The following is a 57,671-nucleotide window of genomic DNA, read 5'->3' on the forward strand; positions in this document are numbered from 1 at the left end:
CGACTTCGCCTCCGCCCTCGTGCGGATCGGCAAGTTCCTCGGATACCGGGTGACGGTGTGCGACGCGCGGCCCGTCTTCGCGACGAAGACCCGCTTCCCCGAGGCGGACGAGATCGTCGTGGACTGGCCCCACCGCTACCTGGAGACCACCGAAGTGGACGGCCGGACCGTCCTGTGCGTGCTCACCCACGACGCCAAGTTCGACGTCCCGCTCCTCGAACTGGCCCTCAGGCTCCCCGTCGCCTACGTCGGCGCCATGGGCTCCCGCCGCACCCACGAGGACCGCAACAAGCGTCTGCGCGAAGTCGGCGTGACCGAAATCGAACTGGCCCGGCTGCGCTCCCCGATCGGGCTGGACCTCGGCGCCCGCTCGCCCGAGGAGACCGCGCTGTCCATCGCCGCCGAGATCGTCGCGAACCGCCGCGGAGGCACCGGCGCGGCCCTGACCGGCGCGCACATCCCGATCCACCCGGACATCTCGAACACGGTGATCGACAGGATCGGTTCCGTCGCTTGAAGGGGTGACGGCCCGACGTGAGCCGCGCGTGACGGCCCGACGTGAGCCGGACGCGAGCCGCGCGTGAGCCGGACCTCGGCAGGGCGTCGGCGGAACGTGAGAAAAGGGCGCACCCCGCGGGGGTTGCGCCCTTTCGGCGTTCCCCCTATTTTACCCGCCGGTAATAGGAGGCACCCTCTCCATCCCTTTCCTGCAGCGGAGTTGAGCGGATGTTGCGTACCGTGCGAACCCTGGGCCTGCTGGCCGCGGCCACCCTGCTCACCGTCCTCGCGCCGGCCCCGGCCGGCGCCGGTACCGGCCCATCTCCCGCCACCGCCACGGGTCCTGGCGGCGTCCTGCGCGAGGTGCTCTTCGTCGGCAACAACTGGGAGGGGACCGCCGACGTCCTCGCCTCCACCGGCGACCTCGCCAAGGTCGGCCGGATCAATATGATCCCCGACAAGGCGGAGCGGCTCCGCGAGATCTACCTCAACCCCGTGAAGCTCGCCTTCTTCCTCGGCATCCGGGAGAGCGCCGGCGAGGGCCACGATCAGTTCGTCGACGACATGTTCACCACCCCGGACGGCTCCGCCGTCGTCGCCTCCCGCCCCAGCTTCGCCGACGTCGTGTCCATCGACGTGGCCTCCGGACGCATCAACTGGCGCTTCCCGGTGTCGGGCTTCCGGGCCGACCACATGGCGGTCTCCCCGGACGGGACCCGCATCGCCGTCTCGGCCTCCACCTCCAACACCGTGCACGTCCTGGACATCACCACCGGGCGCCAGGTCGGCTCCTTCGGCACCGGGGACAAGCCGCACGAGAACACCTTCTCCCGCGACGGCCGCTTCCTGTGGAACAGCTCCATCGGCGAGGTGAACACCGCCCTGGACGCCCCCTGGCTCGACTGGACGAAGGGCGACCGGAAGATCACCGTGGTCGACGCGCAGACCTTCCGCACCGTCCGGGTGATCGACATGCGGGAGCGGCTGGACGCCTTCGGCCGCCGGGACCTGTCCGACTCCGTCCGCCCGGTGTCCTTCAGCCCCGACGAGTCGAAGCTCTACTTCCAGGTCTCCTTCTTCAACGGATTCCTCGAGTACGACGTGGCCTCCGACCGGATCACCCGCCTCAAGACCCTCCCGATGAACCCCGCCACCAGCACCGACCGCACCACCTGGGTCAACGACTCCCGCCACCACGGCATGTCCATGAGCCCCGACGGGGCCAAGCTCTGCATCGCGGGCACCATGGACGACTACGCCACCGTCGTGGACCGAGCCACCCTGGCCGAGGGCCCGCTCGTGCCCGCCGCCAAGCCGTACTGGGCCACGGTCGACGGCGACGGCACCGCCTGCGTGATCTCCGAGAGCGGCGCCGACCGGGTCACGGCCATCGACTTCTCCACCGGCGCCAAGCGGGTCTCCGTCCCCGTCGGGGACCATCCGCAGCGCATCCGGCTCGGCCATGTCCCGGCCGGCTGGAGCGGTCCCGCCGCCCGTCAGGACGAGCTCCGCGCCGGGGAGTAGCGTGGGAAGTGGCCGGTCGGCCGCGTCCCACGCTCTGTGCAAGGAGTGCTGTGCGCATGTCCAGACTGTCGCAACCCCCGCAACCACCGTCGTGGCACGGGCCGCACCCGGAGCCGCGCCCGCACCCGGGACCGTACGGACAGCCGGAGCCGCCCCGCCGGTCGCACGGCGTCCGGCGGGGCCGCTCCGCCCCCGTGGCGTTCGTCCTGTCGATGTGCCGGGCGATCCGCCGGATCCCGCTGATCCCGGGCGGCATCACCCTCACCGCGCGCCACCGTCGGCGCAGGGGCGGGGGCCCGGCCTTCGCGCCCGCCGCCGTCCGCAGCGCGGTCCTCGTGGTCGTACTGTCCCTCGGGCTCCTCGGAGCGGCGGACGGCGCCGGCGCCCTGTCGAAGCGCGACAGCGGTGGCCGGGTCGCCGGCCCGGTCTTCGGCGACGTGGCCGACATCGAGGTGGGCGACTGCTTCGACACAGAGGAGGAACTGAAGACCGAGGACGTGGACGGCGAGGCGCCCCCTTCGGTGGACACCGTGCCCTGCACCGGGCCGCACCAGTCGGAGGCGTACGCCGTCTTCGACCTGAAGGACGGGCCGTACCCGGGCAAGGAGAAGATCATCGCGATCGCCGACAAGCGGTGCGCCGGCAAGGAGTTCACCGACTACGTGGGCGACGACGCGAAGCTCCCGAAGACCATGGAGATCTACTACTACTATCCGACCTCCGAGGGCTGGAGCTTGGACGACCACGAGGTCACCTGCTTCCTCGGTGACACCAGCGGCTCCAGCACCGGCTCGGTCCGCGCCACCGGCTCCTGACCCGTCCCGCAGGCCGGATCGGGCCTGAAATCCGGCCACATGCGGGAAGCGGGCCATTATGAGGTGACCGGTCCGCGATGACCGATTAGTCTCGCGATCATGGTGGACATCCGTGACGTACCCGAGTCCGACATCGACCGCGCTCTGGAGCTCGCGTACCTGGTCTTCCACGACCGGCCCGAGAAGGAGCTCCGGGAGAAACACCACGCGCTGCTCGCGAGTTGCGACCGGATCGGCGCCTACGACGGCACCACCCTGGTCGGCTTCATGGCCGCGTACGACTTCCGGCTCTCCGTGCCCGGGGCGGATCTGCCCTGCCCCGGGCTCACCTTCGTCTGCGTCGCCCCCACCCACCGCCGGCGCGGCGTCCTCACCGGTCTGATGGCCGAGATGCTCGGGCGCACCGCCGCCGCGGGCAGCCCGATCGCCGCCCTCTGGGCCTCCGAGGCCGCCATCTACGGCCGGTTCGGCTACGGCAGCGCCACCACCGGCGCCACCGTCGAGATCGACTCCACCCGTCCGCTGGCCCTGCGCATCGACCCGGACCGGCGCCCGCTGCGGCTCCTCGACCCGGAAGAGGCCCTCGCCGTGATCGGGCCCTTCCACGAGGCCGCCCGCGCCGGGCGGGCCGGCCGCCCCACCCGCAGCGAGCAGCGCTGGCGCGACGAGTGGCTCGCCGAACAGGACGAGGAGGACGAGGAGCTGAGCCCGCCGCGGATCATCGTCCTGGGCGACCTGGACGAGCCGATCGCCGGATACGTCCTCTACCGCACGAAGCCGGAGGACGACGGGGGCGGGGCCGGACGATCCCGCGTCCCGGGCCTGGTCCGGGTCGACGAACTGGAGGCCGAGACCCCGGCGGTCGCCGCCGCGCTGTGGGAGTGCGTGGCCTCCCTCGACCTCACCGGAAAGGTCTCGGCGTGGGGCCGTCCGCTCGACGACCCGCTGCTGCACTTCGCCGCGGACCGGGACCAGGTACGGGTCACCGCCCAGTTCCCGGCGCTCTGGGTGCGCCTGGTCGACGTGGGCGCGGCGCTGACGGCGCGGTCCTGGGCCGCGCCGGTGGAGGTGGTGCTGGAGGTGCACGACGTACGGCTGCCCGCGAACGCCGGGCGCTTCCGCCTCGAGGCGGGGCCGGGCGGGGCGACGTACGAGCACGCCGACTCCGCTGCCGACCTGGCCCTGGACGTACGCGAACTGGGCGCCTGCTACCTGGGCGGGACCCGGGTCGGGGAACTCGTCGCGGCCGGGCTCGTACGGGAGCACACGCCGGGCGCGGCGGCGGCGCTGGATGCGGCCCTGCGGACGCCCGTACTGCCGCACACGAGTGACGAGTTCTGACGGACGGCGGCGGTGGCGGCGGGTCGGGGGAACGGACCGCCCCGCCGCCGGGATCAGGCGGACATGGAGATCCGGGCGGCCGCCATGCCGAAGCCGGGGCCCAGGATGCGGGTGGACAGCAGGTCGGGCTGCGGGTGCAGGTCCTCCGAGCGGTAACGCCGGATCTTCTCGTGCCAGTTGAGGATGCCGGCGTGCCAGTCCTTCAGCTCGCCCACGTACGCGTCCAGGGCCTCCCGGGCCTGCGGGCCGAGCTTCCAGTCGTCATAGAGCAGCGGGAGCTGGTTGGCCACGATGTGCTCGAACTCCTCGGTCCGCCGGGTCATCAGCTCATGGCAGATGTGCAGGGCCTGCGGGTAGTCGACGTCGAAGAAGTTCCGTGTGACCAGGATGTAGTTGTGGACCTCGCCCTCGACCTCCACCTCCTTCTGGTAGGAGTAGATGTCGTTGATCATGCAGGCGGCGTCCGCGACCGCGTTCTCCAGTGAGCGGATGGTCCCGGAGGCGTAGATCTCCTCGGGGATGCCCCGGCCCCGGTGCCCGAGACGGCACAGGTACATCGTGAGGTGGCTGCCGAAGGTGTGGCGGCGCATCTCCGCGTAGTCCACCGGGTCCGGGATGCGGTTCTGGATCTGGTTGTCCACCTCCCACACCCAGCTCTCCAGCATGTTCACCAGGGTCGCCCGGAACTCGGTGCGCTGCCCGGCGGACATGCCGGCGCTGGTGCGCACCCACAGGTCGCCGAGCGCACGCTCCATCGCGGTGACCGGCTCCGGCTGTCCGGCGTGGTCGACCGGGATCATGGCGATGAGGCGGGCGGTGGTCGCCTTGGCCGCCGGAAGGTTCCTGCCCTGGGCGAAGACCACCGGGTAGTAGTCGTCCCCGTACGTGCCCCAGGTCAGCCAGCAGGCGTTGAGGGCCAGCTCCTGCGGCGTCGCGTCGGGATCGATGCCGGCCGAGCAGAGCGCGAAGTCGAAGCCCCGCAGCCGCTCCTCGGTCCAGATCGCCGAGCCCGGGTCACCGGGCTGCGGGTCCAGCAGGCCCATGCGCCGGGACCAGGCCACGGACTCCTCGCGTGCGTGCGCCAGATGCGGGCTGAGGGAGAGCCGGTGCGGCATGTGGATCTCGGGGACGACGGAGGGGCCGGTGCGCTCGAAGGGGACGTGGGAGAAGGAACGGCGGCGCAGTTCCATCGAGCGCCGGGTGAACACGGACCGCAGGTCGAGCGCGGTGGTGCCGAGTCCGGTCGGCAGGAAGGGCAGCGTCGCCGGGGCGGTGGGCCGGGCCTCCTTGTTCATGTAGCGGCTGGAGACCATGTGCCACTCGTGGCCGCCGGACTGCCAGTCCTGCAGGCCCTTGGCGTAGGCGAGGACGGCCGTGATCTCCGCCGGGTCGAGCGTGTGGTCGGCGATGAGCTGGGGGAGCTCGTGGAGCGCGGTCTGCTCGAACTGGTGGAGGCGGGAGGTGAGCAGGTCGTTGGAGGCCTCGGCGGCCTCCTGGGTGGTGCAGCCGAGGAAGGTCTCCAGCACCAGGACGGCGTTGGAGAGTTCGCCCTCGTGGGTGACCTCGCGTTCGTAGGAGAAGATGTCGTTCCTGATGTGCACGGCGTCGGAGAAGGCGTCGCGCAGCACGCCGAGCGCACGTGAGTGCGCGACGCGTGCGGGGACCTCGGCGGACACGTACTCGATCAGGCCGGCCGACCAGGGGGCGCCGCCGACCTTCCGGCGCATCTCGATGTACTCGAGGGGGTTCGCCACGCGCCCGATGTTGATGTTGGCGAGCTCCCACATCGACTCGTCGAGGAGGTTCTTCGTGGACAAGGAGAACCGTTCCCGCCAGTGGGCGGACATGGCCGGGACGGTGCGCGCCCAGAGGTCGGCGAGCCCCGCCTCCACCGGGTTGGTGGGCTCGGGGAAGCCGGCGGACAGGTCCATCGGCATGAAGGCGGCGAGCCGGTCGAGGTAGGCCTTGGCGCCGTCGCGGTCCTGGGAGCGCTTGAACATCTCGAGGAAGTGGTCGTCGAAGAAGAACACCCACACGTACCAGTCGGTGACCAGTGCCAGCGCGTCGCGGTCGCAGTCGGGGTGGGTGTACGAGCAGAGCAGGGCGTAGTCGTGCGAGTCGAGGTCGCTCTCCTCCCAGACGCCGGAACCCTCCAGCATCCCGAAGTCGCGCGCCCACTGCTTGGTGTGGGTCCGTGCGTGCTCCAGGTGGGGGTTCAGTCGTGCCGGACAGGGCACATAGAAATCCGGCAGTTGGAACGGCTGCGTCACGGCGGGGTCGGCCTTTCGTCCATGGGTACGGGACACCGGTCGCCCCGGTCCCCCGCACGAGATCAGCAGTGCCCTACCCCTGGTGCGCATGGGACAAGGGTGATTTCACCGCATCAGGTGACGGACGGATCGTTCCGCGGTGCGGGGGCGCGCCGCGGGCTACGGGCGGGGGAGAGGCCGAGGGAGAGGAAACGGCGGAGGCCGCCTCCCCGGATGGGGAAGACGGCCTCCGTGTGGATCGGCGTGCGGCGTGCGGCGTGCGGTTACGGGGTGGGGACGGGAAGCGGCGCCGTGCCGAGGGTGGGGATGGTCCAGCGCTGGGCCGGGCTGGGGTTGCAGTCCCAGAGCCCGAGCTGGGTTCCGGGGGTGGTGTTGAAGCCCCCGAGGTCGAGGCAGCGGCCGGAGGCGGGGTGGTAGACGCCGCCGTCGGCCCGGGGCAGGAACTGCTGGCTGCCGATGCTGCCGTCACACGTGCGGAGCTCGATCGGAGTACCGTTGGTGACTCCGCCGTTGGCGGCGTTCAGGCACATCCCCTGGTTGCGGATCGTGCCGTCGTTGCCGGCCTGGAACTGCTGGGCGGCGGTGCCGTTGCAGCCCGCGATCTGGATCTTGTTGCCGTCCTCCAGACGGTTGAAGTCGTTGTCCACGCAGTTGCCTGCGGACAGGGTCAGGTTGATCGGCCCGGTCGCTTGCGGGGCGGTGACGGGGGCGGCGTAGGGGTAGACGGCGAGGTTGCTGATGCCGCCCTTGAAGGGGGAGTTGGCGTAGGCGCCGTAGTCCTTGAATCGGCCCAGCTGGAAGGGGCCGACGGGGGCCGGGCTGGTGGAGGCCTTGTGGTGGCCGGTGGCCGCGAGGGCACCGTTGACGTACAGGCGCATCAGGCCCGTGGTGTGGTCGTAGACGGCGGTGAGCTGGGTCCAGGCCTTCAGCGTGATGAGGCCGGCGCTGTTGACCTGGTTGGTCTCGTCGTACGGCCAGGAGCCCGTGTCGCCGTTGGCGAGGGAGAACTGCCAGACCTTCTTGGTGTGGTTGGGGAAGAGCAGCAGCGAGCTGTTGTTGGCCAGATCCTGGCTGAGGACGACTCCGCCGAGTTCGTTGACCTTGGCCCAGGTGGAGACGGTGAAGCTCTTGCGCGTGTCGATCACGGGGCCGGTGGTGCCGGCGTATGAGGTGCCCGCGTCGTTGAAGGCGGCGTAGGTCGAGCTGCGACCACCGATGGTTTCGGGAGCGGTCGGGAAGGTGAGGTCGGTCGTCTTCGCGGGGAAGTTGCCGACGGCGCTGGGGGTGGTCTTGGTGGCGTCGTCCTGGCCGGTCAGCTTCCACTGAGCCTTGGGCATGTTGAGGTTGCCCAGGGTGACGGGCGTCGTGCTGACGCCGGTGACGGTCGGGAACACAGTGGCGGTGCCGACGCCGTTGAAGGCGACGAGCTGCTGGTTGGTGTCGACGGCCCACAGGTCGGGGATGCCGTCGCCGGTCAGGTCACCTTCGGAGCCGACCCGGGGGTACGTCTTCGGGTCGATCTTGCCGGTGATGAGGCCCGCGGCCGGGTTGGTGAAGGCGGTGAGATCGGGGGCCTGGACGGTGCCCTTGACCGAGAAGGCGTGCAGGCTGCCGTCGGTCTTGGAGCGCGCCCACAGGGTCGGGAAGTCGGTTCCCTGCGCGCGGCCGGGGGCGATCAGATCGTAGTCGGCCCACTTGGTGTCGTTGGCGGAGAGGAGGATGGCCCAGCTGGAGAGGCCGTTGGAGTCGCCGGAACCACTCAGCCAGAGGCGTCCGTTCTCGATGAAGAGCAGAGAGGTGGGCGGCAGGTGAGGCGGGTTGGGTCCGGTAAGACCGGCGTGGGCACCGAACGCCGCGATCTGGGTGACCTTCGACCAGTCGGCGGTGTAGCCGTGGTCCGCGCATGGAATGGGTGCTCGGGTGACGGAGAGGCAGCTGGTCGGCTTACTGACCCCCTGCTTCGCCTGCCCGTCGAAGGCGCCGCCCTTTCCGTCGTTGGGATAGATGTACAGCGAAGGCTGGCCCGGAGCGATGGCGAGCAGGTCGTCGACGTTCCTCTCGCTCAGGCTGCCTCGGTGGGTGATCTGGATGCCGTTCCAGTTGTTGGTGCCGTTGGGGGCGGACTGCATGTTCGCCTTGGGCGCGGAATACGGATCCCCACCGCCGGCGATCTTGCGCAGGTTTCCGGCGGTGTCGGGCAGCAGCACGTCGGGCTTGAGGTCACCGTCGATGTCCCCGAGAACGGGCTTGCCGGCGTCGGGGTTGGACGGCGCGTAATAGCTGTAGACGAACGGCTGAGACATGTTGCCCGCGTTGTCCTGGGTCTGCAGGTAGACGTAGTTGGTGCCCCACTGCGGAGGTGTGATCTTGACGGTGGCCTTGCCCCCGGTCAGCTTGATCACGCCGGGGTCGGTGCACTTCCAGCCGGTGGCGGCCGCCTTGACGGGGTCGGTGGTCCAGCGGGCGCAGGCCAGGCCGGAGGTACGGGAACCGGTCGCAGGGGCGGGATCGTTGCCCGTGAGGGTGAAGGTGCCCTCCTGGCCGGCGAGCTTCGGGTGCGCGCCGATGGTGCCGGCGGCGGGGAAGTCCGTGGACGTGATCGCCGAGGTCGGCGGGGTGCGGTCCACGCGGAAGAAGCACCACTCGCTGTCGGCGCTGGTGAGGAAGCCGTCGGTGTTGCGGGCGTGCCAGCCGTACTGGTGTCCGTCGATCAACTCACCGGCATCGACGGTGACCGGGCCGCTGCTGCCGTTCCAGCCGCTCTCCCTGAAGAAGGACTTTCCGCCGTCGTCGTCGTCCCAGGCGATGAAGGCTGTCCACAGCTGGAGGCCGGTGGCCGAGTGGGTGTCGGCGGTGAAGGTGATGTTGCTGTTGGCGCCGACCCAGCCCGGGTTGTCCCAGGCGTTGGTGGCTCCGGGGGTGCGGCAGCCGGCGTAGGAGTCCGTGTCCGCGAAGCCGGGAGTCGGGCCGGTGCGCGGTGACGACACGGTGGGCGTGATGTCGTACTCGACCACGATGCGCGGGGTGTTGTCGAAGCGCTGACGGTAGAACTTGTCCGACTCGTTGTTGGGGGCGAGGCCCAGTGTGACGGTGGGCCACCCGTACTGGACGGCTCTCTGCATAAGGCCCTTGACATCGAACGCGATGCCACCGGACCCGGACATGTTGATCTCGGCGATCTTCTCGCAGCCGCCCATGTGCGAGTTCTTGTCGCAGGGCTGCTGGTTCCAGCTCGTCGGGCTGCTGATGTAGCCCGTGGAGTACAGGCCCATTGGCGTGACCGTGCTGGGGCTCGAGGAGGAGACCACGTTCGCCTCGAAGCGCGCGCTGAGGATCGTCGTGTTGTAGAGCCGCGAGTCGACGCCGATCTGGAAGTACGCACGGGTCTTGCCGATGCCGTCGCACGGCGGGTTGCCCACGTTGTAGCCGCAATAGCCCGTCGCAGGCCTGTCCTGCCCGTACTGCGTCCCGTTGAACTCGTTGGTGTCCGGGTACGCCTGCTGGACCTGTGCCCACGACTGGTTGGCGTTGCTCAGGCTTGGGGCCCAGCCCGGGTCGATGTACCAGGGGCCCGTGCCCTGACCGAGCAGGGTGCTGTCGGGCACGAGCTGGATGCCGCCGCTCTCGACAGTTGTGGCGATCGGCTTCACCGCGGCGCCTTCGCCGGGGCCGTCGGAGCTCGACGCGATGGAAGGGGCCAGTGGAGTTTCCTCGGCTGGCGCGGACTGCTTGGCGAACGCGCCCGCCGACTTCGCGCGGGCCGCGGCAGCGCCCGCGCCGGAGCGGGCGGAGTCCCACATGACCGGAGTCGGGGCGGTGAAGCGGGCGTTGCCCTGGGCATCCGCCGCCGTGAGGTTGCCCACTGTGTCGGCGCTCACCGTCAGACCGTCGGCCTCGACGGGGAACCTGAGCTTCTTGACGGCGGCACTGGCGGCCGCCTCGGTGGTGCGGACGATCAGCACCTGGCGCCAGCCACCGGTGGCTGTGGCGGTGAGTTCGAGGTCCACGCCCGGAAGTACGGACGGGTAGAGCGCGCTGTCCCCGTTGAGGGCGGGCTTGGGCAGCGCGAAGGGTGCCTTGAGGGACAGCTTCTTGCCGTCGGCGGTCGTCATGGTCGCCATCGGACCCATGCCGCCGCCGGAGAAGCTGAGCCGGGAGGGGACGGCTACCGGAGATAAGGTGCCGTCGGCGGCGGCACGCAGGGTTGCATCGACTTTCTGCCACTTTCCGGAGGAGTTCTTCACCCGCTCCGGTGCGAGCGAGGTCTCCGTGGTGAGTGTCCCGCCCGGTGTGGCGAAGGTCTGTGAATCGGCCGTTGTCAGCGAGTCGATGAGCACTCGCTTGCCGCCGCTCTTGGCCTCGGCCTTCGCGGCGTTGATCGCCGACGGCTTCGCCGAGGGCGGAGGTGCGGTCGGGGTGGGCCAGGACGCATCGGCCGGGCCGTGGCTGCGCGCTTCGGCGGCGTATGCGGGAGGGCCGGTCAGGAGACCGGCCCCGAGGGCGATGACGGCGGCGCCGGCCAACGGGATGGCGAGCGCGCCGGGGGAGCGGCGTCTGCCGGACACCCCCGGGCCGGAGTGGCGTGAAAGGAATGCAGGCCTCAAGGCGGAGGTCCTCGCTGTCAGCGGTAAATGAAGAGAAGTCAGGGGCACAGTTCCTTCCGATCTGCAAACCTGTCAACACGCTGTGAGTGCTCCGTGAAGACCCGATGTCCGGTTCATGTCACGAAACGCCATGTTGTCCATGGGTGACATTGCTCATGGGAGAGATTCTTAAAATCTCCTTAGAGGTTCGAACTCCTGCTCCATAGAGTGCACTTGATCCGGACCCATGTGGCCCGGCCCTTTCCTGTACCGGTTGCCTGGGGGGATCCAGTTGTCTCATCGGAGTCGCTTAGTCATGCGCTCAGCGCGTGGCAGAGCACGGGTCGCGGTAGTTGCCGCACTCGCCGTTTTCATGTCTGGCCTGGGTCTTCCCGTGGTCCAGGCGGCTGACAAACCGCCAAAGGTGTGGGTACCACCCAAGACCGCACTGCCCGGCACGAAGCCGGTCAAGGGGTCGGACGCCAAGTCCGCGAAGGGCAAGGCGCCGGCAGCAAAGCCCTGGAAGCCCGCTCCCAAGTCGAAGGCTCCGGTTGGTACCAGCCGGGTCGAGGTCGGCTCCCGCCCCGCGTCGAACCCAGCCGCCGGATCGGGGCCCGTCCAGGCGGGAGACCTGCCCGTATGGGTCGCACCCGGGAAGAAAGCAAACCCCAAGGGGCAGCCGTCCGGTCCCGCGTCCTCGTCCTCCGCTTCTGACGCCGGCAGCCTCAGCGTAGAAGTGAAGGACGCGGCCAAGGCCCGCGCCGCCGGAGTGAACGGGGCGCTGATCACCCTCACCGACGCGGCCGGCGCTGCCGCGACGGGCAAGGTCGAGGTCGGTCTGGACGTGTCGGCATGGGCGAAGAACGCAGGCGCCAACTGGGCCGACCGGGCCCGGCTGGTGCAGCTGCCCGCATGCGCCCTCACGACTCCAGGTGCGGCCGGCTGCACCACTCGTACACCGGTCGCCGCGCACCGGGACGCCTCGGGGCGCCTGGTCGCCGAGGTCGAGGTGGCGAAGGAGGCGGCTGCTCCCAGCGCGCTGCTGAAGTCGCAGCCGGGTACGCAGTCGGCGCCTTCCGCGGCCCCGCAGGTCATGGCCGCCCAGGGCGTGGCCCTCGCCGTCGAGCCGGGCCCGTCCGGCAACCTCGGAGACTACTCGGCGACGCCGCTCCTGCCGTCGGCCTCCTGGCAGGCCGGGGCGAACTCGGCGAACTTCACCTACGGCTACACGGCCGAGATCCCGTCGACGATCGCGGGCGCGGCGCCGAGCGTCGTGCTCGGCTACGACTCGTCCTCGATCGACGGCCGTACCGCGTCGACCAACGCCCAGTCCGGCCTGATCGGTGAGGGCTGGGACTGGCACCCCGGCTCGATCTCCCGCTCGTACAAGGGCTGCAAGGATGCGGGCATCAAGGACTCCGGCGACCAGTGCTGGGCCGGTGACATCCTCTCACTCTCGATGGCGGGTCACGCCGGACAGATCGTCCGCGACGACAACACCTGCGTCTACCGCCTGCAGGGCGACGACGGCACGAAGATCGAGCGGCTGACCGGCCAGCGCAACTCCGCCTGGAAGGGCGAGGGCTTCCGCGTCACGACCACCGACGGCACGCAGTACTACTTCGGCGCCAACCGCCTCCCCGGCGGTGACGGCACCGACCCGGAGGCCAAGTCCGTCTCCACCGTGCCCGTCTACTTCAACAGCGGCCAGGACAAGTGCCTCGGCGCGGACACCCCCGCCAACGGCACCTGGAAGCAACTCGGCTGGCAGTGGAACCTCGACTACGTCGTGGACCCGCACCAGAACCTGACCTCCTACCGATACGAGCAGGAGGACAACCACTACGGGCGTGGCGGCGGCCAGAACAACGGCAACGGCACCCCCACCCTCTATCAGCGCGCCTCCTACCCGACCTGGATCGGCTACGGCCAGCGCCTCCCCGACCAGATCACCGCCAAGGGCAAGGCGAACACCGCCGCCCAGGTCCTGCTGCGCATCGCTGACCGCTGCTTCGAAACGGGAGACGCCTGCGACCCCACGAAGCGCAAGACGAACGCGAAGGCCTGGGGCGACACCCCCGTCGACCAGGAATGCGCGGCCACCGGCCAGTGCTTGAATCTGTCGCCGACCTTCTTCACCACGAAGCGCGTGACGAAGATCGACACCGAGGTCCTGGGCACCGGCGGCTACCGCAACATCGACTCCTACGCGCTGAAGCAGCGGTTCGAGGAGCCGGGTGACGGAACCTCCCCGACCCTGTGGCTCGAGTCCATCCAGCGCACCGCCACCAACGCACGGTCCCCGCTGACCGTGCCGCCCGTGCTGTTCGAGCCCCTGCAGATCCCCAACCGCGTCGACGGCGTGGTCAAGCGGCCCGACGGCACCGAGGCCAGCACCTCCCGCTACAACCGGCCGCGCATCCAGAAGATCACCACCGAGACCGGTGGCCGCATCAACGTGGTCTACAAGGCCCCGGAGTGCTCGCGGGTCAAGGGCACCATGCCCGCGGCCGACGACACCAACAGCATGGCCTGCATGCCGGTCAAGTGGTACCTGCCCGGCCAGTCCTACCCGGACCCGGTCAACGACTGGTTCCACAAGGTCGTCGTCCAGTCCGTCACCCAGCAGGACATGGTCGCCGGCCAGGTCAGCACGGTGACCAACTACGAGTACGGCGGCGGCATCGCCTGGCACCGCAACGACTCCGAGTTCGCCGACCCCAAGACCCGTACGTGGGACCAGTTCCGCGGCTACGCCACGGTCACCACCCGTACGGGCAGTGGCAATGCGTCCGAGGCTCCGCGCACCAAGTCGGTGGCCACGTTCCTCCGCGGCATGGACGGTGACGTCCTCGCCAACGGCAGCAAGCGCAGCGTGAACGTGCCCGACGCGCACGGCGGCACCATCAAGGACGAGGAAGTCCTCTCCGGCTTCGTCCGGCAGACCGAGACCTACGACCGCGACGGCGGCACCGTCATCGGCGACGAGGTCTCCACCCCCTGGCTCGGCGCCGTCACCGCGACCCGCGCCCAGTCCGGCGGCATGCCCGCCATTACGGCACGCGCGCTGAACACCGGCAAGGTCACCAGCCGTGCCAAGCTCGCCAGTGGCGCCTGGCGCACCACCGAGCGGACCTCCACCTACGACGACACGCTCTTCTCGCGGCCGCTCCAGGTCGACGACAAGGGTGACGTGTCCCGCACCGACCAGCGCATGTGCACCACCTTCGAGTACGCAGCCGGCCCCGGCGGCGCACTCACCCAGCTCGCCTCGCGCACGCTGCTCGTCTCGGGTGTATGCGGTCAGACCCCGAACGCGGCCAACACGGTCGGCGACACCCGCACGTATTACGACGACAAGGCGTACGGCCAGACCGGCGTGACGGCCGACCAGACCGGCACCGAGGTGCTGGAGAAGTACGACGGCGCGGGCAAGCCGGTCTACCGGCTCAACATGACGGCTTCGTACGACGTGTACGGCCGTCTCACCGCCAGCACGAACAAGGTGCGCAAGGACGCCGCACACCCGGACGGCGCGGTCACCAAGACCGAGTACAGGGCACTGCCCAACGCGCTGCCCTACGAGGTCACCCACACCAACCCGCTGGGCTGGAAGACCACGACCACCCTCGACACCGGCCGCTCGCTGCCGATGAAGACGACCGACGAGAACAACCACGTTGCCGAGCGCGGCTACGACGCCCTCGGACGCGTCACCACCGTCTGGCAGCCCGGCCAGAACCGGACCGTCGACCCGCCGGTCCGCAAGTTCTCGTACTCCATGAATGGAGCCAACGCGCCGACCACCGTTCTGAGCCAGGCGCTCATGAACGACAACAGTTACATCAACAGCTACACGATCTACGACGGTCTCGGCCGAGTCCGCCAGACCCAGGCGCACACGCCGTCGGGCGCCACGGGCCGCATGGTCACCGACGCGCTCTTCGACTCGCACGGCTGGCAGGTCAAGACCAGCGCGCCTTACCACAACGACGAGAAGGCCCCCGGCGGGGCATTGTTCCTGCCCAACGGCGGAGTACAACCCGACACCAAGGTTCCAGCCCAGACCATCTCCGTCTTCGACGGTCTCGGCCGGACCACTGCTTCCGTCTTCCAGTCCTTCGGTGTCGAACAGTGGCGCTCGAAGACCGAGTACCCGGGAGCTGACGAGGTCCGCAACATCCCGCCGACCGGCGGTTACGCCACAGCCTCCATCACCAACGGCCTGACGTCGGTAGTGCGCCAGTACAAGGGCAACACGCCCGCGGGCGCTTATGACGAGACCACGTACGTCAGCAACACCCAGGGCAAGGAGTTGTCCCGCAAGGACTCCGCCGGCAACGAGTGGACCTTCGCCTACGACCTCCTCGGTCGCGCGGTGAAGACCACCGACCCGGACTCGGGCGTCGCCACCACGGTCTACGACGACAGCAAGAACCTCGTCACCGTCACCGACGCACGCGGCAAGAGCGCCACGAGCATCAGCGACCTCCTCGGCCGCACCATCGCGTCCTATGAAGGGACGGCTGTTGACCCTGCCAAGCAGGTCAGCGCCATCACTTACGACACCAAGGCCCTGGGCAAGCCCACAGCGACCACGCGTTTTGTGGGAGGCGCTTCGGGCAGCCCGTACACCTCTGAGATCAGCGGCTATGACAGCGGATACCGTTCCCTCGGGACCAAGGTCACGATTCCCGCGGTCGAGAAGCAGCTGGCGGGAACGTACGAAACCAAGAACACCTACGACGCGTACGGTCAGCTCAAGTCCACAGCTCTGCCTGCCATCGGCGCGGCAGGTCTGGAGGCAGAAACCCTGCGCTACGGCATCAACGCCGTAGGCAGCTTCACATCGCTCGACGGCGTGATGGGGCCGCTGGAGACGCGCACGCGCTACGTCGTGGACATGCGCTACCACCCCAATGGTCAGGCCATCCGCACCACCATCGGCGCCAACGGCGCACAGGTGGTGTCCACAGTGCTATACGACGAGGCCACAGGGCGCCCGATCCAGTCCACGTTGGACAAGCAGACTGCAGCAACGGCGAATGTCGATGTCATCGACTACACCTACAACCAGGTCGGCCAACTGACCTCGATCAGTAACACACAGGACGGCACTGCCCGCGATCTGCAGTGCTTCACCACGGACTACCTCGGCCGACTGACCCAGGCCTGGACCGACACCGGCGCCACCACGACGGCTCCCCAGCCGAGCGTCCGCGGCATCGGCGGATGTGCCAACGCCACCGGGCCGAAGGTCGACGCGACGGGCAAGCCGAGCGTGGGCGGCCCGGCGCCGTACTGGCAGCAGTACGAGTACGACAAGATCGGCAACCGCACCAAGCTGGTGAAGAAGGACGTCACGGGCAACGCGGCCAAGGACACGACGGTCAACCAGACCTTCGGCTCCGGCCCCAACACCCCGTCCTCCGACCCGAAGACGGGTGGCGGCACGGGAGGCCCGCACGCGCTGATGGCCTCCACGGAGACGAGCAGCACGGGCACCAAGGTCACCTCGTACACGTACGACGCGTCCGGTAACACCGCCTCCATCACCAGCACGCCGGGCACCAAGACCCTGACCTGGAACGACCAGGGCAAGCTCGACAAGATCACCGGAACCGGCGAGAGCGGCGGCACCAGCTACCTCTACGACACCGGCGGCAATCAGCTCATCCGCCGCGACCCGGGCAAGACGACGCTCAACCTGGGCACCGACCAGATCACCCTGGACACCGCCACCAGCAAGGTCTCCAACGTTCGCACCTACGGTGTGCCCGGTGGCCTGTCCATCACCCGCACGACCACGGCCGGCGCTTCCACACTGACCTACCAGTCCTCGGACCACCACGGCACCAACGGCGTCCAGTTCAACGCCACGGACCTCGCCCAGGTCCGCCGCCCGGCGGACCCGTTCGGCAACGAGCGCGGTACCCAGCCGGCGCCCGGCGCCTGGGCCGGTGACAAGGGATTTGTCGGTGGCACCAAGGAGAAGTCCACCGGCTTCACTCTTCTCGGGGCCCGCGAGTACGACCCCACGACGGGCCGCTTCATCAGCCCTGACCCGATCATCGACGCGGGCGACCCGCAGCAGTGGAACGCGTACGCCTACTCCAACAACGATCCGTTCAACAAGTCGGATGCAAGCGGCCTCCGTTACATAGACGACGACCAGGCAAACGTCGACTACTACACGAGGAACACGACGCAGGAGGGCGAGACGCCTAACGCCATCCGCGACGAGAGTCCTACGCAGAAGGAGCTGAACTCAGCCAACCACGAGCTCAACAAGGCAAAGAAGAAGCGTGACGAACTGAAGCACGCCGTAGTCGACCTGGTCCTTGACCTGATCGGCTACAACGACGCCCGTGACTGCTTCACCAAGGGCGACGTCATGGCGTGCATCAACACGGCTCTCAACGCGGTTCCCTGGGGCAAGCTGGCCAAGGCCATCAAGATCGGCATCAAGGCCTTCAAGATCTACAAGGAATTGAACAAGGCCTACGACGCGGTTAATGCCGCCGAGAGCAAGGCCTCCAAGGCCATGGCAGCCTTCACCAAGGCCAAGAAGGCCGAGGACGAAGCATCCGCAGCTGCCGCTCAAGCACGGAAGGCGGGAGACGAGAAAGCAGCGACGGAGAAAGCCACCGACAGTGCCGGCACAGAATCCAAAGCCGGCAGGGGCGACGCCGACGCCGAGACGGGCGGGGGAGGTGCGGAATCCCGCGCAGCCGACTCCGAGGCCGGAGCTTCCTGCCCCATCAAGCGGAACAGCTTCCCCACGGGCGCGCGCGTCCAAATGGCCGACGGTACGAGCAAGGTCATCGAGGACGTCGAGGTAGGCGACAAGGTCCTGGCCACGGACCCGCAGACCGGTACGACCGAAGCCAAGACGGTCACGGCCACCATCACCACTCCCGATGACAAGGAGTTCACGGACCTCACCCTCACCGACGACGCGAACCCCCGCGGCCCGCCGGTCACCCTCACCTCCACCTCCCACCACCCGCACTGGAGCGAAACCCGCCGCCAGTGGCTCGACGCCGGCGAATTCGCCGAGGGCGAGCAACTCCGCCAGCCCGACGGCTCAACCCTCACCGTTCAGGCAATCCGCAGCTACCCCTTCGCCGTCACCACGTACAACCTCACGGTCGATGACTTCCACACGTACTATGTGCTGGCCGGGGCCACCCCGGTGCTCGTTCACAATTGCGGAACTGGCTCAATCTCCAATAGCAGGCCAGACGATCTTGGGCTTGAAATGATGGAGGCTGATTTCGCTGACATTTCCCCGATGGCTGCTGGATCTTCCGATTTCTCGCGAGCAGCATCTGAGGGTGGGAGCTTCCTTTGGACTGTTGGGGAGGCAGGAAACTTGAACATGGTTCGAGCCGCACCTGGCATCCACCACACAGTGGCCAGCGGTGGTGCACCAGTTATTGGCGCAGGGCAGGTGGCATTCCGAAATGGTGGTGCGATCTCGTCGTTCGATAACTTCACGGGCCACTACACGCCGCCCTGTGCGCAGTGTGCTGCCGCGTTCATCGAGCGAGGCGTCGACGCCTTCGCTGGAGCCGGGATCAGGGTTCCATTGGCAGTGATTAGAGACTATGGCGGGAGGGCCCCGTAAATGGGAGTGGAGTCTGATCTTCGGGGGATTCGGAGCATCCCAGTTGACGGCATCTCCGACTGGATCCGCAGACGCTTTCCTGATGGGAGCTTCCCGCAATGGTGGTTGGCGGTTTTCGAATCGCTGGAGACCAGCGTAAGCCCCCTGAGGGATGTGGCCGAAAGTCGACGTAGAGGCGACTTTGAGCTCAGCGTGGAGGTCGTCAGGCTGGCGGTCGACATTGGAGGAATCAGGCCGCCTATGGGGGCGTACTGGATTCTCCGACTCGCGGCCATCGCGCTGCGATTCGACCCACCGGTCGTCGGCCTGCCTGAACTCTTGACGCCGGACGGAGCCGCCGAATTGGCGCTTAATCGAATGCCGCTATCGCGTGAACGTGCAATTGCGGCATCCGAAACCAGGAAGGTGGAGTACCTGGCCGCCGGCGACGACTTCTATACACCCGTCGGAAGCAAATTCCCTGTGAGCAGCGAGGTGGATGTCAGATTCTCCGCACTACAAGAGGTCGAACTAATCTTGTCAGCCCTTCCGTGGGTATCGTCCGCGGTGGCGAGCAGAGAGACCAGTCGCAATATTGACGCCTGGTTAGAAATTCGGGACCGACTGTAGTCCTACCCGTGCCAGCCGCATGGCTGCCCTGATTCTTCGGGTTGCCTGGCCGTTCTCGAAATAGACAGATGTGCCCCACCGACATGGTTGTCGGTGGGGCACATCTGTGTTTGACGGCAGTAGTTGACGGCAACGTCAGCGGACAGGTGCTGTGTACGGCAAGCGGTCATGGCAGTCGTCGGGCTGGTTGGAGGTCCCGGTCTGGGTGTGGAGCGTGCGGCCGAGGAGGTCGATGGCGTCGCGCTGGAGGCGGAGTCGGACGCGGGCGTAGACGGTGGCGGTGACGCCGATGTGGGCGTGGCCGAGGAGCTCTTTGATCACGACGAGTTCGACGCCCTGCTCCAGGAGGAGGGTGGCGGTGGAGTGCCGTAGGTCGTGGAAGCGGATGCGGCGGAGCCCTGCCCGATCGAGGAGGGCGCGGAAGCTGCGATTGAGGTTCGCTGGATCGATCGGCCCTCGTGCCGGAGTGCTGAAGACGAGGCCGTTGTCCCGCCAGCCCTCCGCTGCAGCCTCTCGTTCTCCTTCCTGCACCTCACGGTGTTCCTTGAGTGAGTGGATGCACTCGCTGGGGAGGGCGATGCGGCGTTCGGAGGCTCGGGTCTTGGTGGGCAGGGCTGTCAGGCCGCCGGTCTGGGTGCGCTGGAGGGTGCGGCGGATGCTGGCAGTGCCCGTCTGGAGGTCGAGGTCTTCCCACTGGAGGCCGAGGAGTTCGCCCTTGCGGAGTCCGGTGCGGAGGGCTAGTTCGTGCAGCGCGAACAGGCGGTCATTGCGGACAGCAGCGAGGAACTGGCGGGCTTCATCTGCCGTGAGCGGTTCGAACCGACGGGGGCGGGGCGTGCCCGTACGGACGTTGCGGGCAACGTTGCGCGTGATCTCCTCCTCTCGGACGGCGTGCTCCAGGGCCGACTTGAGGACAGAGTGGATGTACGCCAGCGTCAGCGGGGAGAGCCGCTTGGAGCAGCACGCTCCGGCGGCGCAGCAACGGGGCTGGTCACGGGCGGCATCGATGCTGCGGGCGCAGCACTGGCAGGTGGTGCGGACCTGGTTGAGCCAGGTACGGACGTCTTTGGCGGTGAGCTTGGCGAGCTTCTTCTTGCCCAGGCCGGGGACGAGGTACTGCTTGACGCAGGCGGTGTATCGGGTGTGGATGTTCTCGCGGAGCTGATGGACGGCGACTGCCTCGAGCCAGTACGTCAGGTACGAGCTGACACTGCCCTGCGCGGAGGGAATGGGAACGCCGCGGTTGCTGGAGACGATCTTCTCGGTGAGCTTGGCCAGAGCCTCCTTGCGGGTGGTGCCGTAGACGCGGACGCGCTTACGGGTATTGCCCGGGGCGAGGACGTAGCCAGCAGCTTCCCAGCGGCCGTCTTTGCGCTGGTAGACGGTCCCGTCGCTGTTGGCGCGGACGCGGCGGGAGGGGACGGCTTCGCGGGGCGCGGTCATCCAGGCGGCTTCCTGGTCGAGGCGGGCGTGGACGAAGTTGGTGAGTGCGTGGGAAGGGATGCGGCGGGCGCGGCCGAGTGTGATCGAGGCGAGCTGGCGGGTGCGGAGCAGGTCGTAGACGGCGGAGCGGCCGAGCTGGAGGCGAGCCATGACCTGGGGAACCGTCAGGAGTTCCTGCGTCGCGCCCGGCCCGTGGTGGAGCTCAATGGGCTGCTGCATGGTCATCAGGAGCCGCCTTCTGACTCGAACTGCCGTCCCAGCTCTCTCCTGTGCCAGACGGCGGCTGCGAGGAGTGCAGCGCCGGGGCTATAGCCCGAGCCGTGGTAGGCCCAGTGACCGATGACGAGCGTGGTCGTCGGGTCGGACTCGGGCAGGCCGACGAGGACGCGGGCCTGGTCGGTGCGCCAGGCGAGGCGGGTGGCGCGCAGCGCGCCGAGGGTGACGGAGTAGCAGCGGGACTTGGTCGAGAAGTGGCCCCGGAAGCCGAGCATGTGCGCCCACTTCCAGAGCTTGAGGTTGGCGAATTCCGGCAGCTTGCCCAGTTCCCAGCAGGTCCGGATCATCTGCCGCACGTGGCGTGCGACGGCCAGGTGGGGCAGGGGTCGCGTCTGTCCGGTGCCGCCGCAGGCGGTGCACTGGATCGGGGTCCCGTGCGTGGTGAAGGTTGCACCGCGCCCCTGGCAGGGGCGGCAGAACAGAGCACGGTCGAGGGTGCCGGAGGCGTCTGCGGACTTGGTGGCGTACTTGGCCACATAGGCGGCGACGGCCTGGTCGGTCAGCTCGGCGTTGATGGAGTGACGGACAGTAGGCCCCTACGGTCGCCGTATTCCATTCGGCGACCCAGGTGGGGGTGCACGGTGAGCACATCGCGGACCTCAACACCCTTCCCCACCTGCACAAAGGCAGCTAGAGGAGAGGCTGCCAGCACACGTACTATGTGCTCGCAGGCGCCACTCCGGTCCTCGTTCACAATTGCGGGGATACCGAAAGCGATCTTCGCGCATTCGCGGATCTCAGCCGTCTGGGTCCTGGAAAGAACGAGGGCGCGGCAAGTGTTCCGCTAACTCCTTCGGGAGGTGCGTATTTTGACGTAAGTACGCGCAGGGTTGGAGAGGCAAGGCGGAGCCTCCCCCTTCCCCTTCGCAGGGTTCTAGATCAGACAGGACATCACGGCGGTTGTGCCGAGATCGGATGTATCGCGCAGGCGATGGAAGCCGGGGATCTAGTACGAGGGAGCAGTAGCTTGGCGGTCCTCCGTAAGCCATTCGATCACCCGCGATACAGGGACCTCCTTCCGGCTTGTGGGTCGTGTCAACTCGTCATGGCCAGGCTCCGAATAGCTGACCTATACCCAGGAAATGGGACGCCGTAGTGGGTAGACTTCTTAAGCGGTTGGCTTCAGTGCGCTGGGCAGACCTGTCGGACGCAACTGGCTCGGCAGGCGGTATTCCCGCTTTGCTTTCACGAGCAGCGTGGGCCGATGGACCAGCTGCGTGTGCGGCTGTAGATGAATTGTCGGATAGGGTCTGTGCGCTCGGTTTCGTCGTGTCTGAGGTCACGCCCGTCACGGTTCCATTCCTTGTGGAGCTGGCAGGTCACCCCGAGTCGCAATGCCGAGTGGAGGTGATTGACTTGATCACCTCGATTTACAAGACAACGCAGTGGGCAGATGCCTCGGCTGCGGCAGATCCGAGATATCGTTCAGTGTTCGAAGAAAAGGTCGCCTGGGAGGTGGCGGCGAAGGATGCGGTGCTAGCGCACAAGCAAGTCGTCGAGGTTCTTGCGCGGGACGCGGACCGTGGAGTGGTAGCTGCCGCCAGTCGGCTTCTTTCGCTTCTGTCGAGCTGCTGACGAGCTTCAGCTCTGGAACATCTCGTTTCCGAGGTGGCAGCGGCGCGACTCGGCAAGGAAACGGGAAGCATAAATCAAATGGCACCCAATGTGGATACTTTCCACCTGCGACTGGTTAGGGTGTAAATGGGTACTCGGCGGCCCTAGCGAATTCGTCTCCGTTGGGGCCGCTGGCGACGGTTTGGTTCATCGGATGCGACGGCCCGGGGTGGCTCCTGAGGGGCGTGATCGGCGGCGCCGTAGCCCTTCCCGACAGTCGTGACGACTGGCCTACGGTTGCTTCGAAGGCGTGGTCGTGGATCCGGCCTTCGTGGTGCCGGGAGCGGCCCCCGCCCGGCCCGCCGTCGGCGATCTCCTGGCACCGCCCGAGCAGAGCCGGGTCATCCCGCTACGTTTTCCTGAGTGAGCGTTCCACCGCCGCTCGACGTGCTTGCGCTTCGGTCGGAGCCGCGGGGTGTCGGAGCGTGGGGTGATTGTCGGATTGGGTTAGGTTTGCCCCGATATTCGTTTCGGGATTCCGAGAGGGACGCTCATGGCGATCGATCTGGACAAGGTGCTCGACAAGGCGTGGGCCGACAAGCCGCTCGCCGAGGTGCTCGCGGCTCCCGTTGCCGCGCTCAAGGGCGTCAGTGACGAGGACGGCAAGCTGCTGCACGAGGCGTTCGGGGTCAAGACCGTCGCCGACTTCGGGCAGCTGAAGTACGTCCGCTGGGCGCAGGCGCTCGTCGCGCTGAACCAGACCGTCAAGGCGTAGTACGCAGTACCGGGTTCGCGCTGCTCGGGGTGCGCGGGCCCGCATGAGGAAAGCCGTCCCCCTCACCCTTCGGCAGGGTGAGGGGGACGGCCTGTGTGCGGGGCGTCAGGGCTGGAGGGCTACTCCGACTCGCCCTCCAGGTTGCCCTCCGTGTCCAGGTAGACCTGGCGGAGGGATTCGAGGATCTGCGGGTCCGGCTTCTCCCACATGCCGCGGGACTCCGCCTCCAGCAGGCGCTCCGCGATGCCGTGCAGGGCCCAGGGGTTGGCCTCCTCCAGGAAGGCGCGGTTCGTCGGGTCCAGGACGTACGTCTCGGTGAGCTTGTCGTACATCCAGTCCGCGATCACGCCCGTCGTCGCGTCGTAGCCGAAGAGGTAGTCCACCGTCGCCGCGAGCTCGAAGGCGCCCTTGTAGCCGTGGCGGCGCATCGCCTCGATCCACTTGGGGTTCACGACGCGGGCCCGGAAGACGCGCGACGTCTCCTCGACCAGGGTGCGGGTCTTGACCGTCTCCGGGCGGGTGGAGTCGCCGATGTAGGCCTCCGGGGCGGTGCCGCGCAGGGCGCGGACCGTGGCCACCATGCCGCCGTGGTACTGGAAGTAGTCGTCCGAGTCCGCGATGTCGTGCTCGCGGGTGTCCGTGTTCTTCGCCGCGACCGTGATGCGCTTGTAGGCCGTCTCCATCTCGTCCCGGGCGGGGCGCCCTTCCAGGCCCCGGCCGTACGCGTAGCCGCCCCACACCGTGTAGACCTCCGCGAGGTCGGCGTCCGTGCGCCAGTCGCGGGAGTCGATCAGCTGGAGGATGCCGGCGCCGTACGTGCCCGGGCGCGAGCCGAAGATACGGGTGGTGGCCCGGCGCTCGTCACCGTGCTCGGCCAGGTCCGCCCGGGCGTGGGCCCGGATGAAGTTCTCCGAGTCCGGCTCGTCCAGCGATGCCGCCAGGCGCACCGCGTCGTCCAGCAGGCCGATCACGTGCGGGAACGCGTCGCGGAAGAAGCCCGAGATGCGCAGGGTGACGTCGATGCGGGGGCGGCCCAGCTCGTCGAGCGGGATCGGCTCCAGGCCGGTGACGCGGCGCGAGGCCTCGTCCCAGACCGGACGGATACCGAGGAGGGAGAGTGCTTCCGCCACGTCGTCGCCCGAGGTGCGCATCGCGCTCGTGCCCCACAGGGACAGGCCCACGGAGGCGGGCCACTCGCCGTTGTCGGTGCGGTAGCGGGTGAGGAGGGACTCGGCGAGCGCCTGGCCCGTCTCCCATGCCAGGCGCGAGGGGACGGCCTTGGGGTCGACCGAGTAGAAGTTGCGGCCCGTCGGGAGCACGTTGACCAGGCCGCGCAGCGGGGAGCCGGACGGGCCCGCCGGGATGAACCGGCCGTCCAGGGCCGCGACCACGTGGGTGATCTCGTCCGTGGTGCCGGCCAGGCGCGGGACCACCTCACGGGCCGCGAAGGACAGGACCGCCGCGACGTCCGCCGGGTGGTCCGCCGCGACCGAGGCCACGGAGTCGAGGGACCAGTTCGCGTCCTCCATCGCCCGGACCAGGGCGCGGGCCTGCTCCTCGACGGCGTCAGCCGAGGTGCGGGTGGCCTTGGACTCGTCGAGGCCGAGCGCCTCGCGCAGACCCGGAAGGGCCGTCGTACCGCCCCAGATCTGGCGGGCGCGCAGGATCGCGAGGACCAGGTTGACCCGGGCCTCACCGGTCGGCGCGCCGCCCAGGACGTGCAGACCGTCGCGGATCTGGGCGTCCTTGACCTCGCACAGCCAGCCGTCGACGTGCAGCAGGAAGTCGTCGAAGCCGTCGTCGTCCGGGCGCTCCTCCAGACCGAGGTCGTGGTCGAGCTTCGCGGCCTGGATCAGGGTCCAGATCTGGGCGCGGATGGCCGGCAGCTTCGCCGGGTCCATCGCCGAGATCTGGGCGTACTCGTCCAGGTGCTGCTCCAGGCGCGCAATGTCGCCGTACGACTCCGCGCGCGCCATCGGCGGCACCAGGTGGTCGACCAGGGTGGCGTGCACGCGGCGCTTGGCCTGGGTGCCCTCGCCCGGGTCGTTGACCAGGAACGGGTAGATGAGGGGCAGGTCGCCGAGCGCGGCGTCGGGCGCGCACGCGGCGGACAGGCCCGCGTTCTTGCCCGGCAGCCACTCCAGGTTGCCGTGCTTGCCCAGGTGGATCATCGCGTCGGCGCCGAAGCCGCCGTCCTCGGCGCGCGCCTGGATCCAGCGGTACGCGGCCAGGTAGTGGTGCGAGGGCGGCAGGTCCGGGTCGTGGTAGATCGCGATCGGGTTCTCGCCGAAGCCGCGCGGCGGCTGGATGAGGATCAGCAGGTTCCCGCGGCGCAGGGCGGCGAGGACGATGTCGCCGTCCGGGTTCGCCGAGCGGTCCACGAACATGTTGCCCGGGGCCTCGCCCCAGTGCTCGGTGACGCTGTCGCGCAGTTCGGCCGGGAGCTCCGCGAACCACCGCTTGTAGTCGGCGGCCGGGATCCGGACCGGGTTGCGGGCCAGCTGCTCCTCGGTCAGCCAGTCCTGGTCGTGGCCGCCGGCCTCGATCAGGGCGCGGATCAGCTCGTCGCCGTCGCCCGAGACCAGACCCGGGATGTCCTCGGTCGGCCCGAAGTCGTAGCCGCCCGCGATGAGCGTGCGCAGCAGCTCCACGGCGCTGGCCGGGGTGTCGAGGCCGACCGCGTTGCCGATGCGCGAGTGCTTCGTCGGGTACGCGGAGAGGACCAGCGCGACCTTCTTGTCGCGGCGGTCGATGTGCCGCAGGCGGGCGTGGCGTACGGCGATCCCCGCGACCCGGGCGGCCCGCTCGGGGTCGGCCACGTAGGCGGGCAGGCCGTCCTCGTCGATCTCCTTGAAGGAGAACGGGACGGTGATCAGACGGCCGTCGAACTCGGGCACCGCGACCTGCGTGGCGGCGTCCAGCGGGGAGAGGCCCTCGTCGTTCTCCTCCCAGGCGGAGCGCGACCCGGTCAGGCACAGGGCCTGCAGGATCGGCACGCCGAGACCGGCGAGCGCGCCCGCGTCCCAGGACTCGTCGTCGCCGCCCGCCGAGGCGGTGGCGGGCTTGGTGCCGCCGGCCGCGAGGACGGTGGTGACGACCGCGTCGGCCGACTCCAGCGCCGCGATCAGCTCGGGCTCGGGCGTGCGCAGGGAGGACACGTACAGGGGCAGCGCCTGGGCGTCGTGGGCCTCGATCGCGTCGCACAGGGCGTGCACGAAGGAGGTGTTCCCGCTCATCTGGTGGGCGCGGTAGTAGAGCACGGCGATCCGCGGACCCTCGGTGCGCTGCGGGGTGCGCTCCAGCGGGCCCCAGGTGGGGGAGGCGGCCGGGGGTTCGAAGCCGTGGCCGGTCAGCAGGACGGTGTCGGACAGGAACCGGGCCAGCTGCTCCAGGTTGGCGGGGCCGCCGTGCGCGAGGTAGCCGTGGGCCTCGGCCGCGATGCCGATGGGGACCGTGGAGGCCTCCATGAGCTGGGCGTCCGGGGCCTGTTCGCCGGTCAGGACGACGACCGGGCGGGTCTGGCCGGGGGCCAGGAGCACGTCGAGGCCGTCCTGCCAGGCACGGAGGCCGCCGAGGAGGCGTACGACGACCAGGTCGGCCCCGTCGAGGAGGCCGGGGAGGTCGTCGAGGGGAAGACGGGAGGGGTTCGCGAACCGGTACGGGACGGGGCCGTCCGCCGTGTTCGCTGCGCGGGCGCTGAGCAGATCGGTGTCGGACGTCGACAGCAGCAGGATCATGCGGCGGCAGGCCTTCCTCGGGGTTTCCGCGCCCCGGGCAGTGTGAGGACAGCGGGAGTTCCTGACTCACCCCGTGGTGCGGGATCGCTCCGCGGGGTTCACAGTGGCGGGACCGCGCCGGAATCGCACCGGGCTTCCTCCCATGTCGCCGTCCTCGGCGACGGCGGGCCGTGTGGTCCGCCGGAAGGTCATCTTAGGGGGCGGGTGGCTGCGGCCGGGGTGGCGGGTGGGGTGCGGTCGTGAGGTCCGGTGTGGTCCGCCGGGTGCGGCGCCGCTGCCGGGGCTCTGCCCCGGGCCCCGCGCCTCAAACGCCGGCGGGGCCGGAAGGGCTGGCTTCGCCCCGGGCCCCGCGCCTCGAACGCCGGCGGGGCCGGAAGGGCGGCGGGGCCGGAGTCGCTGGTCGGGGTGGTGACGGACACAGGTCGGGGGGTCGTAATCGTGGGTATGCTCGCGGCCATGCCCCAGCCCCCCTCCGCCGCATCGCGGGACGAACCCGTCATACGGGAGCGTGGTGACGCCTGCCCCGGTGCGCTGCGGCTGCACGCTGCGGACGACGGGTTCCTGGCGCGGGTCCGGCTGCCCGGCGGGCTGCTCACCGCGGCGCAGGCCTCGGCGTTGGCGCTCGCCGCCGACCGCTTCGGGGACGGACACCTCGAGCTGACCTCGCGCGGCAACGTGCAGCTGCGCGGCCTGGCCGACGGGTGCGGCGCCGGCCTCGCGGAGCTGCTGGACGGGGCCGGGCTGCTTCCCGCGCCGAGCCACGAGCGGGTACGGAACATCGTGGCCACGCCGATGTCCGGCCTGGCGGAACCCGGCGACCCGGACCGGCCCGACGCGCTGGCCTGGGCCATGGAGTTCGACCGGCTGCTGTGCGCCGGCCCCTGGACGGCCGCGCTGTCCGGGCGGTTCCTGTTCGCCTTCGACGACGGGCGCGGCGACGTGGCGTCGCTCGGCCCGGACGTGACCGTCCTCGGCCGCCCCGGCGGCCGGGCGCTGGTGCGGCTCGGCCGGGCCGCCGACGCCGTGGAGCTGGCCGGGCCGGACTCTCCCCGGGCGGCGCTCGCAGCCGCCCGGTACTTCCTCGACACCGCCGCCGAAGCCGGCACCCAGGCCTGGCGGGTGTCCGAACTGCCTGCCGAAAACCCCCTGGAGACGGTCGAGTTCGCCCGGCGCCTGGAGGCCGATGGCATCGCCGCCGCGCCCACCGCCGGCGCCGTGGACTGGCCGTACGCGGCGCCGCCCCGGCCGTGGGGCCCGCGCCGGCACGGCCGGTCCGCCCTCTGTGTCCTGCCCCCGCTCGGCCGGCTCGACTCGGCCCAGTGGCGGGTCCTCGTACAGGCCGCGGAGGAGGGGAGCGGCCGGCTGCGCGTCACCCCGTGGCGCAGCGTCGTCCTGCCCGCGGCGGGCGCCCGCGCCGCCGCCCGCATCGAGGACGCCGGGCTGGTCCTCACCCCCGACAGTCCCTGGCAGTCCGTCACCGCCTGTGCGGGGCAGCCGGGTTGTGCGAAATCCCTTGCGGACGTACGCGCCGACGCGCGGGCCGTCGTCGACCGGGCACGGGGGCAGCTGCCCGTGCACTGGTCCGGCTGCGAGCGCCGCTGCGGGCACCCGCGCGGCACCGCCTGGGTGGATCTGGTCGCCACCGGACCCGGATACCGGATCACCGCCCCCGGCCAACCCGTACGGCACGACGTACGGCCCCCCGAACTTGCCGCGGCACTCGCGGACGCCCGCACCGACCCCGACGTAGTGAAGAAATGAGCGAGTACACCGTGTTTGAGTACGAGAAGGACGGCGCGGCCATCTACCGCCAGTCCTTTGCCACGATCCGCGCCGAGGCGGACCTCTCCGGGCTGCCCGACACGGTCGCCCAGGTCGCGGTGCGCATGATCCACGCCTGCGGAATGACCGACCTCCCGCAGGACCTCGGGTACACCCCCGAGGTCGTGCTGCGCGCCCGCGCGGCGCTGGAGGCGGGTGCGCCGATCCTGTGCGACGTGCAGATGGTCGCCAGCGGTGTCACCCGTAAGCGGCTGCCCGCGGGCAACGACGTGATCTGCACGCTCTCCGACCCGGCCGTACCGGAGCTCGCCGCCAAGATGGGCACCACGCGCAGCGCCGCCGCCCTCGAGGTCTGGCGCGACCGCGGCCTGCTGGAGGGCTCGGTCATCGCCGTGGGCAACGCGCCGACCGCGCTGTTCCGGCTGCTGGAGATGATCGAGGAAGGCGCCCCGCGCCCCGCCGCCGTCATCGGGGTCCCCGTCGGCTTCATCGGCGCCGCGGAGTCCAAGGACGCCCTCGCCGCCCACCCCTCGGGCCTCGACCACCTGATCGTGCGCGGCCGGCGCGGTGGCAGCGCCATGGCCGCCGCCGCCGTCAACGCCATTGCGAGCGTGGCCGAATGAGCGGGACGAGCGGCATCGCCAAGGGCCGGCTGTACGGGGTCGGGCTCGGCCCCGGCGACCCGTCGCTGATGACCCTGCGCGCCGTCGAGGTGATCGGCGAGGCGGATGTCGTGGCCTACCACAGCGCCCGCCACGGCCGTTCCATCGCCCGTTCGATCGCCGCGAAGCACCTGCGCGCCGACCACGTCGAGGAACCGCTGGTCTACCCGGTCACCACCGAGACCACCGACCACCCCGGTGGCTACCAGGGCGCGATGGAGGAGTTCTACGAGGCCGCCGCGGCCCGCCTCGCCGCCCACCTGGACGCCGGCCGGACCGTTGCCGTGCTCGCCGAGGGCGACCCGCTCTTCTACAGCTCGTACATGCACATGCACAAGCGGCTCGCGGACCGGTACGAGACGGAGGTCGTCCCCGGCGTCACCTCCGTGAGCGCCGCCGCCGCCCGGCTCGGCACTCCGCTCGTGGAGGGTGAGGAGGTGCTGACCATCCTTCCCGGCACCCTGCCCGAGGAGGAGCTCACCGCCCGGCTCGCCGCCACCGACTCGGCGGTCGTGATGAAGCTCGGCCGGACCTTCCCCGCCGTGCGCGCCGCGATGGAGAACAGCGGCCGGCTCGCCGAGGCCCGCTACGTCGAGCGCGCCACGATGGAGGGCGAGCGCACCGGCCGCCTGGCCGAGACCGACCCGGAGTCCGTCCCGTACTTCGCCGTCGCCGTGGTCCCCAGCCGCATCGGCAACCCGGGCAGCGTGCCGTCCGGCCCCGGCGAGGTCGTCGTCGTGGGCACCGGCCCGGCGGGCCCGCTGTGGCTCACCCCGCAGACCCGGCGCGCGCTGGCCGACGCCGAGGTGCTGGTCGGCTACACCACCTACCTGGACCGGGTGCCCGTCAGGCCGGGCCAGGTCCGGCACGGCTCCGACAACAAGGTGGAGTCGGAGCGCGCCGAGTTCGCCCTCGACCTCGCCCGGCGCGGGCAGCGGGTGGCCGTGGTCTCCGGCGGCGACCCGGGTGTCTTCGCCATGGCCACGGCGGTCCTGGAGGTGGCCGGGCAGGCCGAGTACAAGGACGTGCCGGTACGGGTCCTGCCGGGGGTGACCGCGGCCAACGCGGCGGCTGCCGCGGCCGGCGCCCCGCTCGGCCACGACTACGCGACCATCTCCCTCTCGGACCGGCTCAAGCCCTGGGAGGTCATCGCGGAACGGCTGCGCGCGGCCGCCGCGGCCGACCTGGTGCTCGCGCTCTACAACCCCGGCTCGCGCAGCCGGAACTGGCAGGTGGCCCAAGCCCGCGAGCTGCTGCTGGAGCTGCGCTCGCCCGAGACCCCGGTGGTCGTCGCGCGCGACGTGGGCGGCCCCGAGCAGTCGGTGCGGATCGTCACGCTCGCCGCACTGGAGCCGTCCGAGGTGGACATGCGCACGCTCCTGCTGATCGGCTCCTCGCAGACGCAGGTCACCGAGCGCGCGGACGGTTCGAGGATCACCTGGACGCCGCGCCGCTACCCGTGACCGGGTGAGGCGGGGCGCAGCGATGCGGGAGGAGGGCCCGGTGCGACGACGCACCGGGCCCTCCTCCGTCCGGCGTCCGGTGGCCGCTCAGCCGGATCCGGGCGCACCGCCCGCCGCCGGCGCCGCCTCTGCCGGGCCGCGCGCCAGGCGGAACAGCACGTTCGGGCGCAGCGGTCCTTCGGGGGCGTCGGGGTCGTCGAAGTCGTCGGCCGGGTTCCGGGTCATCCCGATCTTCCGCATCACCGCCTGGGAGCGGAGGTTGCCGGCCGTCGTCACGGCGAGGATCTCGGGGAGCCCGAGCGTGCCGAAGCCGTGGGCGAGGACCGCCCGCGCGGCCTCGGTGGCGTAGCCCACTCCCCAGGAGGCGCGGGCGAGCCTCCAGCCGATCTCCACCCCGGTGAACGGCAGGCCGTCGTCCACGTCGTCCATGCCCGCGAAACCGATGAACTCACCCGTGGCCCGGACCTCGACGGCCCACCAGCCGTAGCCCCGCCGGTCGAAGGCGGCCCGGAACCGCACCATGGAGGCCTCGCTCTGCTCACGGGTGAGCGGGTCGCCCAGGTGCTCCCGGACCTCCGGATCGGCGTTCATCGCCGCCCAGGGATCGAGGTCGGAGTCCCGCCAGGGGCGCAGGACGAGGCGTTCGGTGTGCAGTTCGGTCATGCCGCCCACCCAACGCGACCCGCCCCCAGCAGGCAATTCCTTTTCCCCGAGGCAGAACCGGACCTACTGGCGGCTCACACCGAGCCAGTCCTGGACGGCCTCGACCGAGCCCGTTTCCGGCACGCCCTGCGGGACCGCCGGGCGGCGTACGACGAGGACCGGGATGCCGGCCTCGCGGGCCGCGGTCAGCTTGGGGGCGGTGGCGGAGCCGCCGCTGTCCTTGGTGACCAGGACGTCGATCCGGTGACGGGCCAGCAGTTCGCGTTCACCCGCCAGGCCGAACGGGCCCCGGTCCAGCAGTACTTCGAGGCGCGGCGGCACCGGCGCGGCCGGCGGGTCCACCGAACGCACCAGGAACCAGGTGTCGGTGAGGTGCGCGAAGGTGTGCAGGCCCATCCGGCCGGTGGTCAGGAACGCGCGGGAGCCGAGGCCGGGCAGCCGGTCGGCCGCCTCGGCGAGGGAGTCCGCGAAGGTCCAGTCGTCGCCCGGCTCCGGCGTCCAGCCGGGCCGCCGCAGCGCCACCAGCGGGACACCGGTGAGGGCCTGCGCCTCGGCCGCGTTGAAACTCATCCGCTCCGCGAAGGGATGGGTGGCGTCGACGACGTGCGTGACGTCATGGGCGACGATCCAGCCCGCGAGGCCCGCGATGCCGCCGAAGCCGCCGATGCGGGTCTCGCCGGGCGGGAGCACGGGTGAGGCGACCCGGCCCGCGAGCGAGGTCGTCACGTGGCACGAGGGGTCGGGTGCCAGCGCCTCCGCGAGCCGGCGGGCCTCCGTCGTGCCGCCCAGGATCAGGACGTGGTGGGCCGGGAGGGGGCCCGGCTCAGCAGACATGCCGGTCGCGCTCGGGGGAGTAGAGGTGGCTGTCGCGGAACTGCTCCGCCCCCAGGGTGCGGCCGACCAGGATGACGGCGGTGCGGACCAGGCCCGCCTCCTTCACCTGGGCGGCGATGTCGGCCAGGGTGCCGCGCAGGATCAGCTCGTCGGGGCGGCTGGCCATGGCCACCACCGCCACCGGGCACTGGGCGCCGTAGTGCGGCAGCAGCTCGTCGACGACCCGGTCCACGTAGCGGGTGGCCAGGTGCAGCACCAGCAGCGCGCCGCTGCGGCCCAGCGTGGCCAGGTCCTCGCCGGGCGGCATCGGGGTGGCCTGCTGGGCGATCCGGGTCAGGATCACCGTCTGGCCGACGGTGGGGACGGTCAGTTCCCGCTTGAGGGCGGCAGCCGCCGCGGCGAAGGCCGGGACGCCCGGCACGACCTCGTAGGGGATGCCGGCCGCGTCGAGCCGCCGCATCTGCTCCGCGACCGCGCTGAAGACCGACGGGTCGCCGGAGTGCAGCCGCGCCACGTCCCGGCCCGCCGCGTGGGCCCGTACGCACTCGGCGATGATCTCGTCCAGGTTGAGCTGCGAGGTGTCCACCAGCCGGGCGTCCGCCGGGCACTCGGCCAGCAGTTCGCGCGGCACCAGGCTGCCCGCGTACAGGCAGACCGGGGCGGCGGCCAGGGTCCGGGCACCGCGCACCGTGATCAGGTCGGCGGCGCCGGGGCCCGCACCGATGAAGTACACGGTCATGTTTGATCCCTTTCCTCGGTCGGCCCGGCGGCCGACCCGTCCGACTTCGTCACCGACCACTGGGTGACCGGCATCGCCTGCTTCCAGCCCGTGAAACCGCCGACCGGCACGGCGTGCGCGACGGCGAGTTTCACCAGGTCGCCGCCGTGGCGCCGGTAGCGCTCGGTGAGCACCGCCTCCGACTCCAGGGTGACGGTGTTGACCACCAGCCGGCCGCCGGGGGCCAGGGCGGCCCAGGCCGCGTCCAGCAGGCCGGGAGCGGTCAGCCCACCGCCTATGAACACGGCGTCGGGGGCCGGCAGCCCGGCCAGTGCCTGCGGTGCGGCGCCGACGACCACGCGCAGGCCGGGTACGCCGAGCGCCGCCGCGTTACGGGCGATGCGCGAGGCCCGCTCCGGGACGCGCTCCACCGCCACCGCCCGGCACGAGGGGTGCGTGCGCATCCACTCGATGCCGATGGAGCCGGAGCCGCCGCCGATGTCCCACAGCAGCTCGCCGGGGGCCGGGGCCAGCGCGCACAGGGTCGCGGCCCGGACGTGCCGCTTGGTGAGCTGCCCGTCGTGTTCGTACGCGGCGTCCGGCAGGCCGGGCGTCGCGCCGAGGCGCGGTGCGTCGTGGGCCGGGTCCCGGCGGCAGTCGATCGCCACCACGTTCAGCGGGTCGCCGGGCGCGTGGTCCCAGCCGTCGGCGTGGCCCTCGTACGCGTCCTCGCGCTCGGACCCGAGCTGCTCCAGCACCCGCATCCGGCTCGGGCCGAAGCCCCGCTCGCGCAGCAGGGCGGCGATCTCGGCCGGGGACCCCGCCCCGGCGCTGAGCACCAGCACCCGGCGCCCTTCGTGGAGCGCGGCCGCGAGCCGGGCCACCGGACGGCCGACCACGGTGATCACCTCGGTGTCCTCCACCGGCCAGCCCAGGCGGGCGCAGGCGTAGGAGACCGAGGAGGGGTGCGGGTGGACCCGCAGGGACCGCGGGCCGAGCTCCTCGGCGAGGGCGCGGCCGATCCCGTAGAACATCGGGTCACCGCTGGCCAGCACCGCGATCCGGCGGCCGGCGTGCTCGGCCATCAGCTTCGGCACGGCGGGCCGCAGCGGGCTCGGCCACGCCACCCGCTCACCGGCGCACTCGGCGGCCGGCAGCAGATCGAGCTGGCGCGGCCCGCCGATCAGCACCTCGGCGCAGGACAGGGCGGAGCGGCCGGCGGCGGTGAGCCCGGCCCAGCCGTCTGCACCGAGGCCGACGACCGTCACGGGTATGGGGGGCGGCGGGGTGCTCACTGCGCGGTTCCTCGGGGACGGGGTGGGGAAACAGGGCGGACCCGCAGCCTACTGGCCTGCGGATCCGGGCTCCGCGCCCGCCCTCGCGACACTCCCGTGGGCCGCCCCGGTCTACCCTCGGTGACCCACCGCTTCACGAGGGAGCCGCCATGCCCGGCTGGAACGCCACGCACATCCCCGACCAGAGCGGCCGGACCGCCGTCGTGACCGGGGCCAACAGCGGTATCGGCTACATCACCGCCCGCGAGCTCGCCCGCCGCGGCGCCTCGGTCGTGCTGGCCTGCCGTAGCGCGGCCCGCGGCCGGGCCGCCGTGGTCCGTCTGCTCGCGGAAGTGCCGGGAGCCGAGGCCGAGTTCATGGAGCTGGACCTCGCCGACCTGGCCTCCGTACGGGAATTCGCCGCCGCGTACGGGAGACGGAGCGCCCGCCTGGACCTGCTGATCAACAACGCCGGGGTGATGGCGCTCCCGTACGGGCGGACCGCCGACGGGTTCGAGACGCAGTTCGGGGTCAACCACCTCGGGCACTTCGCCCTGACCGGACTGCTGCTGCCGAGACTGCGCGCCGCTCCCGGGGCCCGCATCGTCAACGTCTCCAGCGGCTTCCACGTGCTGGGCCGGATCGACGCCACCGCGGCGGACCCCGCCGACCCGGGCGGCGGACAAGGATACCGGCGCTGGATCGCCTACGGCCGCTCCAAGACGGCCAACCTGCTCTTCACGCACGAGCTGTCCCGCCGCTTCGAGGCCGCCGGCTCCCCGATCACCGCCGCCGCGGCCCACCCCGGCTACGCCTCCAGCAACCTCCACTCGGGGGCGGCGAAGCTGGAGGGTCCCACCCTCAACTCGCGGGTGGCGGCGCTCGGCAACGCGGTCCTCGCCCAGCCCACGTCCTCGGGCGCGCTGCCCACCCTCTACGCGGCCACCGCGCCCGGGGTCCGGCCGGACGCGTTCATCGGCCCGCGGCTGGGCTGGCGCGGGGCGCCCGCGCGGTCCTGGCGGGCGAAGTGGACCCTCGACGACGGCTCCGGCGAGCAGCTGTGGGCCGCCTCCGAGAGGCTGACCGGGGTCTCGTACGCCGCCCTGCCGCGCTGACCGGGCCGAAGGGGCGCCCCGAAGCGAGTCCGTCCGCCCCCGGGTTGCCTCCGGGCGCCCCGGCTCGTGCCTGCCCCGGGCGCCCCTCTCGCAGCAGACTCTGCGACATGAACGACGACGAGCCGGACAACCACCCAGAAGGCCATACCCGTCGCGCCCGTCACACCCGTCATGCCTGCCGCGCCCCTCACCGCCGGGAACCCGGCCCGGTCAGACGGGGTCCGGGCGCAGGGAACGCCAGATGTGGTCGGGGAGGTAGCGGGCAGCCTCGGTGAGGTCGATCTCGTAGGTACTGGACAGCCAGCGCCGCGCGGCCTCGGCGAGCGGGCCCATGACCAGTACCTCGACCACGGGAGCCGGCAGCGGGGCGAGCTCGCCCCGCTGCATGCGCACCCCCAGCCACTGCATGATCGCCGCGAACTTCTCCGCCTTGGCCGCGCCGATCTCCTCGGCGTGGGCCACCAGGTAACCGGAATAGGCGGAGGCGTGCAGGAACAGCGCCACGTCACGGTGTTCCTGAGTGAAGGTCAGATAGGCCGTGACCCACGCGCGCACACCGGTGCGGGCCGTGCGGCACCGGGTCAGCGCGGCGACCATGTCGTCGCACAGCTCGTCCATGCACCGGATGTAGAGGGCGGCGGCGAGGCCGTCGAAGCTGCCGAAGTGGTGGTAGAGGCTGCCGAGGCTGACCCCGCTGGCGGAGACCACCGCGTTCACGGTGAACCCCTGCTGGCCGGACTCGGCGAACACCCGCAGCGCGGTGGTCAGGAGCAGGTCGACGGTGGCCTCGCCACGCTGTTGCTTTGGAGACATGGTGCGGTCCCGTCGGTGTGTTCCCGGTGCGTCCCGAAATCGGTGCCGACGAGCCTAGCAACTCCCGGAAACCGGAAGACCTTTCCGAAAGGGCACTCCAGGGCGTGATCGGCAGGACACCCTCTAGGGCTTGGTGGAGCGCTCGTACAGGGCGCGGACGCCGTCGCCGAAGCGGACGCTGTACGAGGTCTCGTCGTCCCCGCCCCCGTCGCGGCCGCCAATCACCCCGATCAGGGTGCTGCGGTCGGTCAGGACCGGGCCCCCGCTGCTGCCGTTGGGCACGTCCGCGCAGTCCAGCCGCACCTGCGTCGGCCCGGCCGGCACGGCGGTGTTCCGGCACTCCAGCGGCTGCTCGGAGATGTTCGGGTAGCCCACGACCCGGGCCGGCGCGGGCAGTTCGGTGCCGAAGCCCATGGTCTGGGCCCCCGTGACGTCCTCCAGCCGCTGCCCGGGGTAGCCGGGCCGGCGCAGCCGGACGAAGGCGATGTCGTGGTCGGGGTCCTGGTCCCGCGTCCAGCGCGGGTCCACGTCGATCCGCGTGGGCACCCAGACGCCGAACGGGGCCACCCCGTCCCGGTAGCCGGGGGCGAAGGCGAGGTTGGTGCGGAAGCCGCCGCCGTACACGCAGTGCGCGGCGGTGGCGATGAGGTCGCCGCCGGGGGAGTGCACCACGACGGCCGAGCAGTGGTGGTCGGGGTCGCCGTCGCCGCCGGGGGAGAAGAGCGCGCCGATCGCGGGCTCGGCCGGGGCCGGCCGGGCCTCCAGCGGGTCGGAGGGCTGCCATCCGGTGCGCCGCCAGTTCACCGAGCCGCCGTCGGCGAAGGCCCTGCCGTCCGTCGGCTGCTCCAGTTCCTCCCGGACGATCCCGTCCAGCACCGCGGCCGCCGTCCTGTCGGCGCGCTCGGGGTCCTGCTGGTAGATCCCCCGGGCCGGATCGCCGTCCGCCCGGTTGGCGGCGATGCCGCGCAGCTCCCAGGCGACGAATCCGACGCCCGCGAGGACCACGGTGCACAGGAGGCCGACGGCCACGGAACCCCGTGGGGCCACCCGGCCCCGCTCCCGTTCCCGCTCGTCAGCCTTGCCGACCATGTGCTGCTCCCCGCCCCAGACGCTTTCCGACTCTTCGTTCGATGGGGGACCAGTGGTCGGGGTTCCGGGCGGGGGACGTGTCCGTGCTCACAGCCCCCGCCGTCCGTACCCCGCCTGCCGAGACGTTCTCCACGTCCCGTCCCGCGCGTGGACGCCGAACTCGGCGTTCCATGGCCCCTGTTACCCCCGCCGGGCTATGGTGCCGGGCGGGGGACGACTGCGCGAGGGGGGCGGGGCTGCGATGCGTTTTCTCTTTGTCCACGGCACGGGGGTACGGCGCGAGCGGCACGACAGGCTGTTCGCGCTGGTCCGGCAGCGGCTCACGGCCGGATTCCCCGGAACGTCCGTCGAGTCCTGCTACTGGGGCGACCGGTTCGGCGCCACCCTCGGCGCGGGCGGCGTCTCCGTCCCCGGACTGCGCCCCGGCCCGCAGCACACCGACGCGCCCGACCCCGCGGACGCGGAGACGGCCGAGTGGGCGCTGCTGCTCGCCGACCCGCTGTGCGAGCTACGGGTCCTGGCCGAGGCGGGGTGGGAGGGCGCGGCCGGCGATGACCGGTACGACGGGGACGACGGGGACGATCCCTTCGCGATGCCCGGCGTGCAGTCGGCCGGGGCCCGGGTGCTCGGGCTGCTGGAGGACCTGCCTCCCGAGCCGCCGCGCACCGGGGACGAGCTCGGCGCCCTGCTGCACGGCACCGGCCTCGCCGCGGACTTCGCCGCCGCCCTGGACTGCGTCATCCGCTCCGCCGAAGCCGCCCGGGCCGGGGCGCGTGCCACCGGCGAACCGCAGGCCCGCGAGGTGGCCACCGCCCTCGCCCGGGCCGTGACCGCCGCCACCCTGACCGCCGCCGTCGCCGCCGACGAGGCCGACTGCACCGGAGCCGAGCGCGACCGCCTCGTCGAACTGCTCACCACCCGCCTCGGCGGCGACGGCCGCGTTCCCGGCGCCCGCGCGGCCGCCGTCCTGGGCCGGCTGGCCCAGCGGGTCACCACCCAGCCCCTGCTCAACGCCCGGCGCGGCTCCCTGACCGTCGGCGCCACCCCCGTGCTCGGCGACATCCTGCGCTACCAGTCCCGCGGCCACGAGCTGCGGGAGTTCCTGCACGCCCGGATCACCGCCGCCCCGGGACCGACCGTACTCATCGGCCACAGCCTCGGCGGGATCGCCCTGGTGGACCTCCTCACCCTCGCCGCCGCCCGCGGCGAGGCCGTCCCCGGGGCGGAACTGCTGGTCACGGTCGGCTCCCAGGCCCCGTTCCTCCACGAGCTCGGCGCGCTGACCGCGCTCGAACCCGGCGCGAAACTCCCGTACGGCTTCCCGCGCTGGCTCAACGTCTACGACCGCCACGACGTGCTCTCCTACCTCGCCGCGCCGGTGTTCCCCGGCGACGCCCGTGTCACCGACCACGAGATCCGCAGCCGGCAGCCCTTCCCGGCCTGCCACAGCGCCTACTGGAAACAGGACGCCCTCTACGAGCGGATCGAACAGGCGGTGACCGAGGCGGGGATCGGGTGAATCCCGCCGGCCTCCTGCCCCCGGCCCTCGGCCCGCAGCGCACCTTCGCACTCGTCGCCGGGGTCGAGCGCTACGACATCAGCCCCCGCTGGAACCTGCGCGGTCCGGCCCGCGACGCGCTGCGCTTCGCCCGGTGGCTGACCGGCCCCGGCGAGGTGCCGCCCGGCAACGTACGGCTGCTGCTGTCGCCGCTCGACGAACCGGGTGACCTCGACTGGACGGACTCCCCGGCGATGACCGCCCTGCGCACCGCGTACCGGCCGGCGACCGAGAAGCACGTCAAGCAGGCGCTGCTCGAGGAACTCCCGGACTGCGACGGCGACCTGCTGTGGATCTTCTGGGCCGGACACGGCTACCTCGGGCCGCACCAGGAGCTGATGCTGCCCTGCGCCGACGCCAGCACCAAACTGATCAGACACCTCAACCTCGACTCGGCGCTGCGCTGGTGGCGCACCGACCTCGTCAAACAGCGCCGCTTCCCGCTGCAGGCCGCACTCGTCGACTCCTGCCGGGTCCACGCGCCGCGCGACGGCCGGCTGAACTTCGGCAACAACGACTACGGCGGCGGAAGCTGGGTCCCGGGCCGACGGCAGTTCCGGCTCTACGCCTCCCGCGAGGGCGAGGTGGCCCAGAACGATGCCGAGCGCGGAGCGGGCCGCTTCACCGAGGCCCTGCTCGGCGAACTCGGCGGCAGGTCGGTTCGGGAGAGCGTCGGCGGGCTGCCCGGCGCCGCCCTCAGCATCCACCGCACCTTCCAGGAGCTGCGCGAGCGCGGCGAGGGCTGGCAGCTGCCGCAGTTCATCGTGGACCGCAACTGGGACGCCTGCTCCTTCCTCGACGACGAGCCGTCCGGGGCCGGACCGGCAGGGGCGGCCGGGTCCGCCCGCCTCGACCAGGTGGCCTGGGACGGGCTCGGCGATCTGTTCGAGGGCCGCGAACTGCCGCGCTGCGCCTACGAGGCCTACGCCTGGGCGTTCAAGGTGGCGGGCTGCACCACCCCGGCGCGCGGCGGCCTGCCCGCGGGCGGCCTGCTGGAGGTGGTCCAGGACCTGGACGAACGCCAGGGCGGGCACGGCGGGATGCCGCTGGCGGTGCCCTTCGTACGCTTCCTCGCGGACCGGGCCGCCGCGGCCGGCGACGCGAGGTGGGCGCCCCGGCTGCTGGACTGGGTGCGCGCCACGCGCGAGCGCCTCGCCCTGCCGGTGCTGCCGCCGCCCCCGCCACCGGCCCGCCGCAGGATCCTGCACGTCCGGCTGGAGGCACCGCCGGGCGGGGAGCCCGGCTTCCTGGCCCGGATGTGGCTGCGGGGCGAACGGACCGAACACATATGGGAGTCGGAGGGGCGCCCCGTCGCACTGGACGAGGTCCGGGAGGAACTCGTACGGCAACTGACCCTCGTCGCAGGCGCGGCGGACCACGCCGCGGTGGACCGCGTCGAGTTCCACGTGCCCTACGAGCTGCTGGACGCCGACTTCGACCAGTGGCCGGTGCCCCGCGGACCGGCCGGCCGGCTCCGCGCCCTCGGCCTGCTTCACCAGGTGGTGGTGCGCTGCCCGCAGGAGCGGTCGGACACGCGCGCCGAGTGGCACGCCACCTGGCGCTGGCTGCACGACCGGGGCGGCCGGCACCGCGACGCCGTACGGGTCGTGACGGACGCCGAGGTCACGGACATGCTCGGGATGGAACTGGCGGCGGGGCCGGAGCCCGCCTGCGTGCTCGCGCACACCACGGCCGCCCCGCACGCCGGACTGCTGGAGGCCGTGCTCGAAGGCGGCCTCCCGGTGGCCGTGTGGCGGCGCGGGGGCGGCCCGCCCGCGCCCGCCCTCCTCGAACTGCTGGCCCCGGCCGGGCCGGACGGCCGCCCCGACGCGGGCGCACTGGACGTTTTCACGCTGCCCGCACGCGTGCGGGAGGTGCGCCGGGCGGCCGCGAGCGCCGCCGCGGGCGCTGCGCACGCCTGTCAACCTCCCGCGGGGGGAGACCGGTTGGTGCTCCTGTGGGACGATCCCGACGACGTGCCGGGCCTCCGGTCCCTGGCCTGACCCCGATCACCGATCACCGACCACAGACCGCCGACGGACGGCGAGAGCGAAGAGGGAGGCAGGGGCAGTGGTGAAGGACTGGTGGCTGTACCACGGGAGCGGCGAGGGCGCGGACCGGCGTGCCCGCCTGGAGGCCGGATCCCCGCCACCCTGGCGGGATTTCACCGGAGCACCCGACCCGGGATACGCGCCGCCCGGCTGCTCGGGAGCGGCCTGGGAGCGCACCCGGCAGCGCGGCGAGGGATACGTACCCGACGAGCCCGAGAAGGACGTCGTCAACACGGCGCTGCACCTGCGCAGGCCGTTGCTGGTCACCGGGAAGCCGGGCGTGGGCAAGTCCACGCTCGCCCACAGCATCGCCGCCGACCTGAACCTGGGACCCGTACTGCACTGGCCGATCACCAGCCGGACCGTGCTGCGCGACGGGCTGTACCTCTACGACGCCATCGGGCGCCTCCAGGAGGCCGGGCTGGAGCAACTGCGCACCCCCGGCGCGCTGCCCCGGCCGGTCGTGCCCGCACCGGCGCCCGTGCCCGCGTCCTTCCCCGTGTCCGTAGAGGACGTTCGCTCCGCCCCGTCGATCTCCCGCTACCTGCGCCTCGGACCGCTCGGCACCGCCCTGCTGCCGCAGGACCGCCCCCGCGTGCTGCTCGTCGACGAGATCGACAAGAGCGACATCGACCTCCCCGGCGACCTCCTCACCGTCTTCGAGGACGGCGGCTTCCAGATCCCCGAACTCGCCCGCCTCGCCCAGGAGGACCCCACCGTCGCCATCGGCACCGACGACGACCCCGACACGGCCGTACGGATCACCCAGGGCCGCGTCCAGTGCCGCTACTTCCCCGTCGTCGTCCTCACCAGCAACGGCGAACGCGACTTCCCGCCCGCCTTCCTGCGCCGTTGCGTCCGCCTCCACCTGGAGCCGCCCGGACCGGACAAGCTCGCCCGGATCGTGCGCCGCCGGCTCGGCATCGACATCGGATCCGGCGAGGAGCACGAGGAGTACCAGGACCTCGTCCAGGCCTTCCTCGACCGCGGCGAGGACGGGGACCTGGCCACCGACCAGCTCCTCAACGCCATCCAGCTCCGTCTCGCAGGTGCCTGGTCGGCGCCCTCCGACCGGGGACGCTTCCTCGACACCGTCATGCAGCACCTGACCGGGCCCACGGCGTGATCGAGAAGCTGCTCGCGGCCCTCGCCGACGGCGCCGACGGCAGCGTCCCGCGCACCGGTGTCGGGGCGGAGGAGATCGCCGACATCCTGTGGCTGGCGGCCAGGATCGATGCCGGCGGCGAGGACCGCCCGTCCGCGGACCCCGCCGCCGGCCCGCCGGGGGAGCAGCCGCCGCTCCCGGACCCGCTGCCCCCCGGGGCCGGTGCTCCTCCACCCGGGCCGGTCACCCCGGCCCAGGGTGAGCCGGCCGTCCGGCTCTTCCCGGCCGCCCCCCGCGGCCCCGCCGGGAAATCCGCGGACGAAGGCACCGAGCGCCGGGGCTCGCCCCTGCGACTGCCCCGGGCCGCCTCCCTCGACGACCCGCTCGCCCTCATGCGCGCCCTGCGGCCCGTCGGCCGGCGCTCCATCGGCGGCCCCGGGGAGGAACTGGACGAGCAGCTCACCGTGGAACGCAGCATCGAACGGATGGTGACGACCCCGGTCCTGCGCCCCGCCGAGAGCCGATGGCTCGACCTGGCACTGGTCGTGGACACCCACCACTCCATGCTGCTCTGGGCGGACCACGTCGACGAGGTCCGCCGGGCCCTGACCCGCAGCGGGGTCTTCCGCGACGTCCGCACCTGGCGGCTGACCGGCACCGGTGCCGGCGCCACCCCGATGCTCACCGGCGGCCACGGCGGCCCGCCCCGCAACCCCCTGGAACTGGCCGACCCCGCGGGGCGCCGCCTGATCCTCGTGGTCTCCGACACCGTCGCGGGCGGCTGGCGGGAGGCCCCCGTGCAGGGTGTGCTGCGGCACTGGTGCGCGCACAACGCCGTGGCCGTCCTGAACGTCCTGCCCGAACGGCTGTGGACGCGCGGCGCCGTCCGGCCCGCCCCCTTCGCCGTCCGCGCCGAGCGGCCGGCCGCCGCCACCCGCTCCTGGCAGCGGATGCCGGTCGCCCGCCGCGCCCGCGGTGCCCGCCGCCCGGCCGCCGCGGCAGTCGTCCCGGTGGTCGGCGTCGCCTCCGCAAGCCTGGCCCGGCTGGTGCGGGTGGTCTCCGGGGACGGCCGGTGGCGGCGGCTGGCGTGCCTGCGCCTGGACGCCGTGGCGGGCGCCGCGAGCGCCCCGCAGGATGCCGACCCCGGCGGCGGGCTCAGTGCCCTCGCGGTCGTGGAGCGGTTCCGGGCGAGCGCCTCCCCGACCGCCCAGCAGCTCGCCGCCCACCTGGCCGCCGTACCGCTCACGCTGCCGGTGATGACCCTCGTCCGGCGCTCCATGCTGCGCGACTCGGAACACGGCCACCTCGCGGAGGTCGCCCTCGGCGGGCTCTTCGAGCCCTGGGCAGCCGGACGGGACGCGGCGGAGGCGGAGTTCGAGTTCCTGCCCGGCGTGCGGGAGGCCCTGCTCGGCTCGCAGCTGCGCGGGGACGTCGCAGCCGTACGGGAGTTGGTGCGCGGCCGGGTCTGGGAGTACATGTCCCGCAACCGCGGTACCGGGCCGGACTTCTCCGCGACCCGGGTGACCACGGGCCGCGAGGGCCGCCGTCGGGTGGCGCAGGAGGCCCTGCCCTTCGCGGCCCGCCCGGCGCAGGACCCGGGCCTGGCCGACCGGGTCGTCCGGGTCCGCCACGACGCGCTGCCCGAGCCGCAGGAGGTCGGCATCCTGCTGACGCCGCGCCTGGTCCTCACGGTCGGGGACGGGCCCTTCGCCCCCGGCGCGGTGGTGTGGGTGCGCCCCGGCGACCGGGAGATCCCCTGCCGCCCGGTGTGGTGGGACGAGGCCGTGCCCCGGATGATGCTGCTCCGGGCCGAAGAGGACCTGGTGGATCCGGCCCTCTGCGCGGAGCCGCTGCCCTGGATGCCCGCGGACCGCGAGCCGGCCCGGGTCCGGATCGACGGCCGCACCGACCAGGGGGACCCGGTCGCGCTGACGGCTGCGCCGACCCCGCACGACGGCGCCCGCAACGGCGAACTCGTCCGGCTCTCCGCGGACCCGGAGAGCTGGACGCACTTCCGCGGCGGCCCCGTCTCCGTGGACGGCGTGCTGGCCGGCGTCGTCCACACGGTCTGGCCCCACCGCATGGTCTTCCTGCGGGCGGAAGCCCTGCTGGGTCAGCCCGGATTCCGCGCGGTGCTGGAGGATCCCGGGCAGCCGGCGGGCCCGGCAGCGGGGACGGGCACCGGGGTGTGCCTGGCGGTGCTGCCCGGCGATGACGGCACGTACCCGGTGGGGAGCTCGCCGAAGGCGGAGACGCGCGACATGCTGGCCGAGCTCATGACGCGGGCCGGCGTCGGCGGGCGGCTGACCGGCGGCGAGGGGGACGCGCCGCTGCTGGTCGCCCTGGACGCGCCGGGCGCCCACGGGAAGGCGGGCCGGCTCCTGCGGGAACTGCCCGCGGTCATGGCGGGATACGGCTACCGGCGGATGGCCGGCATGCACCCCTCCCTCGCGGTGGCCGTCGGCGCCGGGCCGGCCGAGACGGGCCGGCTGGCGGGACGGCCGGCGGTCGCGGAACTGCTGCGGCGGACGGCATCCCCCGGATCCCTCGTCCTCGCGGTCTCCGACCGCCTGTACGAGGACCTGGGCGACCTGATGGGGTTCCCCGCCCGGATCTCCCTGGAGCGGCTGGGCGCCAGGGGCGAGGGCTGGGTCTGCGCCGACGACCATCCTCTCGTCGAGATTCTCGGGCAGGTGCTGATGGAGTCCGACGCGCTCCTTGACGTGGCCGTCGGCTGGCCGACCTGCGGACTCGACGCCTCGGAGGCCGAGCCGTGGGCCTGCATCGGGATCCGGCTGCCCGGCCACGAGCGGTGCCTGGCGCATCTGGGCGCCGAGGAGCAGCGGGAGCACCTCGCCGCCCTGACACCGGGATCACCGGTGGACTTCCGGGGGACCACCTTCGACCACGGCCTGCTCCCACGGCTGCTCACGGCGCTGGAGCCGCGCGGCCCGGGACCCGTCCGGGTGGGGCCGGCGTCCTTCGACCGGGCCTATTTCGTGGACGACTGGAACCGGGCGGACATCGAGTTCGCGGACCGTGCCTCCTTCGTCCGGGCCGTGTTCGGGGGCCGGGCCGGATTCGCCGGAGCCACCTTCCGCGGGCCGCTCTCCCTCGACGGCGCGGTGTTCCAGAACGCCGGTGACTTCGGACTGAGCCGTTTCCACCGTGCGGCCACGTTCCGCCGGACGCGCTTTCGCGGATCCGCGGGGTTCAAGGAGGCGGTCTTCCTGGACGACGTCTCCTTCGGCCGGGCCGTGCTGGAGGCCTCCGCCGATCTGTACGGGGTGCAGGTGGCCGGTACGGCGGACTTCTCCCGCACCGCCTTCGGCGGCCTGGCCGGGATGAGCGCGGCCGGCTTCGCCGGGCCCGTCTCCTTCGCGTCCGCGACGTGGGGGCGCGGGCTGCTCTGCAACGGCGCCGTGTTCGAGGGGCCGGCGGACTTCGCGGGGGCCGCCTTCCGCGGCAGGGTCGGCTTCGAAGGCGTGCGCTTCGAAACGGTCCCCGACTTCACGGGCGGCGGGCCGGGCGGCTGGAACATCGAGGAGTGCCCGGACGGCACCTGGAACATCCGGCTGATCACCACCGACGCGGGATGACCTGCTGCCCGGGCCGAGCCCCTCACACCCCGCTGTGCGAGGCCTCCAGCTGCCGCTCCGGCCGGTCGCCCGGCACCGGCAGGCTCGCCTCGATCTCGTCCAGGGCACGGCGGGCCGTGGCGATCCTGGCCCGTACGTCGGGCTCCGCGCCCGGCGCCGGGGTGCGGTTCGCCTCGTCCTCCATCTCGCGTGCCTCGTCCAGGGAGTTGAGGACGACGCCGATCAGCACGTTCACCAGGACGAAGGAGGCGAGCAGCGCGTAGGAGGCGTAGTAGATGATGCTCAGCCGGGAGATCTGCAGCCCGGCGCGGACCGCGTCGGTCAGGCCGTCGAGCGTGGTCAGAAGGAAGAGCGTGAGCATCGCGCGGCCCACCGAGCCGTAGTGCCCGGGGTCGGACTCGGCGAAGCAGACCCACCCGACCATGGCGTACACGTACAGCACCAGCGCGCCGATGAACAGGAAGCTGGCGGTGCCCGGCAGGCTGCGGCCCACCGCGATCAGCAGGATGCGCAGGTGCGGCAGGAAACGGGCGGTGCGCAGGACGCGGGCGAGGCGCAGCAGCCGCAGCAGGGTGGCGTTCTCGCGGACGAGCGGGATGAAGGCGCTGGCCACGACCGCGAGGTCGAAGAGGTTCCACGGGTCGCGGAAGAATGCTTTCGGCCGGTCGGCGCACGCGCCCACGCGCAGCAGGATCTCCAGGGTGAACAGGGCCAGGCAGCAGTTCTCCGCGCCCTGCAGCACGAGCCGGTACTCCGAGGCGAGCCCGCTGTACGTCTCCACCCCCATCAACGCGGCGTTGAAGAGGATCGCGCAGAAGACGACCATCCCGAAGGCGGGGGCCTCCGTGGCCACCCGGCATCGGGCTGCCAGCTTCATCCGACCACGTCCGGCCGGCTTCGGGTCTGTCATCGTGCTCCTCGTGCTCTCGACTGCGCCGCGGGCGAAGTGGCGGCCCACCCCTCTAACGCCCCGGGGGCGATCGGGTTTCACCCCTTTCCGCCCCGCCGATGCGCCGAACCGACCAGGATCGGGCAGGTCAGGGCGGGTGGGGGGCGCGGCCGGCCGGGACGGGATCAAGTGCGTTGAGTGAACAGTCGGTTGATCCACGGGTGGAGCGGGCCGTCGGCGCATATGCTCGCCTCGTACACCCGCACTCCGTACATCCGTACATCGTGCACGTGTGCTTCCGTACATCTCGCAGCCGTTAGGGGACCGCGCCGTGAGTGTCCGTATTCAGCCTTCCTCCCAGGTCGACGAGAGCGCCGAACTCGGTGAGGGAACCACGATCTGGGATCTGGCGCAGATCCGCGAGGAAGCCCGGCTCGGGCGCGGGTGCATCGTGGGACGCGGGGCGTACGTAGGGCCCGGCGTACGGATCGGCAACCATGTGAAGCTGCAGAACTACGCACTCGTCTACGAGCCCGCGGAGCTCGGCGACGGGGTCTTCATCGGCCCCGCGGCGGTGCTCACCAACGACTTCTACCCGCGTGCGGTCGACCCCGACGGCGCGATCAAGCGCGACGGCGACTGGGAGCCGGCCGGGGTCGTGGTCGCCGAGGGGGCCTCGCTCGGGGCCCGTTCGGTGTGCGTGGCCGGGGTGCGCGTGGGGCGCTGGGCGCTCGTGGCGGCCGGCGCCGTGGTGTCCAGGGACGTGCCGGACTTCGCGCTCGTCGCGGGTGTGCCGGCCCGGCGGATCGGCTGGGTCGGCCGGGCCGGAGTCCGGCTGGTGGAGCGCGAGGGCGAGGCGGGCACCTGGGAGTGCCCGCGCACCGGAGCGCTGCACGAGGAGAAGGACGGCACGCTCATCGAGCGAACCTGACGGAATGTCGGCAATTTAGGGCACCGGCATTTCCTCAAAACCACAATCAACGAACATCCGCGGGCATAACGTGTCCCTGCACACGGGATCTGAGCAGGCAACAGGCCATGTTCAGTGGGGGGTTGTGTACGACGAGGGCACCGAGGGTACTGCCATGTCCGGCGCGGGCACACCGCGCCTGCGGGCACTGCCGTTCACGCGTGTCCCGGTCCGAGGCATCGCTGGGGGGATCCAGACGGCAGCCTTCGGACGGTTCGTGCCGGTGGCGTGACATCGCCGCGGGCGCGGAGGCCGTCATGCGCAGTCCCCCTCCACGGAGTGACGACCGCCAGGTCCGTCCGAGGAGAACGATCAGAGGGGGTAGGTGTGTTGGAGCCGTACAGCTCGGACATACGGGGTGCGGGGAGCACCAGGGGATTCGGGGTGGGGACCCGATGACCATCACACGATTAGCGGCACTGGCCGACGAGGACGCGTCACTGCACGCCCTCGCCGAGCGGCTGCTCGCGCTGGCCGAGGCAGGGCTTCCCGCGATGTACCTGCCGGAGGCCGAGAACTTCGTGTTCACCAGGGCGGGAGTCATCTCGCCCGACGGCGCCCGCGGCCTGGAGCAGCGGGGAACGAGCACCCGCTACGCGGCCATCACCGCACTGGGCGCCCGCTTCCTGCCCGAGGACCGGCAGCGCGCGCTGTTCGGTGGGCGCTCCGCCGCCGAGTTCACGGGCGTGCTCGTGGACCGGCTCGCGGGGGTGGTGAACCTCGGCGACGCGGCGCTCATCGCCTGGGCCGCCGCGGAGACCGGACATCCGAAACTGTCCGACGCGCTCGACCGGGTGGCCGCGCTGGACGTACCGGGCCGGCCGCAGTACACGGTCGAGGCGGCCTGGGTGCTCTCCGCCCTCACGGCCGCGCGCGCCGTGGTGGACGTGGAGGAGCGCCTCGCGGCGGCCCGGAAGCGGCTGCTGGCGGCGAGGGTCGGCGACAGCCCGCTCTTCCCGCACGCCACCGCGCCCGGACTGGTCCCCGGCTACCGGTCCCACGTGGCCTGTTTCGCCGACCAGACCTATCCGCTGCAGGCACTGGCCCGGCTGCACGCGAGCGGCGACGACCTCGAGGCCCTCGCGGCCGCCGACGCCTGCGCCGCCCGCATCTGCGACCTGCAGGGCGACGGCGGACAGTGGTGGTGGCACTACGACGCCCGCGAGGGCGGCGTGATCGAGGGCTACCCGGTCTACAGCGTCCACCAGCACGCGATGGCCCCCACCGCCCTGTTCGACGTGGCCGAGGCCGGCGGTACGGACTTCGGCGCGGCCATCCGCCGCGGGCTGCGCTGGATGACCGACGTGCCCGAACTCGCCGGGCCCTTCGGGACCCCGCGGGAGCCGATGATCCGCGAGGACTTCGGCGTCACCTGGCGCAAGGTCTACCGCGGCGACCCGAAGAAGGCCGTCCGGGCCGCCCGCGGGCTCACCACCCGCGTCGCCCCGCACGCCCGGCTCGCACCGCTCGACCGGATCTTCCGCCCCGGCGCGGTGGACCGCGAGTGCCGTCCGTACGAGTTCGGCTGGATGCTCTTCGCCTGGCTCGGGGGACCCCAGAGATGACACGACGACAGTCCCTCTTCGGGGTCCCGCTGGACCCGCTGACCATGGACGAGACCGTGCAGCGCTGCCTCGACGCGGTGCGCCGCGGCGAGCAGATCGAGATCGGCATGGTCAACGCCGCCAAGCTGGTCAACATGCGCCGCGACCCCCTCCTCGCCGAGGCGGTCGCCGGATGCGACCTCGTGCTGGCCGACGGCCAGGCCGTGGTCTGGGCCGGCCGGGTACTGGGCGTGCGGCTGCCCGAACGGGTCGCGGGCATCGACCTGTTCATGCGGCTGCTCGCCGCCGCCGAGGTGGCGGACATCCCCGTCTACCTGCTCGGGGCCCAGGAGGACGTCCTGGAGATGATGCTCGGGCAGATCTCCGAGCGCTTCCCCAAGCTCCGGGTGGCCGGAAGCCGCAACGGCTACTTCGGCGACGGCGACCAGGAGTCGATCGCGGACGCCATCGCCGACAGCGAAGCGCGGCTGCTGTTCCTCGGCATGACCTCGCCCAAGAAGGAGATCTTCACCGCCGGCTACGGCAAGCGCACCGGCGCCCACGTCGTCCACGGAGTGGGCGGCTCCTTCGACATCCTCGCCGGCATCACCAAGCGGGCCCCCCTGGTCTGGCAGCGGATGGGACTCGAATGGTTCTACCGCACCCTCCAGGAGCCGCGCCGACTCGGCAGGCGCTACCTCACCACCAACGCCGCCTTCCTCGTCATGACGGTCCGGGAACTCATCCGCCGCACACCGTCCGCCCCTTCCGCGAACAGGAGTTACTGATGCGCGTCGTCGTCGTGGGACAGGGATACGTCGGACTGCCGCTGGCCATCCGGGCCGCCGAGGTCGGACACCAGGTGATCGGTTACGACGTGGACTCCCGGCGGGTCAAGAGCCTCGCCGCCGGTGAGTCGTACGTGGAGGACGTCTCCTCCGAACGGCTGGCCCGCGCGCTGGCGCGCGGCACCTACCGCGCCAGCGAACTGGCCCGGGACTGCGGCGGCTTCGACGTCGCCGTCGTCACCGTCCCGACGCCCTTACAGGACGGGGCTCCCGACCTGCGCTACATCGAGGAGTCGGCGCACACCCTGGCCCGCTTCCTGCGCCCGGGTGCCACCGTGATCCTGGAGTCCACCACCTACCCGGGCACCACCGAGGAGCTGTTCGCACCGATCCTGGAGGACGGCTCCGGGCTCACCGCGGGCGAGGACTTCCACCTCGGCTACAGCCCCGAACGCATCGACCCGGGCAACACCGTCTGGGGCTTCCAGCAGACCCCCAAGGTGGTCTCCGGCGTCGACGCCCGCTCGCTGAAGGCCGTCGAGGCCTTCTACGGGGACCTCGTCGACACCACCGTGCCGGTGCGCTCCCCCAAGGAGGCCGAGCTGGCCAAACTGCTGGAGAACACCTTCCGCCACGTGAACATCGCCCTCGTCAACGAGATCGCGATGTTCGCCCGCCACCTGGACATCGACGTCTGGCAGGCCATCGAGGCGGCGTCCAGCAAGCCCTTCGGCTTCATGAAGTTCACCCCCGGCCCGGGCGTCGGCGGCCACTGCCTGCCGATCGACCCCTCCTACCTCAACTGGCGGGTGCAGCGCGAGCTCGGCCAGAACTTCCGCTTCGTCGAACTCGCCAACGACATCAACAACCACATGCCCGAGTACGTGACGCGCCGCGTGATCGACGCGCTCAACGCCAAACGCCGCTCGGTCAACGGCTCCAAGGTCCTGCTGCTGGGCCTCGCCTACAAGAAGAACACCGGCGACGCCCGGGAGTCGCCCGCCGTCCGCATCGCCCAGCTGCTCCTCGACATGGGGGCCAAGGTCCGCGCGGCCGACCCCCACGTGGTGGAGAGCATCAAGGTCGACGCCCGCCTGGTGCGGGTCGAGCCGACCCGCAAGGAGCTGGCGGCCGCCGACGTGGTCGTCCTGCTCACCGACCACGACTCCTTCGACTACCAGATGGTCACCGAGCACGCCTCCTACGTACTCGACTGCCGCAACCGGGTCTCCGGACCCACCGTGGAGGTGCTCTGACCCCGTGACCAGAATCGTCTGCGTGGCCGGCGCCCGGCCCAACTACATGAAGATCAAACCGGTGATGGACGCACTGGAGCGCCGCGGCGCCGAGGTGATCCTCGTCCACACCGGACAGCACTACGACGCGTCCATGAACGACGTGTTCTTCCGCGACCTCGGCATCCGGCCGCCCGACCGGTACCTGGGGGCCGGATCCGGCAGCCACGCCCAGCAGACCGGCCGGGTGATGGCCGCCTTCGAGCCGCTGATCGACGAACTGGCTCCGGACGCCGTCGTGGTGGTCGGCGACATCAACTCCACCCTGGCCTGCGCCCTGGTCACCGCGAAGGCCGGCCCGCTGCTGGCCCACGTGGAGGCCGGGCTGCGCAGCCGGGACTGGAGCATGCCCGAGGAGGTCAACCGGGTCGCCACCGACCGGCTCAGCGACTACCTGCTGGCGCCCTCGCCCGACGCCGCCGTGAACCTGCGGGCGGAGGGCTACCGCGAGGACCAGATCCACGTCGTCGGCAACGTCATGATCGACACTCTCCTCGCCAACCTGGACCGGGCCAGGCAGTCCGACGTCCTCGACCGGTACGGGCTCACCCGCGGCGGATACGGCCTGGTCACCCTGCACCGGCCGGCCAACGTGGACGATCCCGGGGCGCTGCGCGGCCTGCTCAAGGCCCTGGGCGAGATCGCCGACCGCTGTCCGCTGCTGCTGCCCGTGCACCCGCGGGCCGCCGAGCGGCTGGCCGAACTGGGCGTACCCGGCGGCATCCGGCTGGTCCCGGCCGCCGGATACCTCGACTTCATCGCGCTGCAGGACTCCGCCCGCGTGGTGCTCACCGACTCGGGCGGCATCCAGGAAGAGACCACCGCGCTCGGGGTGCCCTGCGTGACCCTGCGGGAGAACACGGAGCGCCCCATCACCGTCGAGGAGGGCACGAACGTGCTGGCGGGCACGGACCCGGAGCGCATCACGGCCACCGTGAACCGGGTCCTCGAGCATCCGCCCGCGCCGCGCTGCCCCGCACTCTGGGACGGCCGGGCGAGCGAGCGCATCGCCGCGGTCCTGCTCGACGGCCCGCCCGCGCACACCCGGCCGCGCCCGACCGACCTCGTCCCGCGCGAGGCGGCCACCGAACGACAGCACGTGCTGTAAACGCAAGGCGAAGGGGAAGACCATGGATCTCGCGGAGATCTGGCGGGTCATGCGCAGACGCTGGTACGTGCTGCTGCCCGGACTGCTGATCACGGCGGCGCTCACCGCCGGCGTGTACCTGCTGGTGCCGGTGGAGTACCGGTCGCAGAGCACGGTGACCCTGCTGAACTCGAAGAAGGCCACGGTGGCCTTCGACGGCAACCCCTTCCTGAGCACCCAGGCCTCGCTCACCGGGATGGCCGACGGCCTGGCCCGCAACCTCAACTCCGACGACGCCAAGGCCGACCTCAAGTCCCTCGGCCTCACCGGGGTGCACGAGGCGAAGATCGCCGACAACGCGCTGGGCCCCTACATGTGGCTCAGCGTCGAGGGGACCGATCCGGCCGCGGTGCTGAAGTCGGACGAGATCCTCACCACCTACGCCGAGAAGCGGCTGCTGGAGTTCCAGACCCAGCAGTCGGTGACGCCCGACGCCATGATCCGGATGGCGACGATCGTGCCCCCGCAGAAGCCGGAGGCGCAGACCAAGGCCAGGCTCCAGTTCCTGGTCATGGCGGGTGCGCTGGGCTTCGTACTCAGCCTGGTGGCGACCTTCTTCGTGGAGGCCCGCAAGCGCAGGCGGTCCTCGCCCGGCAGGCACCGGCCCGCCCCCGGCGAGGGCGTCGAGGGCGGTGAACCGGCCGCGGACGGCGCCGGCGACCCGACGGCCACCCTGCGCATGACCGTCGCCCAGCCGGCCGGCTCCGGCGCGGCCGGCTCCCGTACGCCCGGATCGCCGTGACCGGCCCCGCGGCGGACACCGAGAGCACCACCCCGGCGGCGCCCTCGCTGGGGCGCAAGGTCGGCTCCGCGGCCAAGTGGAGCCTCATCAACACCGTGGTCATGCGCCTCGGCAACTTCGCGACCGGCATCATCCTGGCCCGCTTCTTCCTCGGGCCCGAGGCCTGGGGCGTGTACGGCATCGCCCAGACCGTCCTGCTCGTCCTCCTCTCGGCGAACGAACTCGGCGTCTCGCTGGCCATCGTGCGCTGGGAGGGCGACCCGCGCCGCTTCGCCCCGACCGTCCTCACCCTCAGCGCCGCCTCCAGCTGCCTGCTGTACGCCGTGCTGTTCGCGGTGGCCCCCGCGGTGGCCGAGGTGCTCGGCTCGCCCGAGGCCTCCGGCGTCCTGCGGGTGATGTGCCTGTGCGTCATCCTCGACGGGCTCTCCCAGGTCCCCGCCGGCTTCCTCACCCGGGAGTTCGCGCAGGGCAGGCGGATGGCCGTCGACGGCCTCAACTTCGTGCTCAGCACCGCAGTCACCCTGCTGCTCGCCATCGACGGCTGGGGCGCGATGAGCTTCGCCTGGGGCTCCGTGGTGGGGAACGTGGCCGCGCTCATCGGCTGCTGCATCGCCGCGCCCGGCACCCTGAAGTTCGGCTGGGACCGGGAACAGGCCCGCGCACTGCTCCGGTTCGGGCTCCCGCTCGCCGGAGCCAGCATGCTCGCCCTCGGCGTGGTCAACGTGGACACCATGGTGGTCGGATCGGTCCTGGACCCCCTGGCCCTCGGCTTCTACGTGCTCGCCTTCAACATCTCCGGCTGGCCCGTACGCATCATCTCCGAAGCCGCCCGCCGGGTCTCCTTCGCGGGCTTCTCCCGGCTGGCCGACTCCCCGCAGGCGCTGGCCGCCGGCTTCAGCCGGGCGCTCGGCGTCGTGATGGCGGGCACCGTACCGATCTGCGTCCTGCTCGCCGCACTCGCGGCCCCCGTCGTGGAGCTCGTCTACGGTGAACGCTGGCTGCCCGCCGCCCGCGCCCTGCCCTGGCTGATGGCCCTCGGTCTGGTCCGCATCGGCTGCGAACTCGCCTACGACTGCCTGGTGGCCATCGGTCGGCGCCGCTCGCTCATCGGCGTCCAGGGACTCTGGCTGATCATCCTGATCCCCGTCCTCGTGATCGGCGCCCGCGGCGGCGGGATCGTCGGGGTGGCCCAGGGGCACGTGCTGGTCGCCGGAGTCGTCGTGGTCCCGGTGTTCCTCCTCGCCCTGCACCGCGGGGGCATCCGCCTGGGCACCGTCGCCCGGGCCTGCGCCTGGCCGCTCCTCGGCGGCGTCGTGATGGCCGCCGTACTCCTCCTCCTGGAGCGGTACCTGGGCGACAGCGTGCTCGCGCTCCTGGCCACCGGAGCCGCCGGCACCCTCTGCTACGTCCTGTGCGTCCTGCCCGGCCGCGCATTACTCAAGGGATAGGCAGCCGTGACACAGCACCGAAGGCGCCTGACGGCATGGCTGCTCGCCGGAGTGGTCCTGGCCGTCGTCCTCACCCTCTACCGGGCGGACCGCACCGCCATGAACGAGCACGAGGCGGCGCCCGGCGCCACCGGGAGCGCCGCACCCTCCGCCACGGCGCCGCCCGCACCGTCGAGCCCGCCGGCCACCTCCGCCCCGCCGTCCCCGACCGCCTCGCCGGGGACGGGCGAACCGCCGCCGGCAAGCTCCGCCCCGCCCTGCACCTCGCCCGGCACCTGCGGGTTCCCCGACGCGAGCACCACCGGCCCGCGCATCGACCTGGAACGGCACGACACCGGGAACATGTCCGTCAAGAAGGACGGCATGGTCATCAAGGGCTGGGACATCCGCGGCTCCCTCGACATCTACGCCAACGACGTCACCGTCATCGACAGCCGGATCACGTCGACCAACTGGTGGGGCATCAACCTGCGCCCCGGCTTCAGCGGACTGAAGGTCCTGCACACCACGATCACCGCCGTCCCGGGCAAGGGCCCCGACAACGGAGGCGTCAACTACGCCGTATCGAACATGGGCGGCAGCTCCATCGAGGTCGGCTGGTGCGACATCTCGGTCTTCGGCAACGCCCTGTCCATGGGCCAGGGGGACCTGCACGACAACTACGTCCACGACCTCGTCGCCTTCCGCAACCAGGGCGGCGAATGGCAGCACACCGACGCCGTCATCAGCGGCGGCGGCAACAAGGGCCGGCTGACCATCCGCCGCAACACGCTGCTGAACTCCACAGCGGTGGACAAGGGCGCCACCGCAGCCGTCGGCCTGTTCGCCGACACCGGAGTGGTCTCCTCCGTGGTCGTCGAAGGGAACTGGCTGGCCGGGGGAGCGTACGCCCTCTACGGCGGCGGCCCGGGCGCCACCGGCATCCAGGTCACGGACAACGTCTTCTCCACCCAGTACCACCCGGCGAGCGGGGCCTACGGCACGGCCACCGCCTGGAACGCGGGCGGCGCCGGAAACGTGTGGAAGGGCAACCGCATGTCCGACGGCAGACCCGTCGAGCCCCCACCCGCCTCCTGACCACCGAGAGGACCGACAGGACATGATGCGCCGGATCGCGCGGGCCCCCTGGGAACTGCTCAAGCGGACCTTCGGCTGGCTCGTTCTCTTCGAAGCCAGGAACAAGGTCCTGCTGGCCCCCTCGGCCCTGCGGCTGCGCCGCTTCGAGGACGCCGAGACCCGCCGGCTCGGCGCCGTCCTCGGCGAGCCCCCGGCCGCCCTGGTCGCCACCGTCATCCCCACCCACCGGCGCCCCGAGGCACTGCGCGCGGCCGTGCGCAGTGCCCTCGGCCAGACGGCCCGCGACCAGGTGGTCATCGTCGTCGACGACGGCGCCGGACTGCCGGAACTGCCCGAGGACCCAAGGCTGTTCGCGGTGTCCCTGGCCCGCAACACGGCGACCGCCGGGGTCGTGCGCAACGTCGGCATCCGGCTGACACGATCGCGCTACGTGGCCTTCCTCGACGACGACAACCTGTGGGAGCCCGACCACCTGGAACAGGCCCTGGCCGCGCTGGAGCCGCCCGGCGGGCCCGACGCCGTCTACACCGCCCTGCGCAGGGTGCTGCCCGACGGCACGGACCGGGACGTCCTGTCCGTGCCCTTCGACCGCCGCCGCGCCGCACACGAGGCCTTCCTCGACACCAACGCCTTCGTGGCGCGGCGCAACCGCTCCCTGTACTTCAGCCGGCTGCGCCGCACCCCCGAGGTGCTGCCCCGCGAGGACTGGGAACTCGTCCGCCGCTACGGGCGCCGCCACGAGGTGCGCCACCTGCCCCGGGCGACCGTCCGCTACCTGGTCAACCCGGACAGCTTCTGGACCCGTTGGGACGGAGCGGCGGGCAGCACATCTACCTAGGGCGACGGTTCCTCGTACGTGATGCCGTGCCGCCCGGCGATCACGTTCAGCCGGGCCGGGTCCAGCCCGCCCCCCACGGTGAGCCGCGGCCCGGCCTCGATCATGTCCTCGACGAAGCATTCCCAGCCGCCCGGCGAGGAGATCTGCAGGACCCGCGGCGGCCCGCCGGGACCGGGACGCAGCGCGTGCGGTACGCCGTGGGGGAGCAGTACGAACTGCCCGGCGGTCAGGGTTTGGGAGCGGTGCCCGATGTCGACGAGGAGCTCGCCGTCGAGCACGTACACGCCCTCGTCCGCGCCGTGGTGGGTGTGGCGGGGGATCTCCCGCGCCAGTACCACTTCGAGGAGGGAGAAGCGTCCCTCGGTGTCCCCCGTGGCCGCCTTCACCGAGAAGGCGGGCGGCAGCGGGATCCGGCCCGGCCGGGCCTCTCCCGCATCGAGGAGGACGAAGCGTTCGTGGGGCATGGGTGTGGTCCTTCCGGAAGCGGTGACGGAACGCGGCGGGGGGCGGGCCCGGGCTCAGCGGGCCTGCCGGATCCCGCGGCGCCAGACGGCGGCGATCGCGCCCAGGGCCCGGACCCCGTGCGTGGGGTCGCCCTCCACGAGCAGCAGGTCCGCACGCAGCCCCGGGGCGATCCGGCCCCGGTCGGCCAGCCCGAAGTGGCGGGCCGGCAGGACCGTCGCGGCGGTCAGCGCCTCCTGCGGGCGCAGCCCGCCGTCCCGCGTGAGAAGCGCCAGTTCACGGTGGAGGCCCGCGCCGTGGGCGGGCGCGAACGGGGTGGCGTCCGTTCCGGCGAGCAGCGGGACGCCGGCCTCGCGCAGCGCGCGGAGCGCGCCGACGGCGGCCGGGTACCGGCCGGGGGGCACACAGGCCGCGCCCCCGGCCGCCTGGGCGTCGACCGCCTCGAAGTACGCGAGCGTGGACACGACGAACACGCCCTGGTCGCGTACGCGCCGGGCGAGGCGCCCGGAAGCCGCGTCGTCCGGGCCGAGGTCGGCCCACACGTGGGCGAGCCCGTCCACCCCCGCGTCGAGTGCGGTGACCACGTCGGCGGCGGTGACCGCGTGCGCGACGACCCGGAGCCCGGCCGCACGGGCGGCCGAGGTCAGGGCGGCCGCGACCGCCGGGGACATGACGGGCAGATCGTCGCCG

The 57,671-nt window shown here is 71.7% G+C and carries 38 protein-coding genes, 1 pseudogene and 1 riboswitch (2 of these 40 cut by a window edge); of the genes and pseudogenes, 25 read left to right on the top strand and 14 right to left on the bottom strand.

Annotated elements, in window-relative coordinates:
* From OG753_RS32030 to OG753_RS32045, 4 genes are all read left to right on the top strand, one after another.
* Positions 1 to 517 carry the 3' end of an XdhC/CoxI family protein gene (locus OG753_RS32030; RefSeq protein WP_327265072.1) on the top strand. The gene continues 635 nt to the left of window position 1, outside the view, so 517 of the gene's 1,152 nt are visible here — the last part of the coding sequence; its start codon lies off the left edge, out of view; its stop codon occupies positions 515 to 517.
* A 209-nt stretch (positions 518 to 726) separates the two neighbouring features.
* Positions 727 to 2,022, top strand: coding sequence for a YncE family protein (locus OG753_RS32035; RefSeq protein WP_405791079.1), 1,296 nt, complete (start codon positions 727 to 729; stop codon positions 2,020 to 2,022).
* 56 nt (positions 2,023 to 2,078) lie between these two features.
* Positions 2,079 to 2,837, top strand: coding sequence for a septum formation family protein (locus OG753_RS32040; protein ID WP_405791080.1), 759 nt, complete (start codon positions 2,079 to 2,081; stop codon positions 2,835 to 2,837).
* Between the two features lie 99 nt (positions 2,838 to 2,936).
* Positions 2,937 to 4,178, top strand: a complete 1,242-nt coding sequence (locus OG753_RS32045; RefSeq protein WP_405791081.1) for a GNAT family N-acetyltransferase — start codon at positions 2,937 to 2,939, stop codon at positions 4,176 to 4,178.
* A 53-nt stretch (positions 4,179 to 4,231) separates the two neighbouring features.
* Here the strand turns inward: OG753_RS32045 and OG753_RS32050 are convergent, their stop codons facing one another.
* The gene (locus OG753_RS32050) at positions 4,232 to 6,448 is read right to left on the bottom strand and encodes a germacradienol/geosmin synthase (RefSeq protein WP_405791082.1); all 2,217 of its coding nucleotides are present in this window, start codon (positions 6,446 to 6,448) and stop codon (positions 4,232 to 4,234) included.
* Positions 6,449 to 6,711: 263 nt separating this feature from the next.
* Positions 6,712 to 11,013, bottom strand: coding sequence for a ricin-type beta-trefoil lectin domain protein (locus OG753_RS32055; protein WP_405791083.1), 4,302 nt, complete (start codon positions 11,011 to 11,013; stop codon positions 6,712 to 6,714).
* A 442-nt stretch (positions 11,014 to 11,455) separates the two neighbouring features.
* Here OG753_RS32055 and OG753_RS32060 point away from each other — a divergent pair, with 442 nt between their 5' ends.
* Entirely contained in the window at positions 11,456 to 18,661 is a 7,206-nt protein-coding gene (locus tag OG753_RS32060; protein WP_405791084.1) for a polymorphic toxin-type HINT domain-containing protein, read from the top strand.
* Entirely contained in the window at positions 18,662 to 19,270 is a 609-nt protein-coding gene (locus tag OG753_RS32065; RefSeq protein ID WP_405791085.1) for a hypothetical protein, read from the top strand. It abuts the gene before it with no gap.
* Positions 19,271 to 19,405: 135 nt separating this feature from the next.
* On the opposite strand, the gene OG753_RS32070 is transcribed toward OG753_RS32065, so the two are convergent.
* Both OG753_RS32070 and OG753_RS32075 read right to left on the bottom strand, forming a co-directional pair.
* On the bottom strand, positions 19,406 to 20,713 hold the full coding sequence (locus OG753_RS32070) for a tyrosine-type recombinase/integrase (protein ID WP_405792891.1): 1,308 nt from the start codon (positions 20,711 to 20,713) through the stop codon (positions 19,406 to 19,408).
* A 224-nt stretch (positions 20,714 to 20,937) separates the two neighbouring features.
* Positions 20,938 to 21,501 (bottom strand): annotated as a pseudogene (locus tag OG753_RS32075) (replication initiator); the annotation flags it as partial.
* Positions 21,502 to 22,258: 757 nt separating this feature from the next.
* On the opposite strand from OG753_RS32075, the gene OG753_RS32080 reads away from it, so the two are divergent.
* Together OG753_RS32080 and OG753_RS32085 are read left to right on the top strand one after the other, a co-directional pair.
* A complete protein-coding gene (locus OG753_RS32080) occupies positions 22,259 to 22,564 on the top strand; it encodes a hypothetical protein (RefSeq protein ID WP_405791086.1) in 306 nt (101 codons plus the stop codon).
* A gap of 532 nt (positions 22,565 to 23,096) precedes the next feature.
* Positions 23,097 to 23,318 carry a hypothetical protein gene (locus OG753_RS32085; RefSeq protein WP_030390548.1) on the top strand — a complete coding sequence of 74 codons (222 nt, stop codon included), beginning with the start codon at positions 23,097 to 23,099 and terminating at the stop codon, positions 23,316 to 23,318.
* A 119-nt stretch (positions 23,319 to 23,437) separates the two neighbouring features.
* Here the strand turns inward: OG753_RS32085 and cobN are convergent, their stop codons facing one another.
* Positions 23,438 to 27,055, bottom strand: a complete 3,618-nt coding sequence (cobN, locus tag OG753_RS32090; RefSeq protein ID WP_405791087.1) for a cobaltochelatase subunit CobN — start codon at positions 27,053 to 27,055, stop codon at positions 23,438 to 23,440.
* 55 nt (positions 27,056 to 27,110) lie between these two features.
* A riboswitch (cobalamin riboswitch) is annotated at positions 27,111 to 27,195 on the bottom strand.
* 316 nt (positions 27,196 to 27,511) lie between these two features.
* Here cobN and OG753_RS32095 point away from each other — a divergent pair.
* From OG753_RS32095 to OG753_RS32105, 3 genes are read left to right on the top strand one after another with little or no spacing between them, the layout of a single operon-like run.
* Complete coding sequence (locus OG753_RS32095) at positions 27,512 to 28,816, top strand: cobalamin biosynthesis protein CobG (protein WP_405791088.1); 1,305 nt, start codon at positions 27,512 to 27,514, stop codon at positions 28,814 to 28,816.
* A complete protein-coding gene (locus OG753_RS32100; RefSeq protein ID WP_383189881.1) occupies positions 28,813 to 29,460 on the top strand; it encodes a precorrin-8X methylmutase in 648 nt (215 codons plus the stop codon). The genes OG753_RS32095 and OG753_RS32100 overlap by 4 nt, the downstream gene beginning before the upstream one ends.
* The gene (locus OG753_RS32105; protein WP_327265079.1) at positions 29,457 to 30,962 is read left to right on the top strand and encodes a precorrin-2 C(20)-methyltransferase; all 1,506 of its coding nucleotides are present in this window, start codon (positions 29,457 to 29,459) and stop codon (positions 30,960 to 30,962) included. The genes OG753_RS32100 and OG753_RS32105 overlap by 4 nt, the downstream gene beginning before the upstream one ends.
* Positions 30,963 to 31,049: 87 nt before the next feature.
* Here the strand turns inward: OG753_RS32105 and OG753_RS32110 are convergent, their stop codons facing one another.
* From OG753_RS32110 to cbiE, 4 genes are all read right to left on the bottom strand, one after another.
* The gene (locus OG753_RS32110; RefSeq protein ID WP_405791089.1) at positions 31,050 to 31,625 is read right to left on the bottom strand and encodes a GNAT family N-acetyltransferase; all 576 of its coding nucleotides are present in this window, start codon (positions 31,623 to 31,625) and stop codon (positions 31,050 to 31,052) included.
* Between the two features lie 63 nt (positions 31,626 to 31,688).
* Positions 31,689 to 32,459 (bottom strand): cobalt-precorrin-6A reductase, encoded by a 771-nt coding sequence (locus tag OG753_RS32115; protein ID WP_405791090.1) that lies wholly within the window; start codon positions 32,457 to 32,459, stop codon positions 31,689 to 31,691.
* Positions 32,449 to 33,198, bottom strand: coding sequence for a precorrin-4 C(11)-methyltransferase (cobM, locus tag OG753_RS32120; RefSeq protein WP_405791091.1), 750 nt, complete (start codon positions 33,196 to 33,198; stop codon positions 32,449 to 32,451). The genes OG753_RS32115 and cobM overlap by 11 nt, the downstream gene beginning before the upstream one ends.
* A complete protein-coding gene (gene cbiE, locus OG753_RS32125) occupies positions 33,195 to 34,472 on the bottom strand; it encodes a precorrin-6y C5,15-methyltransferase (decarboxylating) subunit CbiE (protein WP_327265083.1) in 1,278 nt (425 codons plus the stop codon). The genes cobM and cbiE overlap by 4 nt, the downstream gene beginning before the upstream one ends.
* Before the next feature lie 149 nt (positions 34,473 to 34,621).
* Here cbiE and OG753_RS32130 point away from each other — a divergent pair, with 149 nt between their 5' ends.
* Positions 34,622 to 35,566 (top strand): oxidoreductase, encoded by a 945-nt coding sequence (locus OG753_RS32130; RefSeq protein WP_327265084.1) that lies wholly within the window; start codon positions 34,622 to 34,624, stop codon positions 35,564 to 35,566.
* A gap of 210 nt (positions 35,567 to 35,776) precedes the next feature.
* On the opposite strand, the gene OG753_RS32135 is transcribed toward OG753_RS32130, so the two are convergent.
* Together OG753_RS32135 and OG753_RS32140 are read right to left on the bottom strand one after the other, a co-directional pair.
* On the bottom strand, positions 35,777 to 36,379 hold the full coding sequence (locus OG753_RS32135; RefSeq protein WP_401678163.1) for a TetR/AcrR family transcriptional regulator: 603 nt from the start codon (positions 36,377 to 36,379) through the stop codon (positions 35,777 to 35,779).
* A 123-nt stretch (positions 36,380 to 36,502) separates the two neighbouring features.
* Positions 36,503 to 37,468 (bottom strand): trypsin-like serine peptidase, encoded by a 966-nt coding sequence (locus OG753_RS32140; RefSeq protein WP_405791092.1) that lies wholly within the window; start codon positions 37,466 to 37,468, stop codon positions 36,503 to 36,505.
* 241 nt (positions 37,469 to 37,709) lie between these two features.
* Between OG753_RS32140 and OG753_RS32145 the strand changes: the two genes are divergently transcribed.
* The 4 genes from OG753_RS32145 (at position 37,710) to OG753_RS32160 (ending at position 45,781) form a co-directional block, all read left to right on the top strand.
* Complete coding sequence (locus OG753_RS32145) at positions 37,710 to 38,987, top strand: hypothetical protein (protein ID WP_405791093.1); 1,278 nt, start codon at positions 37,710 to 37,712, stop codon at positions 38,985 to 38,987.
* On the top strand, positions 38,984 to 41,029 hold the full coding sequence (locus tag OG753_RS32150) for a hypothetical protein (RefSeq protein ID WP_405791094.1): 2,046 nt from the start codon (positions 38,984 to 38,986) through the stop codon (positions 41,027 to 41,029). Before OG753_RS32145 ends, OG753_RS32150 begins: the two co-directional genes overlap by 4 nt.
* A 70-nt stretch (positions 41,030 to 41,099) precedes the next feature.
* Complete coding sequence (locus OG753_RS32155; protein ID WP_405792893.1) at positions 41,100 to 42,203, top strand: AAA family ATPase; 1,104 nt, start codon at positions 41,100 to 41,102, stop codon at positions 42,201 to 42,203.
* The gene (locus tag OG753_RS32160) at positions 42,200 to 45,781 is read left to right on the top strand and encodes an SAV_2336 N-terminal domain-related protein (protein WP_405791095.1); all 3,582 of its coding nucleotides are present in this window, start codon (positions 42,200 to 42,202) and stop codon (positions 45,779 to 45,781) included. The genes OG753_RS32155 and OG753_RS32160 overlap by 4 nt, the downstream gene beginning before the upstream one ends.
* A gap of 22 nt (positions 45,782 to 45,803) precedes the next feature.
* Here OG753_RS32160 and OG753_RS32165 read toward each other — a convergent pair whose 3' ends face one another.
* A complete protein-coding gene (locus tag OG753_RS32165) occupies positions 45,804 to 46,691 on the bottom strand; it encodes an ion transporter (RefSeq protein WP_327265091.1) in 888 nt (295 codons plus the stop codon).
* A 310-nt stretch (positions 46,692 to 47,001) separates the two neighbouring features.
* On the opposite strand from OG753_RS32165, the gene OG753_RS32170 reads away from it, so the two are divergent.
* From OG753_RS32170 to OG753_RS32210, 9 genes are all read left to right on the top strand, one after another.
* Positions 47,002 to 47,601 carry an acyltransferase gene (locus OG753_RS32170; RefSeq protein WP_327265092.1) on the top strand — a complete coding sequence of 200 codons (600 nt, stop codon included), beginning with the start codon at positions 47,002 to 47,004 and terminating at the stop codon, positions 47,599 to 47,601.
* A gap of 434 nt (positions 47,602 to 48,035) precedes the next feature.
* Positions 48,036 to 49,205, top strand: coding sequence for a hypothetical protein (locus tag OG753_RS32175; protein ID WP_327265093.1), 1,170 nt, complete (start codon positions 48,036 to 48,038; stop codon positions 49,203 to 49,205).
* Positions 49,202 to 49,972, top strand: coding sequence for a WecB/TagA/CpsF family glycosyltransferase (locus OG753_RS32180; RefSeq protein ID WP_327265094.1), 771 nt, complete (start codon positions 49,202 to 49,204; stop codon positions 49,970 to 49,972). Before OG753_RS32175 ends, OG753_RS32180 begins: the two co-directional genes overlap by 4 nt.
* Entirely contained in the window at positions 49,972 to 51,228 is a 1,257-nt protein-coding gene (locus OG753_RS32185) for a nucleotide sugar dehydrogenase (protein ID WP_327265095.1), read from the top strand. The genes OG753_RS32180 and OG753_RS32185 overlap by 1 nt, the downstream gene beginning before the upstream one ends.
* 4 nt (positions 51,229 to 51,232) lie before the next feature.
* Positions 51,233 to 52,375 carry a non-hydrolyzing UDP-N-acetylglucosamine 2-epimerase gene (gene wecB, locus OG753_RS32190; protein WP_327265096.1) on the top strand — a complete coding sequence of 381 codons (1,143 nt, stop codon included), beginning with the start codon at positions 51,233 to 51,235 and terminating at the stop codon, positions 52,373 to 52,375.
* Between the two features lie 22 nt (positions 52,376 to 52,397).
* Positions 52,398 to 53,156, top strand: coding sequence for a chain length determinant protein (locus OG753_RS32195; protein ID WP_405791096.1), 759 nt, complete (start codon positions 52,398 to 52,400; stop codon positions 53,154 to 53,156).
* Entirely contained in the window at positions 53,153 to 54,604 is a 1,452-nt protein-coding gene (locus OG753_RS32200) for a lipopolysaccharide biosynthesis protein (protein ID WP_327265098.1), read from the top strand. The genes OG753_RS32195 and OG753_RS32200 overlap by 4 nt, the downstream gene beginning before the upstream one ends.
* 6 nt (positions 54,605 to 54,610) lie before the next feature.
* On the top strand, positions 54,611 to 55,681 hold the full coding sequence (locus OG753_RS32205; protein WP_405791097.1) for a hypothetical protein: 1,071 nt from the start codon (positions 54,611 to 54,613) through the stop codon (positions 55,679 to 55,681).
* 22 nt (positions 55,682 to 55,703) lie between these two features.
* On the top strand, positions 55,704 to 56,519 hold the full coding sequence (locus tag OG753_RS32210) for a glycosyltransferase family 2 protein (protein ID WP_405791098.1): 816 nt from the start codon (positions 55,704 to 55,706) through the stop codon (positions 56,517 to 56,519).
* Here the strand turns inward: OG753_RS32210 and OG753_RS32215 are convergent.
* A complete protein-coding gene (locus tag OG753_RS32215) occupies positions 56,516 to 56,983 on the bottom strand; it encodes a cupin domain-containing protein (RefSeq protein ID WP_405791099.1) in 468 nt (155 codons plus the stop codon). The two genes, OG753_RS32210 and OG753_RS32215, sit on opposite strands and share 4 nt — an antisense overlap.
* A 54-nt stretch (positions 56,984 to 57,037) precedes the next feature.
* Positions 57,038 to 57,671 carry the 3' portion of an amidohydrolase family protein gene (locus tag OG753_RS32220; protein WP_405791100.1) on the bottom strand. It continues 527 nt past the right edge of the window, so only the last 634 of its 1,161 coding nucleotides appear in the window; its start codon lies off the right edge, out of view; its stop codon occupies positions 57,038 to 57,040.

Source organism: Streptomyces sp. NBC_00029, from assembly GCF_045160505.1.
In the GTDB taxonomy this organism is placed as follows: Bacteria; Actinomycetota; Actinomycetes; order Streptomycetales; family Streptomycetaceae; genus Streptomyces.

Excerpts from the sequence above, each read along its gene's own strand:
- OG753_RS32035 (WP_405791079.1), top strand. The coding sequence starts at position 727 with ATGTTGCGTACCGTGCGAACCCTGGGCCTGCTGGCCGCGGCCACCCTG.
- OG753_RS32040 (WP_405791080.1), top strand. The coding sequence starts at position 2,079 with ATGTCCAGACTGTCGCAACCCCCGCAACCACCGTCGTGGCACGGGCCG.
- OG753_RS32045 (WP_405791081.1), top strand. The coding sequence starts at position 2,937 with ATGGTGGACATCCGTGACGTACCCGAGTCCGACATCGACCGCGCTCTG.
- OG753_RS32065 (WP_405791085.1), top strand. The coding sequence starts at position 18,662 with ATGGGAGTGGAGTCTGATCTTCGGGGGATTCGGAGCATCCCAGTTGAC.
- OG753_RS32070 (WP_405792891.1), bottom strand. The coding sequence starts at position 20,713 with ATGACCGCGCCCCGCGAAGCCGTCCCCTCCCGCCGCGTCCGCGCCAAC.
- OG753_RS32085 (WP_030390548.1), top strand. The coding sequence starts at position 23,097 with ATGGCGATCGATCTGGACAAGGTGCTCGACAAGGCGTGGGCCGACAAG.
- cobN (WP_405791087.1), bottom strand. The coding sequence starts at position 27,055 with ATGATCCTGCTGCTGTCGACGTCCGACACCGATCTGCTCAGCGCCCGC.
- OG753_RS32095 (WP_405791088.1), top strand. The coding sequence starts at position 27,512 with ATGCCCCAGCCCCCCTCCGCCGCATCGCGGGACGAACCCGTCATACGG.
- OG753_RS32100 (WP_383189881.1), top strand. The coding sequence starts at position 28,813 with ATGAGCGAGTACACCGTGTTTGAGTACGAGAAGGACGGCGCGGCCATC.
- OG753_RS32105 (WP_327265079.1), top strand. The coding sequence starts at position 29,457 with ATGAGCGGGACGAGCGGCATCGCCAAGGGCCGGCTGTACGGGGTCGGG.
- OG753_RS32110 (WP_405791089.1), bottom strand. The coding sequence starts at position 31,625 with ATGACCGAACTGCACACCGAACGCCTCGTCCTGCGCCCCTGGCGGGAC.
- OG753_RS32115 (WP_405791090.1), bottom strand. The coding sequence starts at position 32,459 with ATGTCTGCTGAGCCGGGCCCCCTCCCGGCCCACCACGTCCTGATCCTG.
- cobM (WP_405791091.1), bottom strand. The coding sequence starts at position 33,198 with ATGACCGTGTACTTCATCGGTGCGGGCCCCGGCGCCGCCGACCTGATC.
- OG753_RS32130 (WP_327265084.1), top strand. The coding sequence starts at position 34,622 with ATGCCCGGCTGGAACGCCACGCACATCCCCGACCAGAGCGGCCGGACC.
- OG753_RS32135 (WP_401678163.1), bottom strand. The coding sequence starts at position 36,379 with ATGTCTCCAAAGCAACAGCGTGGCGAGGCCACCGTCGACCTGCTCCTG.
- OG753_RS32140 (WP_405791092.1), bottom strand. The coding sequence starts at position 37,468 with ATGGTCGGCAAGGCTGACGAGCGGGAACGGGAGCGGGGCCGGGTGGCC.
- OG753_RS32145 (WP_405791093.1), top strand. The coding sequence starts at position 37,710 with ATGCGTTTTCTCTTTGTCCACGGCACGGGGGTACGGCGCGAGCGGCAC.
- OG753_RS32165 (WP_327265091.1), bottom strand. The coding sequence starts at position 46,691 with ATGACAGACCCGAAGCCGGCCGGACGTGGTCGGATGAAGCTGGCAGCC.
- OG753_RS32175 (WP_327265093.1), top strand. The coding sequence starts at position 48,036 with ATGACCATCACACGATTAGCGGCACTGGCCGACGAGGACGCGTCACTG.
- OG753_RS32180 (WP_327265094.1), top strand. The coding sequence starts at position 49,202 with ATGACACGACGACAGTCCCTCTTCGGGGTCCCGCTGGACCCGCTGACC.
- OG753_RS32185 (WP_327265095.1), top strand. The coding sequence starts at position 49,972 with ATGCGCGTCGTCGTCGTGGGACAGGGATACGTCGGACTGCCGCTGGCC.
- OG753_RS32195 (WP_405791096.1), top strand. The coding sequence starts at position 52,398 with ATGGATCTCGCGGAGATCTGGCGGGTCATGCGCAGACGCTGGTACGTG.
- OG753_RS32210 (WP_405791098.1), top strand. The coding sequence starts at position 55,704 with ATGATGCGCCGGATCGCGCGGGCCCCCTGGGAACTGCTCAAGCGGACC.
- OG753_RS32215 (WP_405791099.1), bottom strand. The coding sequence starts at position 56,983 with ATGCCCCACGAACGCTTCGTCCTCCTCGATGCGGGAGAGGCCCGGCCG.